We start from the raw sequence: 57,671 nt of genomic DNA, 5'->3' as shown, positions 1-57,671 counted from the left end.
CATGACATCTCCTCTGTTTTTGGGCATCGACACCGGCGGCACTTACACCGATGCGGTGCTGTACAGTGAAAGCGAAGGTGTTGTGGCGTCGGCCAAATCGCTGACCACCCGCCATGACCTGGCTGTTGGCGTGTCCGGGGCGGTTGAGGCGGTGCTTGCCCAAATTGAAGATGCAGTTGGCCGTGTGCGGCTGGTGTCGCTGTCAACCACGCTTGCCACCAACGCGCTGGTCGAGGGCCAGGGGGGGGGGCCGGTCTGGTGATGATCGGTTTCGGCCCGCAGGATCTCGCACGTGATGGCCTGGCCGAAGCGCTGGGCAGTGATCCGGTTATCTATCTGGTTGGCGGCCACAATGTGCACGGCCATGAGACGCCGCTCGATCTTGCCCCGCTTGAGGCGCAGCTTGATGATTTGGCCAGCGATGTCTCGGCAGTGGCGATTGCCGGATACTTCGCTGTGCGCAATCCCGCCCACGAGATTGCGGTGCGTGACCTTGTGCGCCAGCGCACGTCCCTGCCGGTCACTTGCAGCCATGATCTGTCGTCCAGACTCGGTGGCCCGCGCCGGGCGTTGACGACCCTGCTCAATGCGCGGCTGATTTCGATGGTGGCGCGCCTGATCGACGCCACCAGCGGGTATCTACGCAGCCGCCACATCAACGCACCCATGATGGTGGTGCGGGGCGATGGGGCGCTGATCTCGGCCGAGGAAGCCCTGACCCGGCCGATTGAAACCATTCTGTCCGGTCCGGCAGCGAGCCTGATCGGAGCCCGCCATCTGACAGGCCTCGACAACGCCGTTGTATCCGACATTGGCGGCACCACCACCGATGTGGCCGTGCTCGAAGGCGGCCTGCCCCGGCTCGACACCGAGGGGGCCACGGTCGGACGTTACCGCACCATGGTCGAGGCGGTTGCCATGCACACAAGCGGGCTTGGCGGCGATTCCGAGGTGAGGCTTGCGGAAGGCAGCTTTGACGCCGGTCTGACCCTGGGGCCGCGCCGCCTGATGCCGTTAAGCCTCGCCGCGCACCTGTGGCCGCAACCGATGCTCGCCAATCTCGAACGCCAGGCCCAGTCGGCTTTCCCGGGACGCGATGATGGCCGTTTTGCGCTCAGAACCGGGCTTCCGGACACGCTTGCGTCCGGGCTCACGGTCCAGGAAGCAGCGCTCTATAGCCGTATAACACGGGAACCGCTGCCGCTTGCCACGGTGTTGACCGGTACGTCTCAGCGCGCCACGCTCGACGCTCTGGTGGGGCGCGGACTGGTGTTGATAGCAGGATTCACGCCATCAGACGCCATGCATGTGCTGGGCCGGCAGGACCAGTGGCATGTCGAGGCGGCACGATTTGGTGCGGCAATCTTTGCCCGTCGCAAAACCGGGTCTGGCCTTGCCGTGGCTCAATCACCGGGGGAGCTTGCTGAAATGGTCTCAGCGCGCCTGACCCGGCAGAGCGCGGAAGCCGTGTTGATGGCGCTGATAGCCGATGCCGGCATCAGCGGGATTGAGGTTGCCAGATCGGCCTTCATTGATCGTGCTCTGAGCCGCACACCGGGCCTTGTCAGATTCGGGATCAAACCAGACCGGCCCCTGGTGGCACTTGGCGCCTCGGCTTCGGTGCATTATCCCGCTGTTGCCGACATGCTCGACACCGAATGCTTCGTCCCGCATCATGCCGGGGTAGCCAATGCCGTCGGCGCAGTTGTTGGCCAGGTGCGTGAAACCGTGATCGTGTTCGTCACCGAACCGGAGGAGGGGCGTTACGCCGTCAACGGCGCCGGCGAACACCATATCTTCAAGGATCGCGCCGCTGCCTTTGACCGGGCGAGGCTTTTGGCCGGTACGCAAGCCCGTCAGGCCGCCATCCGCAGCGGTGCCGATCACCCGGTTGTCGAACACGTCGAAGAGATCAAGATGCCGGTGATCGAGGGGCTGGAAAAGTTCATCGAAGCCCGGTTCACCGCCGCAGCGTCCGGACGACCGCGCATGGCAGTCAAATGATTTGTTCCCGATTGGAATAAATCATTCTCACCTTGGCTCAATTGACAGGCAATGCCGTGACCGGCACGGTCATGGTACAGACTGGCTGCGCCTCCCGGCGCCCGCAAGACGGAGACTCCAAGTGACACGAATCGAAAAAAATGGCCTCAACATCAGCGCTGACCTGCACGATTTCATTCTCAATGAAGCGCTACCGGGAACCGGTGTCACGGCCGAAGGGTTCTTTCAGGCTTTTGGCGATGCAATTCGGGATCTGGCTCCGAAGAACCGTGCATTGCTGGCCAAGCGCGAGACGTTGCAGCAAAAAATTGATGCATGGCACCGTGACCATGGCGCGCCGCATGATCTCGACGTCTACAAGAATTTCCTGACCTCGATCGGTTATCTGCTCCCTGAAGGCGGCCCGGTTCAGGTGTCCACCGAAAATGTCGATCCGGAGATTGCTGTGGTTGCCGGTCCGCAGCTCGTGGTTCCGGTGATGAATGCGCGGTTTGCGCTCAATGCCGCCAATGCGCGCTGGGGCTCTCTGTATGATGCGCTCTATGGCACCGATGCACTGGGCGACCTTCCCAAGGCTGGCGGTTACGACGAGGAGCGCGGCGGCCGCGTCATTGCCTGGGCCAAAGCCTTCCTTGACGAGAGCGTGCCGCTGGCCGGTGCCAAATGGGCTGATGTCACCGGCTTCGATTTCGACAGCGGGGAACTGAGCATCCAGGCTGCGAGTGGCCCAACCGGCCTTGCCGATTCAACCCAATACACCGGCTACCAGCGCGAAAGCGGTCATGCCTACCGGCTCTATTTTGTAAAGAACGGCCTGCATGTGGTGGTTTCTGTCGATCCCGGCAGTGTCATCGGCAAGTCAGACAAAGCCAATATCTCGGATGTGATCCTGGAATCAGCCGTCACCACCATCATGGATTGCGAGGATTCCATCGCGGCCGTCGATGCGGAAGACAAGACGCTGGTCTACCGCAACTGGCTTGGCCTGATGCGTGGTGATCTGACCGAGGAAGTGCACAAGGCTGGCAAGAGCTTCACCCGCAAACTCAATGGCGATATCGAATTCAGCACCCCGAACGGCAAGCCGGCCACGCTCAAGGGCCGCTCGCTGATGCTCATCCGCAATGTCGGCCATCTGATGACCAATCCGGCCATCCTCGATCAAGACGGCAACGAGATCCCCGAAGGCATCATGGATGCATTCCTGACCGGTCTCATCGCCCTGCATGACATTGGCCCCGACGGCCGCCGCGCCAATTCGGCCAGTGGCTCGATGTATGTCGTCAAGCCGAAGATGCATGGGCCTGAAGAGGTGGCCTTCGCCGTCGAGATCTTCGGGCGCGTTGAAGCAGCCCTCGGCATGGCGCCCAACACCATCAAGATGGGCATCATGGACGAAGAGCGTCGCACCACTGTCAATCTCAAGGAGTGCATCCGGGCCGCCAGCCAGCGCGTCGTGTTCATCAACACCGGTTTCCTTGATCGCACCGGCGACGAGATCTTCACCTCGATGGAAGCCGGGCCGATGATCCGCAAGGGCGACATGAAACAGTCTGCGTGGATTGCGGCCTATGAAAACTGGAATGTTGACATCGGTCTTGAATGCGGACTGGCCGGCCACGCCCAGATAGGCAAGGGCATGTGGGCCATGCCCGACCTGATGGCGGCGATGCTGGAGCAGAAGATCGCTCATCCCAAGGCCGGCGCCAACTGTGCCTGGGTGCCGTCGCCGACGGCGGCGACCCTGCATGCCACCCACTACCACAAGGTCAATGTCGCGGAGGTTCAGGCAGGCCTCAAGACACGCGGCCGCGCCAAGCTCGATGACATCCTGTCGATCCCGGTGGCAAGCAAGCCCAACTGGACGCCCGAGGAAATCCAGCACGAGATTGACAACAATGCGCAGGGCATTCTCGGTTATGTGGTCCGTTGGGTCGATCAGGGCGTCGGTTGCTCCAAGGTTCCCGACATCAACAATGTCGGCCTGATGGAAGACCGGGCCACGCTCCGGATTTCAGCCCAGCACATGGCCAACTGGCTGCATCATGGGGTGGTGACCGAAGAGCAGATCATCGAGACCATGAAGCGGATGGCCGTGGTCGTTGACCGCCAGAATGACGGCGACCCGGCCTATCGTCCGATGGCGGCTGATTACGACAAGTCGATCGCATTCCAGGCGGCTGTCGAACTGGTGCTCGAAGGCCGCGCCCAGCCCAGCGGCTATACCGAGCCGGTGCTGCACCGCCGCCGTCTGCAATTGAAGGCAGCCGCTGGCTGATGAGGTGACAAGGTGCAGCGGACTGCGATCCGCCGCACGAACGGAAAATCCCGCCGGGACGGTTCCGGGCGGGATTTTTTTTACTGGCTCTTTGGTGGGGTCTGCAGCGCCTTGAAATGAGGTTTGTTGGCGAGCGTTCAGATCAATCCATGTGAACCGGACACGCTTTACTGCTTGACCACCACGCGGGCGCCCTTGCCGGGACGGACCCGGTCATACAGATCAATGATGTCCTGGTTCATCAACCGGATGCAGCCCGATGAGGCAGCCGTGCCGATCGACGCCCATTCCGGCGTGCCGTGCAGGCGAAACAGGGTATCCTCGCCCTTCTGGTTGAACAGGTACAGCGCACGTGCGCCGAGCGGATTGTTCAGTCCGGGCTTCATGCCGTCTTCGCCATATTTGGCGAGTTCCGGCTTGCGCTGGATCATTTCGCGCGGCGGAGTCCAGGTTGGCCATTCCCGCTTCCACGCGATATAGGCCTCACCTTCCCAGGCAAATCCGGCCTTTCCGACGCCAATGCCGTAGCGCACGGCCTTTTTGCCCGGCAGCACGAAATAGAGAAAGCGATTGGGCGTGTCGACAATGATCGTGCCGGGCTTTTCTTTGGTGCTGTAGGAGACGATCTGGCGGTAAAACTGCTTGTTGAGCTTGCTGATCGGAACCGCCGGGATCGAATAGCCCGCGTCGGCGACCGAGCCATACTCAGAAGTGAAGATCTGCGTAGTGGCACCGGAACCGCCATCCCCGGTGCTTGAAGAGCAGCCGGCAAGCGCAAGCGCTGCGACCAATCCAGCGACGGTAAGCGAAAAGCGAGATATCATATTGAAAACTTCCGAGAGCGAGGCGTAAGCGCCGGTTTGAAATCGCGCTCAACGTGATGGTGTATATTTTAAATAAGTCTTAACCATGCAACTGTTTCCGATAAAAAACCATCGAATGTTTCATGCTTTCTTAGGGCGCATTGCTTTTGTGCAACATGGCACCACTTGCGTTGCGATCGACCCGAAGCCGTGGCACCTTTAGACCATGCCGATCGTTTCGCCCCATACTGGTAATCCGCTTGTTGACCGTCGTCAATCCGATCGCGCGCTCCTGGTGCGCCGGGGTGTGCAGCGCCTCTTTTCCGATTTGCGCCTGTCGATGGTGCCGGAACTGCCGCTCGCTTCAGGCCGCCGCGCGGATCTGGTGGCGCTGAGCGGAACCGGCGAGATCTGGATCGTGGAAATCAAATCCTCAGTCGAGGATTTCCGCTCCGACCGCAAGTGGCCCGACTACAGGCAGCATTGCGACCGGCTGTTCTTTGCCACCCATGCAGCCGTTCCGCCGGAGCTGTTCCCGCAGGACTGCGGCCTGATCATCGCCGATGAATGGTCGGCGCACCTGCTGCGCGACGCGCCTGAACACAGGCTCGCCGCGGCGAGCCGCAAGGCGATGCTGTTGCGGTTTGCCCGCTCGGCGGCGGACCGGTTGTTGCTGGCGGAATTGGCGGCTGGTTAAACCGGCTTGCAGTATGGCCGGTTCAGCGCGGGGCCCGTTTGGCCAGGATTCGCTGCAAGGTTCGCCGGTGCATATTGAGCCGCCGGGCAGTCTCGGAGACGTTGCGTTCGCACATTTCATACACCCGCTGGATATGCTCCCAGCGCACCCTGTCTGCCGACATCGGGTTTTCCGGCACTTCAGCCTTTTCGCCGGGCTTGCGGGTCAACGCAGCATACACTTCGTCGGCATCGGCAGGCTTCGCCAGATAATCGATGGCGCCGAGCTTGACTGCGGTCACGGCCGTGGCGATGTTGCCATAGCCGGTCAGCACGATGATCCGGGTATCGTCGCGGCGTTCTCGGATCGCCTTGATCACGTCCAGCCCGTTGCCATCCTCCAGCCGCATATCAACCACCGCAAATTTCGGCGTTCGGGTGCGGGCTTTGGCAAGACCCTCGGCCACACTCTCGGCAATCTCGACGTCAAAGCCGCGCGCTTCCATGGCGCGCGCCAGTCTGCGCAGAAAGGGTGCGTCATCGTCGACAAGCAACAGAGTTGCGTCAGGTCCGATGGATTGCATTTCGGTTGCTTGGGAAATTTCGCCGATCATTATTCATCTCACCGGTGCTGGCAATGCGGAGTTATACCTCCGACTTAATACTTTTTTGGAATTTTTCCAGTTCCACGTCCGTTTCACCTGTCTTTTTCGGCACCAAACAGGTCCATTTTCTCCCGTGGCCAGCTTATCTTCACCTGCGCACCGCTTTCGGGAGCCGGCCGGTTGGCAAATTCCAAGTGTGCTCCGGACCGTTCAAGCAGGGTCTTGGCAATGAACAGTCCCAGACCCAGGCCGCCGGCATTCTCCCTGTCTTGCCGGTTGCGCCGGTTCATGAACGGAACCCCGATCTGGGTCAGCACGTCCGGTGCAAACCCCGGACCATCGTCTTCTATGGTGATTTCGACCCGGTCCCGGTCATGGGCCACCGTCACGCGGACGAGGCTGTGGGCGAAATCGACCGCATTCTCGATCAGATTGCCGAGTCCGAACAGAATAGCGGGATTGCGTCGTCCAACCGCTTCCGGCGTGTCGGTTTCATGGTCTATGACCTCGATGGCGATGCCGAATTCGCGGTGAGGTGCGATGACCTCTTCAATCAGCGACCGCAGTGGCAGCCGCACCATATGAGCTTCATCCTCCGCCGACAGCGTCGTCAGCCGCCTGAGAATATCGCGGCACCGCTCGGTCTGGCTGCGCAACAGCATGAGATCATCGGTAAAACGGGTGTCGTCGGCAAGCGCCTTTTCCATTTCGCGGGCCACCACCTGTATCGTCGCCAGCGGCGTTCCCAGTTCGTGCGCTGCCGCTGCTGCCAGCCCGTCCAGCGCGGAGATGTGATGTTCGCGTTGCAAGACCAGTTCGGTCGCCGCCAGCGCATCAGTCAGTTTGTTGGCTTCCTCCGACACCTGAAAGGAATAGAATGCGGCAAATGCAGTGGTTGAGACGATGGCAATCCAGGCCCCGGCAATGAGAAGATACGGAACTTCGAAATTGCTGCCGGGATACCAGGGCAGTGGCAGGGAATAGAAGGCCAGAACCGAAACCGACGCCACCGACAAGGCACTCAGGCTCAAGGTGTGGCGCACGGGCTGCAGCGGCGACGAAATGATCACCGGTACGCACAGCAGGACCGAAAACGGGTTGGCCAGCCCGCCTGTCATGAACAAGAGCCCCGACAGTTGCAGAACGTCAAAAGACAGCAGTCCTGTCGCACCGAGCGGCGGAAGCCGATGGGCGGCAGGGAACCGCAGCGAAAGGAACACATTCAGCCAGGCCGAGCAGGCGATCAGTGCGAAACACAGCAGTTCCGGCATGTTGAAGCCATAGCCATGGGCAACGATCAGCACCGTGACACTTTGGCCGATGACCGCCATCCATCTCAACCGTGTCAAAGTCTGCAACCGAAGCCGGTGCCGGATCGAGGGGTCATCAAGAAATGAAGGAAACACGTTCATATGTTCTGCTCTAGCCTATCAACGAAGACTTTCCCAATTGGTTTTTGCCTCTGCCGCCGAAGCCCGGCGCTTGCGGCAGACGGCGCTCAGCTGCCGCGCGGTTTGACGCGCCGTGTCGGATCCGCCGCCATCGGATTTTCCGGCCAGGGGTGACGCGGATAGCGTCCGCGCATGTCAGCTCTTACATCGGCCCACGACCCCTTCCAGAACCCCGGCAGGTCCCGCGTGGTCTGGATCGGACGTTGCGCCGGCGAGAGCAGTTCGAGCGTCAGCGGCAGCCGCCCGCCCGCGATTGAAGGGTGGCGGGTTTCGCCGAACAACTCCTGCACCCGGATAGCCACGACCGGGCTCTTCTCCTCATAGCGGATCGGGACGCGCGTTCCTGTGGGCGCCTGATAATGGGTTGGCGCCAGCCGTGCCAGATCAGACTGGGCGCCGGGGCCGCACAGAGACAGAAGACCCTGATGCAGTCCGTCCCGGCTGATCGCCCTGAGCGAGGTGACGCCCGGTTGATAGGGCGCAAACCAGAGATCGAGAGCGTCGAGCAGAGCCTGATCAGAGACGTCCGGCCAGGGTGCGCCCAGACTCTGGTGAAGAAACCCGATCCGGTCGCGCAATTGCAGGCCTTCGCGCGAGAACGGCAAGGCCTTGAAGCCGATCTTGCGAATGGCTGCGCACAACACCGCCATCGCAGCCAGATCGTCGGGCCTTGGCAGCGGTGAGTCGGCCACAATGATGGCGCCAATCCGGCTGATCCGCCGCGCACGCACGGCCCCGGATTGGGTGTCGAATAGGCAGTCCTCGGCAGACACAGCCCTGAGCGCAAGAACCTCGTCGAGCGCTTCGCCGGTGAGCTCGGCAGCCGCCAGAATGCGTGCTGCCTGGGCCTTGCCGCTCAGATCGGCGATCACCAGAAACTCGATGCCGGCCAACCGGTCGGTCTCGTCGATCGCGGCGCCACGGCCGTTGGCCATGATGAAACGGCCCCGCCCGCCGCGTTGCCGCGCTATCCTGTCCGGAAAGGCATGCACGAGCAGTGCAGCCGCCGATGCAACCCCGCCGCTGGATCTTGTTGTGCCCGCTCCCGCCAGCCGGCTGGCAAGGGCACGTGCCTGAGACGCCCTTTGCCCGCGATCGGACCGAAAGCGCGACAATCGCGTGTCCAGATCCACATCCTGGCCGCCGAGTCCCTGCTCGGTGAGCAGCACCGCCAGTTCGGCGGCGGCAAAACCCTGTCCAGCTTCCTGTCCCGCCACCACCATCGAGGCCAGCCGTGGCGGCAACGCCAGCGCGCGGATCTGTTTGCCGCGTCGGGTGAGCCCGCCTTTCTCGTCCATCGCGCCAAGCCCTCTCAGCAATTGCCGGGCTTCCTCAATGGCCGGAGCCGGGGGAGACTCGATAAAGCGCAGATCCGAGGGTTCTGTGACACCCCAGGCCAAGCAATCGAGAACCAGGGCCGAGAGGTCGCTTGCCAGTATCTGCGGTGTCGCAAAGGCGGGCAAAGCTCGGGTCTGCTCGGCGCGCCAGAGACGAATGGCAATGCCTGGTGCCGTTCGTCCCGCACGTCCGGCGCGCTGGTCGGCAGAAGCTTGTGAAGCCCGGATGGTGTCGAGCCGGGTAATTCCCGTTGACGGCTCATAGACCGGCTGCCGCACGAGCCCGCTGTCGATGACGATGCGCACGCCATCTATGGTGATCGAGCTTTCGGCCACCGGGGAGGCGAGCACCACCTTGCGCCGTCCCTCCGGTGGCGGCTTGATGGCGGCGTCCTGGTCCTGGGAAGGGAGTCCGCCATACAGCGGCTGGATGTCGGTCAGCGGCCCAAGCCGGCCTTCCAGACGGCGCGCCACCTGACGAATTTCGCCCTGACCGGGCAGGAAAGCCAGGATCGAGCCGGTCTCGGCCCGGTGCACGGTTTCGATGGCGCTGGCTATCGCCGCGTCCAGGCGATCCCCGGGGCTTCGGTCGAGATGACGGATCTCGACCGGGTGGCTTCGTCCAAGGCTTTCGATCACCGGGCAATTGCCAAGCAGCGACGCCACGCGATCTGTATCGAGCGTCGCCGACATCACCAGAATGCGCAAATCCTCGCGCAGCCCGGATTGAATGTCGAGCGCCAGCGCCAGACCGAAATCGGCCTCCAGCGCGCGTTCGTGAAATTCGTCGAAAATCACGCAATCAATACCGTCGAGATCGGGCGATGACAGCGCCATGCGGGTGAACACGCCTTCGGTCACCACTTCAATCCGGGTTCTGGCAGACACCCTGGTGTCGAGCCGCATCCGGTACCCCACGGTTCCGCCGACCTCCTCCCCGCGCATAAAGGCCATGCGGCGCGCTGCTGCCCGGGCTGCCAGACGCCGCGGTTCGACCAGGATGATCTTGCCGGAGAGCCATGCTTCGTCCGCCAGCGCCAGCGGAACCAGCGTGGTCTTGCCCGCCCCTGGCGGCGCCGCCAGCACCGCGTTGGGGCCATCGGCGAGCGCGGCACACAAGGCAGCAAGCACATCCGAGACCGGAAGATCGCGATGCCGGGCAGCAATGTCACTCATGCCGGTCCGACCTCGTGAACCTGGCCCCCCGCCGCATGTGCATCCTCCTCGTCATGGGTCACAAGCACGACAGGCAGCCCTGCGCGGCGTGCCTGGTCGAACACCAACTGCCGGGTCTGCTCGCGCAGGCCGGCGTCCAGCTTTGAAAACGGTTCGTCAAGCAACAGCAGCCGCGGCTGCGACATCAGCACTCTTTGCAGCGCAACGCGGGCCTTTTGCCCCCCCGACAGCGTGTCGGGATCGCGGTCACCATATTCGGCAAGGCCGGCCTCCTCAAGCGCGGCATCTGCCAGGGCGCGTCTTTGCCTGCGGCCGCGCACGGTTTCCGGGATGGCGATGGCGATGTTGTCGGCGACACTGAGATGAGGAAACAGCAAAGGATCCTGGAACAGGATTCCGGCGCGGCGTTTTTCCGCCTTGAGAGCGATCAGATCGACGCCGTCCACGAACACCCGGCCAGTGGCTTCAAACGCCGGATCGAGAAATCCGCCCAGATAGGCCAGAAGCGTCGATTTTCCCGAGCCCGACGGGCCCATCACTGTCAGGGTTTGTCCGCGCAAGACCCTGGCATTGAGCGCGACCAGCACGCGGTCGCCAAGGCAGATATGGATGCCGCTGAGCCTCAGTCCCTGATGGGTGGTCAGATTGTCCAATGTCATACCCGCAAGCCCCGCCGGTTGCGAAATAGCAGGCCCGGCAATCCGGTTGCAACACTAAAGGCGAAAAACGGCAACAGCGTCTGCATGAACGCGTAGACGCCAATGGCGCGGCGATTGCCGCCGGCGGCCAGCGCCACCGCCTCGGTGGTGACCGTGGTCAGCCGCCCCGCGCCGATCAGCACGGTTGGCAGATACTGCCCGACCGAAACCGAAAACCCGACCGCAGCCGCCGTCAGGATGGCGCGCGTCAACATCGGCAGCCGGATCCGCACAAGCGTCCGCGTCCGGCTCATTCCAAGGCCGGCGGCAATCAGGTCGTGGCGGCGATCGTGGGCGCGCCAGGGATCGCTGAGCGAGAGGAAGACATAAGGCAGCACAAACACCAGATGGGCCAGCACCAGCGCAGAAAAACTGGCATCGACGCCGAGCCAGATCGACAGAACCTGCAGACCGAACATGAAGGAAATCTGCGGCACGATCAGCGGCAGATAGATCAGCAGCAGGGCTCCGCCGCCCCGCCCGCGGCCAGTCTCGTATTCACGCTCGAGGCACAAGATGGTCAACACCAGCGCGATCAGCGTGGAAAGTCCTGCGACAGCCAAGGTGGTTTGAAGCGGCCCGCTCATGCGCGGCAGCGCCTGGGTCCAGCTGCGCAAGCTGAAACTGGACGGCAATGCGTCGGGGAACTGCCACAGGCCGGAAACCGACCACACCGCCAGCATGGCGATTCCCCCGAAAACCACCGCTGCCGAGGCGATCATGACAGCGCGCGCGCCGTGACGCAGCACCGTATCACGGCGCAATCGCCGCCCGGCACTGCGGCTGTTGCACACCAGCAGCGCACCCAAACGCTCGAGCCCGACCCAGCCAAGCAGCGCCGTCAGTGTCACGCCGAGCTGCGCCACCGCGCCGGCCGACGCCAGGAAACGGATGCTGAGATCCGGGTCGTTCATCCAGGTGATCAGCCGAACCGGCAGGGTCGGTGGCAGATGCGGCCCCAGAATCAACGCCACATCGACCACAGAGCTGGCATAGGCAACCACGGCAAACACCGCCAGCCTGATCTGCCGGTAGAGCGGTGGCCACAGCAGGTAAGTGAAACTGGCAATGCGGCCATAACCCAGAGAGCGTCCGAGCCGCATGGTTTCCATATGCCGTGTCTGCGGAAGGGCGGAGAGGGTCACCAGAAACAGGAACGGGATTTCCTTGACGATCAGGCCGGCCATCATCGACAGCGCCATCGGGTCATTGACGATCAGCAGATCGGGCGGCCGGTCAAGGCCGGTGGCCCATGGCGAAATCAGGCGCATGATCATGCCCGAAGGGGCAATCATGAAAGCCAGACCGAACGCCGCCGCCGCATGCGGCACAGACAACAGCGGGGAAATCATCCGCCGTACCCGCGCAAATCCGGCGGTTCCCAGATCGCTGGCGACAAAGGCTGCGACCGTGCCCAGCGACACCAGCGTGGTGACCAATCCGATCAGGATCGACAGCACCGAGGAGCGGAGAATTCCCGGAACCGCGGCGAGAGCGGAAAAATGCTGGGTGGTGAATTTCTCCCCGCCGAGTTCCGGCAGATAGCCGAACGCCGGAAGTGCGGTTCCCGCCAGTCCGAAGAACAGCGGGCCAAGCAGAATTGCCAGCGTCAGGGGAGGCGCCAGCCGCGCCAGGCGCATGTCGCCGGTCATTCTATAGGGTCCCGCGCCGGCACATCACGCGCTTCAGTTGGCTACGCCATAGCGTCTGAGCCATTCGCGCTCGATATACTCCATCCAGTCGGGATGTGGCTCATCCAGCGTCGGGCCAAGTTCATCCGGTGTCAGCGTGGCGACGCCGAGATCCAGCGCCGCGAACGCCGCGCGGTCTTCGGCCGACAGCTTGTCCATCGACAGCACGGTCGGGTCGCCCCACAGCGCCGGATCCTGTTTGCGGAGCTGAGCTTCGGGCGAAATCAGGAAGTTTGCCAGCACCAGCGCCCCGGCCTTGGCCGTTGCATTGTAGGGGATGGCGACAAAGTGGGTGTTGCCAAGCGTGCCATCCGTGTAGCTGAAGGAGCGCACGGTGTCGGGCAGTTCGCCCGCGGCAATGCCCGCCGAGGCTTCCGACGGATTGAAGGCAAAAATGATGTCGAGTTCGCCGTCGGCCAGCTTCTGCTTCATGTCGGGATAGTTCTGCGGATAGGCCTTGCCGCCGCGCCAGAGATTCGGGTGCAAGTCATCAAGATAGGCAAACAGCGGCGCCGCATCTTCGGCGAAGCTCGCCGCATTGACCGGCTGGCTCAGCCTGGACTTGTCTTCGATGGTCTCGATCAGAACCTGCTTGAGAAACGACGAACCGATGAAATCCGGTGGCTGCGGGTAGGAGAAGCGGCCGGGATTGTCCTTGCTCCATTCCAGCAGTTCAACGGAGGAGTGCGGTATGCTGTCGGCTGGAGTGCGGGCAGTATCATGGAAAAACACCATTTTGGCCCCGCCCCAGGGGCTTTCGAGCCCATCGGTCGGGATGGTGAAATCGGTCAGGATTGTCGGCATGTTCTCATGGTCGACATAAACCCAGTTGGGCAGACCCGTGGTCCAGTCCGGCGCCATCAGCAGGTTTTGGCGTTTCATCGAAGCGAAGTTCTCGCCATTGATCCAGATGACATCGACAGAGCCGCCCTCGTTCTTGCCAGCGGCCTTCTCGGCCAGCACCTTGGCCACGGCGTTGGCGGTGTCATCGAGTTTGACGTGAATCACTTTGACCCCGAAGCGCTGGTTCAGCGTTTCTCCGGCCCAGCCGATATAGCTGTTGATATTTTCCGATCCACCCCAGGCGTTGAAATAAACCGTTTGCCCCCTGGCTTCAGCCAGCACTGCGTCCCAGTCGCGTGGATCCGGGTCGGCAGCCCAGGGTGTGGCTGGCAGGGCGAGCGTTGCAATCAACATGCCGGCAAGTACGCTCAGCGACTTCAACATGGCATTTCTCCTCAGGCGGCAAAGTTACATCCACACACCACACGGTCATGATGCCGTCAAATAAACGCCAGCCGCAAGCGCGTCACATTTTGGTGATTCGGCTGTGTGCGATAGCTATCAAATTATGCGCGGGTTTGTGCTGCAAGCTGCCGGCTCAGCCGGCAGTGATGTGTTTGCTTGCGAAAATCGTGAGCTGTGAGACGGTGATGGCCCAAGCAAAGCTTATCAGCGATCCGATGATGACATACTCTGCAATCTTCCGCTGATCCGGATTGGTAATATCGCCAAAGCGGAGAATCGATTTTGCGGCGATGAGAAATCCGATGCCTGTCGGGTTTCCTGTCAATGTGAACATGAACACCATGAACCGTTCAAGTTGTCCGATAATCCGTCCGCCAGTCTTTAACCCGTTCAGCGCGGTCCCGATTTCATCTGTGAAGGGTTTGACCGCCAAGCCGGTTACATAGGCGCCAGTGGTGACACAAAGAATAAGGCCGGACGCGTGGATGATCACCTTAAAGATGGCGTTGCGGCTGTCTGGATCAAGCAGGCCCAGATGCAGTGACTGGCTGACATCAATGGGCAACAGAATTGAAAGGGCAACGAGCACAGCAACATGGGCAGATTGGTCGGCGACAAACCAGGTGAGGTTGGATCCATTGTTGCGTGCCTTGATGAAATCGATAAGGAAATGGGTAAGTGCAAGCGTTCCCAGCAGTTTCCAGTCAAACTGGCCGATGGCCAACATACCCAACACCGTAATAATGAGGATGTGCAGCGCAAGGACACTGATGCGCTTCTTGTTCATCGCCATGAACTCGGTCTGGAGCGTGAAATCCCCCAGCAAGTGCGCTATCAACAACAGAGCAAATGTCTCGGTGGCCATCGCGTGTCCGATCATCCTGCCTTAAACGGGAACCGTTATTGGTACCAAAGTAAAAAAGGAACCGAATATGGTTCCAGGTCAGTCAGGGGTCCGAATTTGGACCCTTTGCCCATCGTGGCAGCGCCTCCCACTCTTCCAGAGCAACAAGGATGGCGTCACAATGCGCGCGATTGCGAAGCTTGGTGAAATTGCGCCTTTCGCTATCGCTGGCGGGATCACCAACGATGGCGGCGTCCGAAAGTCCCGGCTTCTCCAGGACCTGCCGCACCGCACCGGCCTGCTTTGGCGTCCAGTCTCGGATCAATGCATCCAGCAATGCCGCAGCGGCTTTGCCGAACGCTGCAGCAGTGGTTGCTTTGTTGCCGAATGAAATGCCGAGGCGTTCGGACCTCAGGCCGTCGACACCTCTTCCCGAAATTTCGAAGGCCTCGCCGGTGGATAGGGAAGTCGTCCGCTCATGAATGGAAGATGAGGTGCCGAAGCCCAGGAAAATCCGTGTATCTGCCAGTCCCGAAGCAATGGCCGTGGCCCGGACATAAACCGCAAACCGCAGCGCGAGTTGGGGAGCCGCCACGGCAATTTGCCAGGAATCGCCACGAAACACATCAGCCGACCCGATGATGCTACCCGGATACGGGATCTGAAAACGCACGGCGGCTTGGCAGATTTCGTCCAGCAATGTGCGAAGATGGCCTGGATCCAATTTCGCCGAACCGACGATATCGCCGGTCAATACCGCCAATTCCGAATTGGAGGAAGGCGCGGCCATCAGTGCGCTTCGTCCCAGTTCAGTGCAGCCCGCGCGTCGACTTCCAAAGGCACGGCCATGTCGACGGCGGGCATGGCAGCATTTTCCATGACCGAGACGATCAAGGGAATGATCGTCTCGGCATCTTCCTTGGCGGTTTCGAAAATCAGTTCGTCATGCACCTGCAGCAGCATCCGCGCCTCGACGCCGGCGGTTGCCAATGCTGGTTCCATCCGCACCATGGCCCGGCGGATCACGTCGGCGGCCGAGCCCTGGATCGGGGCGTTGATGGCGGCACGCTCGTTGAAAGCGCGGACCTGCGGGTTGGACGAGCGGATTTCCGGATAATGCGCCCGGCGGCCGAAGATGGTGGTCACATAACCATATTCCTTGGCCTCTGCCTTGGTGGCTTCCATGTAGTCCTTGATGCCGGGAAAGCGTTCAAAATATTTGCGGATGTACTCGCCGGCTTCGGACCGCGAGATGCTGAGCTGATTGGCCAGGCCAAAGGCCGAGATCCCGTAGATGATGCCGAAATTGATCGCCTTGGCGCGGCGGCGCACTTCCGGGGGCATGCCGTCGACCGGAACGCCGAACATTTCCGACGCGGTCATGGCGTGAATATCGACGCCATCGGAAAACGCTTGCGTCAGTTGCGGAATATTGGCGACATGCGCCAGCACCCGGAGTTCGATCTGGCTGTAATCGGCGGAGATCAGCACATTGCCCGGCTCGGCGATGAACGCAGTACGGATCTTGCGGCCTTCGGCTGTGCGCACCGGAATGTTCTGGATATTCGGATCCGAGGACGACAGCCGCCCGGTGGTGGTCGCCGCCATGGCAAAGGATGTGTGCACCCGTTGGGTCTGAGGGTTGATGAACCCCGGCAGAGCGTCGGTATAGGTGGATTTGAGCTTGGTCAGCTGCCGCCAGTCGACGATCTTGCGGGGCAGTTCATGACCGGCCGCTGCCAGATCCTCCAGCGCCTGGGCCGATGTTGACCATTGCCCGGTCTTGGTTTTCGACCCGCCCGGCAGGCTCATCTTGTCAAACAGGATTTCGCCGAGCTGCTTGGGTGAGCCGACATTGAAATTCTCGCCGGCCAGCGCCTGAATCTCGGCTTCGAGCGCCGCTGCGCCCTGCGCCAATTCGCCTGACAGCCGCGACAGGATTTGCCGGTCCACACGGATGCCGCGGTTTTCCATGCGCATCAGCACCGGTGCCAGCGGCCGCTCAAGCCGCTCATAGACCGCTGCCAGGCCCTCCGAGACCAGCCGCGGCTTGAGCACATGCCACAGCCGAAGCGTCACGTCGGCGTCTTCGGCGGCATAGGCGGTTGCCTTGTCGATATCGACTTCGGCAAACGGGATCGCACTCTTGCCCGATCCGGTGATGTCCTTGTAGCTGATGGTCTTGTGCCCGAGCCAGCGTTCCGCCAGCGGATCCATGCCGTGCCCGCCCTGTCCGGCGTCGAGCACATAGGACAGCAGCATGGTGTCATCGAAGCTCTCGATGGAAATGCCATGTTGCGCCAGCACCAGCATGTCGTATTTCAGGTTCTGTCCGATTTTCAGAACCGCAGGATCCTCGAGCAGCGACTTGAGTTCATCCAGCGCCGCGCGCATCGGCATCTGTCCGGGCTGTGCGCCGCCGCCGCCCAGCAGATCGCCGACACCATTGGAGTGGCCAAGTGGCGCATAACAGGCTCTGACCTTCAGCTCGCCGGTATCCGGTGCGGTGAGCGGGATTGCCAGTGAGAAGCCGACAAGTTCGGCCTGCATCGCATCCAGTGAGGTGGTCTCGGTGTCAATCGCCACCATGCCGGTTTCGCGCGCCATCGCGCACCAGGCCCTGAGCTGGTCAAGTTCGCGCAGCGTTTCGTAAGCGCTGGTGTCGATCCCGGCCGACGCGGCAGCATCTGCGCGCCGCTTGGCCAGTCCCTGCGGTGTATCGCTGCCCTCGGTGGTTCCCGCAGACGTGCCAGAGCCGCCCGCCGAAACAGCCTGGCCCGGATCCAGATCGGGTCCCCGCATGTCAGCAGCAGCATCGACAGCGATTTCCGCCGCGTCGACCGCGCTGGCGTCGGTGTCGGTGGCCGTGGCCACCCGCCGCGTCAGCGATGCAAATTCCATACCCTTGAGGAATGCCACCAGCTTGGGTCCATTGAGTGGATTGAGCACCAGCTCGTCAAGCTTTTCGGTGATATCGATATCATCCCTGAGCCGCACCAGTTCGCGGGAGATGCGTGCCTTGTCGGCGAATTCGATGATGTTCTCGCGGCGTTTGTTCTGTTTGATCTCGCCGGCGCGCGCCAGCAACGTGTCGAGGTCGCCGAATTCGCTGATCAGCAGTGCCGCGGTTTTTGGCCCGATCCCGGGAATGCCCGGCACGTTGTCGACCGAATCACCGGTCAGCGCCTGCAGATCGATCATCTTTTCGGGCGGCACGCCCCATTTGTCGATGACGTCCTGCACGGCGATCTGCCGGTCCTTCATGCTGTCGTACATCGTCACCTGCGGGCCGACCAGTTGCATCAGGTCCTTGTCCGACGAGATCACGGTGACATCGGCGCCGGCTTCGCGCGCCAGCCGCGCATAGGTGGCGATCAGATCGTCGGCCTCAAATCCTTCCATCTCGATGCAGGGCAGGTCGAAGGCACGTGTGGCCTCGCGGATAACGGCGAATTGCGGCACCAGATCTTCCGGCGGCGCTGTACGGTTGGCCTTGTAGTCGGGATAAAGCTCGTTGCGGAAGGTTTTCGACGAATAGTCGAAAATCACCGCAAAATGCGTTGGTGTCACACCCACGGATGTGTCGCGCGTCTCCGACATCAGCTTCCACAGCATGTTGCAGAAACCGGCCACGGCCCCGACCGGCAGGCCGTCGGATTTGCGCGTCAGCGGCGGAAGTGCGTGATAGGCCCGGAAAATATAGCCCGAACCGTCGACGAGGAAGAGATGATCACCTTTTTTCATGAGGCAAGGATTAGCGCGGGGTGCTGCCAAGGTCCACAACGCTTTGTGTCGATGGGGCTGCAAAATGCAAAGAGGCGTTCTTCACAGAACCTCGATGAGCGTTCGGGGAGGTGATCCGCTCAAGCCCATATTGGTTTTCCCAAGCCCCCGACACACGGCCGGAGGCGAGCAAAATTCGGCATGGCGCTGCGGTTTTGTCGTCGGACGCTGGGATTGATCGCATCGACCATGATTGCCGGAGCACTTTGCCGGCCTTGCGCGCTGCCGCTTCAGCTTCTCCTAATATGTTGAAATCAAGGGATAAGCTGACCAGATGAATTTGAAGTGCTGTCGCGATCACACAATGGTTACCAAATTGTAATCTTTCGAAATACTTCGTGTCCTTGAAAAGCCACATTCGCGGGGCCAAATTCGAAGTACCGGCGAACGAATAAAGCCGATGTCTGGAACTCCGGCTCGTCCCCCGCCGCTTCCGGACCAAGGACAAGGGCCGCCCCGCCCCCCTTTATGGCCCTTGTCCTGTCAATACGCCGCCATGGCCTTCCCCCCTCCGGCCATGGCGGCTTTTCTTTTGTCCGGTCGTGGCGCTAATCTGCAGGCTTCTGATTCCCTTCCGGAGCACCTCATGTCAGACCTGACCGCCGCCCTTTCCGCTGCCGACGCCCATATTGATGATAGCCTCGAGCGTCTGTTCGAGCTATTGCGCATCCAGTCGATCTCGACGGATCCGGCCTATGCGCCGGAATGCCGCCGTGCAGGCCAATGGCTGGTCGATGAGCTGACATCGCTCGGTTTCGATGCAAGTCTGCGCGATACCACCGGTCATCCAATGGTCGTGGCGCACCATCCCGGCGCGACGCCGGACGCGCCGCATTATCTGTTTTACGGACATTATGACGTCCAGCCGGTCGACCCGCTCGATCTCTGGACCAATCCGCCATTCGAGCCCGCAATCCAGGAGATTGCACCGGGCCGCAAGGTAATTACCGGCCGTGGCGCGGCCGATGACAAGGGCCAGCTGATGACCTTTGTCGAGGCCTGCCGGGCCTGGAAGGCCGCCGCCGGTTCCTTGCCGTGTCGCATCACCATCCTGTTCGAAGGCGAGGAAGAATCCGGCTCGCCATCGCTCAAGCCGTTTCTCAGGGCCAATGTTGAGGAGCTCAAGGCCGAGTGCGCGCTGGTCTGCGATACCGGCATGTGGGACACCGAGACCCCGGCGATTTCTGTCGGACTGCGTGGCCTCGTCGGCGAGGAAGTGACCATCCATGCCGCCGATCGTGACCTGCATTCCGGCCTGTTTGGCGGTGCAGCGGCCAATCCGTTGCACATTCTCTCCAAGATCCTCGCCGACCTGCATGATGAAACCGGACGGGTCACGCTTGACGGGTTTTATGACGGTGTCGAGGAAACCCCGGCCCAGGTGCTGGCCAGCTGGGATAGCCTCGGCAAGACGGCCGAAAGTTTTCTGGGCGAAGTTGGCCTGTCAGTTCCATCTGGCGAACAGGGCCGCTCGGTGCTCGAGCTGACCTGGGCAAGGCCGACCGCCGAGGTCAACGGTATGTGGGGCGGCTACACTGGCGCCGGCTTCAAGACCGTGATTGCAGCCGAGGCTTCGGCCAAGGTTTCTTTCCGGCTTGTCGGCAAACAGGATCCCGACCAGATCCGCGCCGCCTTCCGGGCTCATGTCGAAGCCCGTCTGCCGGCCGATTGCACCGCAAGTTTTGCACCGCATGGCGGATCGCCTGCGATTCAGCTGCCATTCGATTCACCCGTGGTCACCAAGGCGCGCACCGCGCTGACCGACGAGTGGCCGAAACCGGCGGTGATGATCGGCATGGGCGGGTCCATTCCCATTGTCGGCGATTTCCAGAACATTCTCGGTCTGCAGTCGATGCTCTGCGGCTTCGGTCTCACCGACGACCGCATCCATTCTCCCAATGAGAAGTATGACCTGACATCCTTTTCCAAGGGAATCAGATCCTGGGTCCGCATTCTCGCCGCTTTGTCCGTGCGATAGCGCCCGCGGTTGATCGCGGTTGCCAAATTGCCGATCTTCGGGAGTGAGAGGGGTGGTTTCCTTAACCACCCCTTAAATCGTCGCATTTAGGGTGTTTCCAGATCGCCGGGCAGTTTCGGAATGGGACAGTGCATGTCTTCCACCGGAATTGCTGTCAAACCAGGACCTGGAACGCTGTCGCAACATTCTTGAATGCGGAGCAATCCGGGCCGCATCAGCATCCGGACCCTTCATGGCGCGCAAGAAAACAACCCGAAGCCGCATTGAACCTTCGTTTGAAGGCGGGCGCTCGCGGGGAAGTTCCCGGACGATTGCCGATGATCGTGTCGCCGGCAAGAACACGCCAAAAGCCACGCAGTCCAGAGCCCGGAAGAAGCCCCGGACGAAAGCCCGCAAGTCCAGGGCGCGCACGTCGCGCGGAAGGCTTTCCGGCATTTTGCGGTCGACCATCTACTGGTGTTGTGTGCTGGGGATCTGGGGCGGCATTGCCATTGCCGGCGTGGTCATTTTCTATGGCGCGCGGATGCCCAGTGCCGCCACCTGGTCGATCCCCGATCGCCCGCCGAACGTCAAGATCGTTTCGGTCAACAACGAGACCATGGCCAATCGCGGCGCGACCGGTGGCGAAGCTCTGCTGCTTGGCGAGATGTCGCCCTATATCCCCGAAGCAGTGATTGCCATCGAGGATCGCCGTTTCTATTCCCATTTCGGCGTGGATCCTATCGGGCTGGCCCGCGCCATGCTGGCCAATGCGATGGCCGGCCGCATGGTCCAGGGCGGCTCCACCATTACCCAGCAACTGGCCAAGAACCTGTTTCTTTCCCCCGAGCGGACGATCGAGCGCAAGGTACAGGAGGTGCTGTTGTCGCTGTGGCTCGAGCATCGGTTCACCAAGGACCAGATCCTTGAGATGTATCTCAACCGGGTGTTTTTCGGCTCCGGCGCCTACGGCGTTGAAGCCGCCTCACGGCGCTATTTCCGCAAGCCGGCACGGGATGTATCGCTTGCGGAAGCTGCGCTTCTGGCCGGTTTGCTGAAGGCGCCGTCGCGGCTGTCGCCAGCGCGCGACCCCAAGGCGGCCGAAGACAGGGCGCAGGTGGTGCTGGCTGCCATGCGCGATCATGGAGTGGTCACAGACAGCGAAATTGCCACGGCGCTGACCAGTCCGCAGGTGCGCGCCAAGAGCTACTGGACCGGCTCGGAAAACTATGTCGCTGATTTGGTGATGCAGCGCCTGCCGGATCTGGTCGGCAAGATTACCGATGATCTGGTGGTTGAGACCACAATCGATTTCCAGCTTCAGCGAGAGGCCGAAAAGGCGCTGAAGGCAATGCTTGAGGAAAAAGGCGCCAAGCTCAATGTCAGCCAGGGAGCGCTGGTGTCGATCGATGGAACCGGAGCCGTGCGGGCGCTGATTGGCGGCCGCGAATATGCCACCAGTCAGTTTGACCGCGCCACCGACGCCTTGCGTCAGCCAGGTTCGGCCTTCAAGCCCTTCGTCTATGCCGCAGCGCTTGAGCAGGGCCGTACCCCGCTGTCGATTCGCAATGACGCACCGGTCAGGATCGGCAAATGGACGCCGGAAAACTACACCGGCAAATACCGCGGGCCGGTTACCCTGTCCGACGCCTTGGCAGACTCGCTCAACACGGTTGCGGCACAGCTGGTCATGGAAGTCGGCCCCAGGACCGTGGTCAAGATGGCCAAACGGCTTGGCATAGAGGCACCGATGCAGGCCAATGCGTCGATCGCGCTGGGCACGTCGGAAGTGACTCTTCTGGAGCTGACCGGCGCCTATGCCCCGTTCATGAATGGTGGCTACAAGGCGACGCCACATGTCATCCGCCGCGTCTCCACCCACGATGGCAAGGTGCTGTATCAGAACGCCTATGCAAATCCGCCCCGGGTGATTGATCCGGCAGTGGCGTCGATGATGAACCAGATGCTGGTGCGGGTCGTCGAGGAAGGTACCGGCCGCAAGGCCCGCCTTGATGGCTGGCCGGCGGCAGGCAAGACCGGCACCACCCAGTCCTATCGCGATGCCTTGTTTGTGGGCTACACGGCCAATCTTGCCACCGGTGTCTGGTTCGGCAATGACAATGGCAAGCCGATGAAGAATGTGACCGGCGGCGGTCTGCCTGCCGAAACCTGGAAACTATTCATGCAGGCTGCGCATTCCGGTCTGCCCCCGGCCAACCTGCCGGTCGGCGGGCCGGCGCCGCCCGCCACAATCGATGGCCCCGCTTCCGATCAGGGCGATGCCATGGCCGAACTGGTGCGCGATCTCACGCCGGTGCCGGTCCCGCGCGATGCGGCAAGTGCCACCGACAGAACCGTTCTGACGCCGCCTTCGGCAGTGGGGACCACCCCGTCACAACCCGAAAGCAGCAGGCGAACCACCCTGCTGGATATCCTGATGGGCAATTGAAACGCATCAACTTCACTCTGGTTTGCTCGAAAAATCAGTTGCATCCCAATGATTTGCAAAAAACCGGCGATGTCGCGTCACCTGCGTTTCCCATGACGCTTGCAGTCTGCAGGGGACATTCTTATATACGGCTCAACGCTTCCGGCGAGCACTGCTTTGATGCGGTCTTGGCTTTGGCGGCGGAAACGGATGACACGGGTCATCCTGTTTTCAGTGATGTCCCGTTAGGGGCTGTCGAATGGAACGCCTGACCGGGTCCCGGCAGCTCGCTTCAAGGAGAAAATAAAATGGCGAAAGTAATCGGTATCGACCTCGGAACGACCAACTCCTGCGTCGCAGTGATGGATGGCAAAGAGGCCCGCGTGATTGAAAACGCGGAAGGCGCACGCACTACACCGTCGATGGTGGCCTTTAGCGAAGATGGTGAGCGTCTGGTCGGCCAGCCGGCCAAGCGCCAGGCTGTCACCAATCCGGAAAACACCCTGTTTGCGGTCAAGCGTCTGATCGGTCGTCGTTATGAAGACAAGGCTGTGACCAAGGACAAGGAGCTTGTCTCGTTCAAGATCGTCCGCGGCGACAATGGCGATGCCTGGGTTGAAGCCAATGGCGACAGCTATTCGCCGGCCCAGATTTCGGCGATGATCCTTCAGAAAATGAAGGAAACCGCAGAATCCTATCTTGGTGAAAAGGTCGAGAAGGCCGTCATCACCGTTCCGGCCTATTTTAACGACGCCCAGCGTCAGGCCACCAAGGACGCTGGCAAGATTGCCGGCCTTGAAGTGTTGCGCATCATCAACGAGCCAACTGCCGCGGCGCTTGCCTATGGTCTGGACAAGACCGAAGGCAAGACCATCGTGGTCTACGATTTGGGCGGCGGCACCTTTGACGTCTCGATCCTCGAGATCGGCGACGGTGTCTTCGAGGTCAAGTCGACCAACGGCGACACTTTCCTCGGTGGTGAAGATTTCGACATGCGCCTGGTTGGCTATCTCGCCGACGAATTCAAGAAAGAGCAGGGCATCGACCTTAGAAAGGACAAGCTCGCGCTGCAGCGCCTCAAGGAAGCTGCTGAAAAGGCCAAGATCGAGCTGTCTTCCCTGGCCCAGACTGAAATCAACCTTCCCTTCATCACGGCCGATGCCTCCGGGCCCAAACATCTGACGATGAAGCTCAGCCGCTCCAAGTTCGAAAGCCTGGTCGACGATTTCGTCCAGCGCACCATCGGGCCGTGCAAGGCTGCTCTCAAGGATGCCGGCCTTCAGTCGGCGGAAATCGACGAAGTGGTTCTGGTCGGCGGCATGACCCGCATGCCCAAGATCCAGGAAGTGGTGAAGAAGTTCTTCGGCAAGGAGCCCCACAAGGGCGTCAACCCGGACGAAGTGGTTGCCATGGGCGCCGCCATTCAGGCCGGTGTTCTGCAGGGCGACGTCAAGGATGTGTTGCTGCTCGACGTCACGCCGCTGTCGCTCGGCATCGAGACGCTTGGTGGCGTCTTCACCCGCCTGATCGACCGCAACACCACGATCCCGACCAAGAAGAGCCAGGTTTTCTCCACCGCTGAAGACAATCAGAACGCGGTGACGATCCGGGTTTTCCAGGGCGAACGCGAAATGGCGGCCGACAACAAGGTTCTCGGCCAGTTCGATCTCGTCGGCATCCCGCCGGCCCCGCGCGGCGTGCCGCAGATCGAGGTCACGTTCGATATCGACGCCAATGGCATCGTCAACGTCTCGGCCAAGGACAAGGGCACCGGCAAGGAGCACCAGATCCGCATCCAGGCATCTGGCGGCCTGTCCGACGCCGACATCGAGGCGATGGTCAAGGAAGCCGAAACCAATGCCGAAGCCGACAAGAAGCGTCGCGCCGTGGTCGAAGCCAAGAACCAGGGCGAAAGTCTGATCCATTCCTCCGAGCAGTCGCTGAAGGATTATGGCGACAAGGTCACCGAGGAAGATCGCACCGCAATCGCCGACGCGATCGCCGCGCTCAAGACCGCGGTGGAAGCCGAGGATCCGGACGCCGAGGACATTCAGGCCAAGAGCCAGACTCTGATGGAAGTTTCCATGAAGCTTGGTCAGGCCATGTATGAACAGAGCCAGGCCGAAGCCGGTGACGGCGAAGCCGATGGCGAAGGCGAGGAAAAGGTCGTCGATGCGGACTTCGAGGAAGTCAACGACGACGACGACGACGAGAAGAAGACCGCCTGAGTTTCTTCATCAATATCCGCCCGGCAGGTTGCTGCCGGGCGGACCAGATATGATGGAGGTAACAATTGGTAAACATTCCCGATCCAAACAACTTCGATGATCCTGACAAGATCCGCAACCTGATGGTCAATGCGCGCAGGCTGGGCTATGACGATTTGGTCGTCCAATGCCAGATCAGAATTGCCGAACTGGGCAGTCAGCAGTTTGATGATGCTTTGGAGAAAGAATTCTGGACGGCAGTGTATCTTGCCGAGGAATTCAAGTCGTTTGAAAACGGCAAAGCCACACGGCTGACGAGAACAAGACAGAAATACAATCGCGACGGCGCGAAAAAAAGCGTCGAGGATTTGGCTGGTCGACCGGCGGTCACTGAAAGTTCTCAGATGTTGGCTGACAACGGACGCGTGGATTTGACAATTGAAGCTGTTTTGTTGCGTCACGCCAATCAATTTGATGAGTCTGCGGTAACGACCGCAAAAGCAAAACTACTGGATAACGGCGTGGATGAAATGACAATTGAAGGTTGGTTGAATGGCTAAGGCTGACTTTTACGAAACGCTTGGCGCAGCTCGCGGTGCCGATGAGAAAGAGCTGAAGGCTGCTTACCGCAAGCTCGCCATGAAGTACCACCCCGACAAAAACCCGGACAGCTCGGAAGCCGAGCACAAGTTCAAGGAGATCAACGAGGCTTACGAGACCTTGAAAGATCCCCAGAAGCGTGCCGCTTACGACCGGTTTGGCCACGCCGCCTTCGAACAGGGCGGCATGGGCGGCGGCGGCGGCGGTGGATTTTCCGACATCTTCGAAGATATTTTCGGCGAGATGATGGGCGGCCGCGGCGGACGCAGATCCTCCGGTGGGCGCGAGCGCGGCGCAGACCTGCGTTACAACATGGAAATTTCACTCGAGGAGGCCTATGCCGGCAAGACCGCGCAGATCCGCGTTCCCACCTCGATAACCTGTGATGTGTGTACCGGCTCGGGCGCCAAGCCGGGCACCCAGCCGACCACGTGTGCCACCTGCGGTGGCGCCGGGCGTGTTCGTGCGTCGCAGGGATTCTTCTCTGTTGAGCGGACCTGTCCGACCTGTCACGGCCGAGGCCAAACCATCACCGATCCCTGCACCAAATGTGCTGGCCACGGCCGTGTGACCGAAGAGCGTTCGCTTTCGGTCAATATTCCTGCCGGCATTGAAGATGGAACCCGGATCCGGCTTTCCGGTGAAGGCGAAGCCGGCATGCGCGGCGGCCCGTCCGGCGATCTCTACATTTTCCTCTCGGTCCGGCCGCATGCGGTGTTTCAGCGTGAAGGCGCCGATCTGTACTGTTCCGTGCCGATTTCGATGACCTCGGCTGCCCTCGGCGGCAAGTTTGACATCACCACGATGGATGGCGCCCGCTCCCGGGTGACGGTGCCCGAAGGCACGCAGCCGGGCAAGGAGTTGCGGCTGCGCGGCAAGGGCATGCCGGTGCTGCGCTCGGCACAGTTTGGCGATCTCTATGTCCGCATCACCATCGAGACGCCGCAAAAGCTGTCCAAGCGGCAGCGCGAGTTGCTGATGGAGTTCCAGGAACTCTCCTCCAAGGAGACCAGCCCGGAATCAAATGGCTTTTTTTCCAGAATGAAGGGCTTTTTCGACACGATGTCGGATTGATCTGATGGCCCCGGCGGGTATGGTCCAAGAGTGGCCATGTTTTGTCTTCAGGCAGTAGGGGAGTAAGCTGCGCGGAGCATCATGTTGCCGTCGGCGGGGAGGACGCAGATCGTGAATTTGAGTATTCCGGGGCGAATAGCCAGACGTTTCGACGACGAGATTCGATTTTTCAAGGGATGGATAAACGGACCCAAGGCGGTTGGCGCAATCATGCCGACCTCATCGGTCGTCGCCCGGTCGATGGCGTCGCTGGTCAATCCCGCTTCCGGCCGTCCCGTGCTGGAGCTCGGGCCGGGGACCGGTGTTTTGACCCGGGCCATTCTCGCCCGTGGCGTCAAACCCTCCGAACTTGTGTCGATTGAACACTCGGTCACTTTCCACACCCGTCTGCAACTGGATTTCCCGGGGGTGCGCTTCATTCGTGGCGATGCCTTCGATCTCGATGCAGCCCTTGGTGAGCTGAAAACGAGCCGGTTTGATTGCGTGGTTTCGGGGATTCCGCTGTTGAATTTCCCCATGACTCAGCGCGTGGCCCTGATCGAGGGTCTGCTTGACCGCCTGCCGCCGGGGCGGCCGGTCGTCCAGTTCTCCTACGGTCTGTCATCGCCGGTGACACCGAACGGTGCAAGCTTCGAGGTGGTCCACCATGACTTCGTACTGCGCAATATCCCGCCCGCCCGGGTGTGGATCTATCGCCGCGGAGGTCCCATTGGTTGAAACAAAGCCTCTGGGGCGCACGTTCTGCCGCGCCGGTTGAACCCGGCATAGAGTTAGACCTGGCAAGACCGATTGGCCTTGTTCCTTGGTCTATCACCCGTCGCCACCCCCCCTATACACCAATCGCGCCAAACAGCTGATACGCAGCGGAGCAGACCATGATCCCAAAAATCCTCGTTTTCCCCGGATCCAACCGGAGCGGCGCATTCAGCGCCGCGCTCGCCGCCGCGGCCGCCTATGAACTGGCGCAGCAGGGCGCCGATGTGACGCGCATCTCGCTCAGTGACTATCCCTTGCCGATTGTTGACGAGGATCTGAAGGCACAGTCCGGCATACCCGACAACGCCATGAAGCTCGGTCGGTTGATCGCGGCCCATCACGGCGTGTTCATGTGTTGTCCGGAGTACAATGCCTCGATCCCTCCGCTGCTCAAGAACATGATCGATTGGGTCAGCCTGATTTCCAAAGATGACGACCGCCCGTTCAAGCCCTGGTCTGGCCGTTATGTGGCGCTCGGGTCGTCGTCCAACGGCAAGTTTGGAGGCATTCGCTGCCTCAATCATGTCCGCACGGTGATGATGAATGTCGGAACCCAGATCATCAGCGAGCAATGCTCCGTCAGCGGCGCGGCAGAGGCGTTTGAGGCGGACGGACGGCTCAAGGATGAGCGGACACAGGCCATGCTCGCCAAGACTTGCAACGCGCTGATCGCGCATTGCATGATGATGAGCGGCCGCTGAAGTGCCCTGATCGCGCGCCACCTTGATCCGCAAGCTGCAATGTGTTTTCCAGAAACGGCAGCGGTTGCTTGCCGGCTATGGTGCAGCGGACCTTGTGAACAGCAAATCTATGTGCGAGGACCGGACACTCCGGAGGGAATGCAGCATGACAGAGACAGCGTTCGACGTGAAGGCGCCGGCCAGTGACATCGCCGATCCGCGGCTGATTGTTGCGCTGGATGTGCCGACTGTTGCCGAAGCCGAGACGCTGGTGGCGAAAATTGGCGATGAGGCCGCGTTTTTCAAAATCGGCTACCAGCTTGCCTTCGCCGGCGGTTTGCAGCTGGCCCGCGACCTCAAGCAGTCGGGCCGCAGCGTTTTCCTCGACATGAAACTTCTCGATATCGACAACACGGTTGCCAAGGGCGTCGAGAATGTCGTCCGCATGGGCGTGGACATGCTGACGCTCCACGCCTACCCCAAGGCGATGCGTGCCGCAGTCGCCGCCGCGCAAGGCAGCGATCTCTGTCTGCTTGGCGTCACGGTGCTGACCTCGATGGATGCGAGCGATGTGGCGGAGGCGGGCTATGCCTTGTCTCCCGAGGCGCTGGTGTTGCAACGCGCGACCCAGGCCCGGCACGCCGGCATGGGCGGCATTGTCTGCTCGGCCAATGAAGCGCGCGCTGTCCGAGCCCTGGTCGGTCCCGATATGGCTGTTGTGACTCCGGGTATCCGCCCGGCAGGCGCAGCCCACGGAGATCAGAAACGGGTCATGACGCCGGCTCAGGCGCTTGCCGCGGGCGCGTCGCACCTGGTGGTGGGCCGGCCGATTTCGGCGTCCGGGGATCCCGCCGCTGCCGCCCGCGCAATCCGGTTGGAAATGGCACAAACTTGAAAACGGAGACAATGAGTATGGCAAAGGGATACTGGATCGGCCGTATCGATGTGCATGATCCTGAAGCATACAAGGCCTATGTCGAGACCGCGACACCGGCCTACAAGGAGTTCGGTGCGACCTTTCTCGTTCGTGGCGGGGACTTTGATCCGGTTGAGGGTCAGGCACGCGCCCGCAATGTCGTGATCGAGTTCCCCAGCTACGAGGCCGCCCTGGCCTGCTACAACTCCGCCACCTATCAGAAGGCGCGGGCAATCCGGCAGAAATTCGCCGAGGGCGAACTGGTTGTCGTCAAAGGTCACGACGCCTGAACCGAGATTGTCGGATCAGCGCAATCCTTGGCCCTTCACCTCGCGGCAGTTTTTGACTATGAGCTTGGTTGGACTGCGGTCGATTCCGGTTGCGCGACGGTTTGGCGGCGTCACCCGGACTGGTTTAGAGCAGCCGGACAGTGACTTTATTTGCTAGACTGTGCGTCGGGTGGCCGCGTGGCGCTGTGTCAAATCAACCGGCCAGAATGATCCTGCCAGGGAGTGCATAGATGACATCGCTCAATCAACCCAAGCTCGTCACGGTGTTTGGCGGCTCCGGCTTCGTTGGCCGCCATGTGATTCGCGCGCTTGCGCGGCGCGGTTACCGCATCCGTGTTGCCGTCCGCCGGCCCGACCTTGCCGGTCATTTGCAGCCGTTGGGGGGCGTCGGCCAGATTGCCGCCGTTCAGGCCAATCTGCGAAATCGTGAGTCGGTCGACCGTGCAGTCAGGGGATCGGACCACGTCGTCAATTGTGTCGGCATTCTTTTCGAATCCGGACGCAACACCTTTGCGTCGGTCCAGGATTTTGGTGCCCGCGCGGTGGCGGAGGCTGCCCGTGCGGCGGGCGTTGGCCTGACCCACATTTCGGCCATTGGCGCAGACAGTGAGTCGGAATCGGTCTATGCCAGCTCCAAGGGCCGCGCTGATCAGGCCATCCTCAAGGTTCTGCCTGACGCGGTGATCCTGCGGCCTTCGATTGTTTTTGGGCCCGGTGATGATTTTTTCAACAAATTTGCCGAAATGGCGCGCTTTGCGCCGGCGCTTCCGCTGATTGGCGGAGGACAAACCAGGTTCCAGCCGGTGTATGTCGGCGATGTCGCCGAAGCGGTTGCCCGCAGCGTCGACGGAACCTTGGCCGGCGGTACGATTTACGAACTGGGCGGCCCCCGGGTGATGAGCTTCAAGGAAGTCCTCGAAGAGGTTCTGGCTATCACCCACCGCAAGCGTGCATTGGTTTCATTGCCGTGGCGCGTGGCATCGTTGATCGGCAAGGTCGCCACGTTCATTCCGTTTGTTGACCCGCCCCTGACCGCTGATCAGGTGGTTCTGCTCAAGAGCGATAATGTGGTCTCGCCCGAAGCTGTCGTCGAGAATCGCACTCTGGCCGGCATCGGGATTCCGCAGACATCGGTTGAGGCGATCCTGCCGAGCTATCTCACCCGGTTCCGGCCCTATGGCCAGTATAGCGGTACGGGAAGCGAAGCCTGAGCGACCTGTTCACGTCCTTGCTCTCATCAGTCCTGGCGCCGCCGGGGCTCGACATATGGGCCGCATCAGTTCTGATCGGCGCAAGTTTTTTCGCCTCCGCCCTGACGGTGTCCATCGGTGTGGGCGGCGGTATCGCCATGCTGGCACTGATGGGCTATCTCATCCCTGTTGCGGCCATCATTCCGCTGCACGGCGTGGTGCAGCTGGGCTCCAATGTTGGCCGAGCAGCAATCCTGCGCAAGGAGGTCGCCTGGACCTGTCTCGCTGCTTTTCTGGTTGGCGCCATCCCCGGCGCGTGGGCCGGCAGCGCGGCGGTCGGCGCCTTGGCCGAACCAGCGCTCAAGGCGGCCCTGGGCAGTTTTATCCTGGCGATCACCTGGATCAGGCTTCCGCGTCTCTCAGCCATAACGCTGCCGGGCTTTGCGCTGACCGGTGCTGTCACCACATCTCTGACCATGATCTTTGGTGCGACGGGGCCGCTCAACGCCGTGATTTTGTCCAAGACATTTCCGGAGCGGCTGCGCTTTCAGGCCACAACGGCGGCGCTGATGAGCCTGCAGCATCTGGTCAAGACCATTGCCTTCGCCCTGGCAGGCTTTGTCTTTGGCCCCTGGCTCGGATTGGTCGCGGCGATGATTTTGACCGGACTGGCGGGAACCTGGGTGGGAAGCCATATCCTGCGCAGGACGCCCGAAAACCGCTTTCAGCTGATTTTCAGGGTTTGCCTGACCGTTCTGGCGCTGGACCTGGTGCGCCGTGGTGTTGCCGAAATGGCGCATGGTTAGCAATGATTTAACAATCCACGGTCTTAATGCCTATCCTGCATGCCGGAGACTTGAACCTCGCCTCGGAGCCCCGTACATCGCCCCTGCCTCTTGCGAAGTCGGCAGATGCCGAGCCCCAGATCGCTTCACCAGCCCCGCTCACGGGGCAGTTAATGTCTTTTTAAGAAAATGACCGCAGCCGCGGGAACCAGTCCAAGGGTCGCAGCATTGGACTTGAAACAAATCAGGAAAGTAAAGTCATGGGCAAGACCGTCATATCCGCGTTCGCTTTCGCAATCGTGGTGATCCTCGCCGCCTCGGCTTTTGCACCGCGTAGCGTCGCTCACTCATCCAAGGGCTGTGCGCCTGCTTACGGTGTGGACCCCTGTGCCATGCAGGCAAGTGCCGAGTAGCTTATCCCGAAATCATGCGTCAGCGCCACGATAGAGCCGGCCCGGCATCTCAGCCGAGAATCCACAAGCCCAAGAGTCCGAGACTGCCCACCAGGATGCGCCACCACGCAAACAGTGCGAAGCCGTGCCGCGAGACAAAATCGAGCAGCCCGCGCACCACGATCACGCCCGCGATGAAAGCGGTGATGAAGCCGACCACGATTGTGACGATGTCGTCATACGCCAGCTTGTCGTAATTCTTGTAAAGATCGAGCGCAAAGGCGCCGACCATTGTCGGCATGGCGAGGAAGAACGAAAATTCCGCAGCCGAACGCTTGTCTGCGCCCAGCAGCAGGGCTCCGGCGATTGTCGCGCCCGAGCGTGACGTGCCCGGTATCATCGCCAGGCACTGGAACAGGCCGATCTTGAGCGCCAGCGGCAGCGGATAATCCATGACGTTGGTGTATTTCGGCGTCAGTTTCATCCGGTCGATGATCAGCAGAATGATGCCGCCGCCGATCAACACCCAGCAGATCAGCGCGGTTGATTCGAACAACACCGATTTGATGAACCCATGCGCCAGCGCACCGATCACCGCGGCGGGGAGGAAGGCCAGCAGGATGGCCCCGACAAAGCGCCGCGCCCTTGCGCTGGAGGGTAGATCCGCAGCAAGCCTCCAGAGACGGACGGAATAGACCGAAAGAATCGCCAGTATGGCGCCAAGCTGGATCAGCACCTCGAAACTGTTGCCGGGTGATTTGAAACCGAGGAAATGGCCGGCCAGCAGCAGGTGCCCGGTCGAGGAGACCGGAACGAATTCGGTAAGTCCCTCTATGAGGCCGAGCAGCGCCCCGACAATAGTCGAATCATTCATGCTGGAGCAGTCTCCATTTCGCGTTTTGCCGCCCGCGTCATGTCAAATTGCTGACCCGGGCCTCTTTCTTGCCCTTTCTTGCCGCAAGGATTCACCAATACCTGTTCAGTGATTCGCTTGTCTTGCGGTGGGCCAGTCCCTATAGCTCTATTTTCCGGAATCTGACCAGTCCCGCGCACCGGGCGCCAACGCAAACCCGTTCAGCTTCACGATGCCAATCTTATATCACCATACTACATCCACCGCGTCCCGGTTTGTCCGGGTCTGTTTCGACGAGGTCGATTTTGCCGTCGAACTGACAGAGGAATTGCCGTGGGAAAGGCGGCCGGGGTTTCTCAAGATCAATCCAGCGGGGACCCTTCCGGTCTGCGTGACGGACAACGGCCACGTATTGTGCGGTCCGCATATTATCGCCGAATGGCTCGACGAATCCTTTGGCGTGTTCAAACGCGATCGCCGGCTTTTGGCTGAAGATCCGTTCCGCCGCGCCGAAATCCGGCGTCTTATCGAATGGTTCCTGATTAAGTTCGAGCAGGATGTGGTTCGCCCGTTGGTGCGGGAGCGGGTTATCAAACTGCAAATACCCAACAGCAATGGTGGCGGAGCACCCGACCCGAAAATGCTTCGCACCGGTCGCGCAAATATACGCCAGCATATGAAATATCTCTCATGGCTGGCAGGATCACGGGCCTGGCTGGCCGGAGATCGGTTGAGCTATGCCGATCTGGCCGCCGCCGCCTCCCTGTCGTTGCTCGATTATCTCGGCGAGATCGAGTGGAACGAATACCCGACCGCCAAGGAATGGTATCAGCGCCTCAAATCCCGCCCTTCGTTCAGACCGCTTCTGGTCGACCGCATCCGAAACCTCCCGCCGGTCGCCCATTACGCCGATCTCGATTTCTAGAGCCATGCCCGGTTCTCGTCCCGATCCGTCTGTGCCCCGGGCCGATGCCAGGGCGGAGCGTCTGACCGCCTATCTTCGCAAGGAGGCCACGGCCCTCGGTTTCTGCGAACTTGCCATCACCGGAGCCGATGCCGATCCGGATGTGCGGACACGGCTTGAGCAGTTTGTTGCGCTGGAGCGGCATGGTTCGATGGACTGGCTGGCGGACACGCTGGACCGGCGGGTTGATCCGCAAACCTTGTGGCCCGATGTCCGCTCGGTGATCATGCTGGCGATGAATTACGGCCCGGACACCGACCCGTTGTCCAATCTCGATCGAAAATCCAATGCCTCCGTGTCGGTCTACGCCCGCAATCGCGACTATCATGACATCGTCAAGGGCCGGCTGAAGCAACTGGCAAGCAAACTCGTCTCCCGCGCCGGCGGCGACGTCAAGGTCTTTGTCGACACCGCACCGGTGATGGAGAAGCCGTTGGCCCAGTCAGCCGGACTCGGCTGGATCGGCAAGCACACCAATCTGGTCAGCCGCAGGCATGGCTCCTGGCTGTTTCTGGGGTCGATCTTCACGACCGTCAACCTGATCCCGGATGCCCCCGACACCGATCATTGCGGCTCCTGCCGGGCCTGCCTTGATGCCTGTCCGACCGGCGCCTTTCCAGCGCCCTATCAGATCGACGCGCGGCGGTGCATTTCCTATCTCACAATCGAGAACAAGGGCCCGGTTCCGCATCAGTTCCGCCGCGCCATGGGCAACCGGATCTATGGCTGCGATGATTGCCTTGCCGCTTGTCCGTGGAACAAATATGCGCACGCCGCCCGTGAAGCCAAGCTGGTCGCCCGCGATGACCTTGTTTCCCCACCCCTGACCGATTTCCTGGCAATGGACGATCCGGCATTCCGGGCGTTTTTCTCGGGCTCTCCGGTCAAGAGAATCGGCCGCGACCGGTTCCTGCGCAACGTGCTGGTGGCTGCGGGAAACAGCGCTGACCCGGCGCTGGTTGCTGCCTGCGAAGCCCTGATCGACGATGCCGCACCCTTGGTGCGTGGTGCAGCAGTCTGGGCCGTGTCGCAATTGACCGATGCCGCCCATATGGCTCGGTTGGCGGCACGCGCCGGAGAAGACGCGGATGCCGATGTCCGTGCCGAATGGCGGCGCGCACTCTGCGCAGACCACCAGACGGCGCAACCCTGAAACGGGGGCAGCAACAAGAGGATGGATGGCAAAATGAAACTGATGATTTTTGGTGCAGGTTTTTCCGGCCTCGCCATTGCGCGCGCGCTTGCGACGCAGAGCATGTTTGCCGGCGGCACCACCCGCAATCCGCAACGGTTCGCGGATCTGGCGCAGGCAGGCCTCACGCCGTTCCTCTATCAGGGGGCAGATTTTTCCGACAGCATCAGGGTTGCGCTGGGCGAGACCACCCATCTGGTGATGTCGATTGCGCCGGACGCTGATGGCGATCCGTTGCTGGGGCGCCTGGGCGGCGGGCTGAAACAATTCATGCCGAAGCTCGCCTGGATCGGCTATCTGTCCACGGTCGGTGTTTATGGCGATCATGGCGGCGCCTGGGTTGACGAAACCATGCCCTGCAAGCCAGTTTCCAAACGATCCGTGGCCCGGATGGGCGCCGAACAGGGATGGACCGGCATGGCAGAACACGCCGGCGTGCCGCTGGCCATCATCCGTCTGTCGGGGATTTACGGTCCCGGTCGCAACGCGCTCAAGACCATGAGCGAGGGCAAGGCGCGGCGTCTGATCAAGCCGGGTCAGGTGTTCAATCGCATCCACGTCGCCGATATCGGCGGGGCCACGGCCCTGCTGGCCCGGCAGAGCCTGGGTGGCATCTTCAATGTCACCGATGACAAGCCTGCACCGCCGCAGGATGTTGTCGCGCATGCCGCCAAATTGATGGGCGTGCCGCCTCCGCCGGAGGTCGATTTCGAGACAGCCGATCTGTCACCGATGGCGCGATCCTTCTACGGCGAGAACAAGCGCGTTTCCAATGCCCGAATAAAGGCTGCGGGCTATCAGTTCCTTCATCCGGACTACGAAGCCGGCCTTGGCGCCCTCTGGCGAGAGCAAAGCTGGGCAGGCTGACCCTGCTGCATTGCAACAAACCGCAACAACAAGTGACTTTACCGAACTTTTTTTGGCCCGGTTCGGTGTGCACCACCTCGGCTTCAGCAAAAGGGATTGAAACAGTGACGTCAACCAGCACCAATGCACGAACCGCCGCTTTGTTCCTCGCCGGCCTCATGGCCGTGACAGCCATTGTCACCATCGTCCCGCCGGCTTCGGCTGCCGGCCCCTCCTGCGGACGTGCATCCTGGTATGCGCTGACTTCGCGCACCGCCTCGGGCGAGCGCATGGATCCCTCCAAGCTGACCGCCGCCCATCCGCGGCTGCGCTTCGGCACCAAGGTCGAAGTGCACAATCCACGCAATGGCAAATCCGTCATCGTTCGCATCAACGATCGGGGTCCCTTCGTCAAAGGCCGCATTATCGATGTTTCCAAGGCCGCCGCCGGTCGCCTGGGCATGATCAATGCAGGCGTCGCAAAGGTTTGTTATAACGTGGTTTCCTGACCTGACGCGTCTTGCCAGACCGGCCTGCCTCGCTATTGTGGCGAAGCAGGCAGAGAGGCACTTGGATGGCGCAGGTCGTCGACATAACTGACAGGCAGCAGGCACTGACCCGGGAGATTGTCTCCCGGCGCGACGATCTCGTCGCGTTGACCCAGGATCTCATCCGCATCCCGACGCTCAATCCGCCCGGCGAGTTCTATCGTGACATTTGTGAACTGCTGGCCCGGCGGATGGAAAAGTCCGGCTTCCAGGTCGAGCTTCTGCGCGCCGAGGGGACGCCTGGCGACAGCGAACGCCATCCGCGCTGGAACATTGTTGCTCGCCGCGAGGGCGGTCGGTCCGGTCCGTGCGTGCATTTCAATTCCCATATCGATGTGGTTGAAACCGGCGCTGGCTGGACCTTCGATCCCTTTGCCGCAACGGTCTCGGACGGCAAGATCTATGGCCGCGGCGCCTGCGACATGAAGGGCGGGCTTGCCGCCTCGATCATTGCCGCGGAAGCCTTTGTCGCCCTGTGGCCCGACTATCCCGGTGCAATCGAGATTTCCGGCACGGCCGATGAGGAGACCGGCGGTTATGGCGGTGTCGCCTGGCTGGCCGAGCAGGGCTATTTTTCGCCCGAGCGGGTTCAGCATGTCATCATTCCCGAACCGCTCAACAAGGATCGCATCTGCCTCGGACACCGTGGCGTCATGTGGGCGCAGATCCGCACCCACGGCCGGATTGCACATGGTTCGATGCCGTTTCTCGGCGATTGTGCCGTGCGCCACATGGGCGCGGTGATATCCGAGATGGAAGCCTCGTTGTTTCCGGCTCTGGCGCGCAAGCACACGGCCATGCCGGTTGTTCCCGACGGAGCCAGGCAATCGACCATGAATATCAATTCGCTGCATGGCGGACAGGCCGAGCCCGAGCCCGGCTACACCGGCTTTCCCTCGGCCTGCGTGCCCGACGAGGCCCGCATGATCATCGACCGGCGCTATCTGATTGAGGAAAGCGCCGACGAGGTGCGCGAGGAAATCGTCGACCTGCTCGAACGGGTCAGGGCTGAACGGCCGGGATTTCGCTATGATTTTGAAGAGTTGTGGCAGGTCAGCCCGACCATGACCCCGGTCGACGCACCGGTGGTGCGCGCGGTCGAGCGCAGCATCCGTGCGGCGCTGGCTTGCGAACCGGTGCATGTGGTCTCGCCGGGCACCTACGACCAGAAACATATTGACCGGATTGGCCGGTTGAAAGACTGTATCGCCTATGGCCCCGGCATTCTCGACCTGGCGCACCAGCCGGATGAATATGTGGGCATAGATGACATGGTCGACTCGGCAAAGGTGATGGCCTTTGCCCTGGATGATCTACTGCACGGGCGCGCCTAAGACGCAAATTGTGCCAACGGGAGTGAGGAAGCTTAGATGACAAACAACCCGATTGCGGCAGTAGCCGCTTCGATTCTGGCCCTGGGATTGACGCTTGGCGTTACGCCGGCAATGGCCGCCAAAATGGATGTCACCATCGGCATGCAGCTCGAACCCCCGAATCTCGATCCGACCGGCGGCGCAGCCGCAGCGATCGACGAAGTGGTCTATGCCAATGTGTTCGAGGGTCTGACCCGCTTTGGCGCGGATGGATCCATACTTCCGGCGCTGGCACATAGCTGGGAGATTTCCGAGGACGGTCTGACCTACACGTTCAAACTTCACCAGGGCGTCAAATTTCACGACGGCTCGGATTTCGACGCCGAAGACGTCAAGTTCTCGCTCGACCGCGCGCGCGCTGACGAGTCGACCAATGCCCAGAAGGCGCTGTTTGCCGACATCGCCTCGGTCGAGGTGGTCGATCCCGCCACCGTCAAGGTGACGCTGTCCAAGCCGAACGGCTCGTTCCTGTTCAACATGGCCTGGGGCGATGCGGTGATCGTCGCGCCTGAAACCGCCGCCGACAATGCCGCCAAGCCGGTCGGCACCGGACCCTTCGTCTTCGCTGAATGGGTCAAGGGCGACCGTGTCGATCTCACCCGCAATCCCGATTACTGGGGCGACGCGGTCAAGCTCGACCATGTGACCTTCAAGTTCATTTCCGATCCGACGGCGGCTTTTGCCGCCATGATGGCCGGCGATATCGACGCCTATCCGGCTTTTCCGGCGCCGGAAAACCTGGTCCAGTTTGAGGCCGATTCACGCTTTTTGGTCATCAATGGCTCGTCCGAGGGTGAAACCATCCTCGCCATGAACAACAAGAAGCCGCCGCTCGACAACATCCTGGTGCGTCAGGCAATTGCCCATGCCATCGACCGTCAGGCCATCATCGATGGCGCCATGTTCGGTTACGGAACGCCGATCGGCACCCATTTCGCTCCGCACAACCCGGCCTATGTCGATCTGACGGCGCAATCGGCCCATGATCCCGAGCAGTCCAGGGCCTTGCTGGCTGAAGCCGGCGTCAGCGATCTGACCCTGTCCCTGAAACTGCCGCCGCCAAGCTATGCCCGCCGTGGCGGCGAGATCGTTGCCGCACAATTGCGCGAGGTCGGCATCAATGTCGACATCACCAATGTCGAATGGGCGCAGTGGCTCGAAGATGTGTTCAAGGCCAAGAATTTCGATCTGACCATCGTGTCGCACACCGAGCCGATGGATATCGGCATCTACGCCCGCGACGATTACTATTTCCAGTATGGTGACCCGGAATTCAAGGCGATCATGGCCGACCTCGACAAAGCCACCGACCCGGCAAAACGCACCGAACTGATGCAGGCAGCACAGAAGAAAATCGCGGACGACTACGTCAACGCCTATCTGTTCCAGCTTGCGCGTGCCGGCGTCATCAACGCCAAGCTCAAGGGCATCTGGCCCAACTCGCCGACCCAGGCCAACGACATGACCGGCGTGTACTGGGAAGAGTGAGACCTGATGCGGAGGCGATGGCCGGGCTCAGGTCCGGCCGTCGTGACGCCCTACCCCTGGATCAAGCCCGATGACCGCCTATCTGCTGCGGCGCCTCCTGTCCCTTTGCCTGAGCCTGATTGCCGCCAGTCTGGTCATCTTTCTGGTGATGGAAATGGTGCCCGGCGACCCGGCGTCGTTCATGATGGGTCTGAATGCCGACCCGGCTGCGGTGGCCGCCCTGCGCAGCCAGCTTGGCCTCGATGCCCCTCTGCCGCTGCGTTATCTCGGCTGGGTCGCGGGGTTGCTTCAGGGGGATTTCGGCGTCTCCTACACCTACCGGGTGCCGGTGTCCGAACTGATCGCCGAGCGCGTCGTGATCTCGCTGCCGCTGACGCTCTATGCACTGACGCTGTCGACGCTGATTGCCTTTCCGGCAGGCATCATTGCGGCCGCCCGGCGCAACAGCTTCGCCGATTTCTCCGTCATGGGCGCCACCCAGTTCGGCGTAGCCATTCCCAATTTCTGGTTTGCGATGATTCTGGTGCTGATCTTTTCCATCAATCTGCGCTGGATGTCCGCCGGTGGATTTCCCGGATGGGAAGCCGGCTTCGGATCAGCAATGAAAGCTCTGACCCTGCCTGCAATTGCGCTGGCTCTGCCGCAGGCATCGATCCTGGCGCGGGTGATGCGCTCGTCGCTGATTGACACGCTGGAGGAAGATTTCATGCGCACCGCGCGGGCCAAGGGCCTGAGCCGCAGCCAGGCCCTGTGGCGGCATGCCCTGCGCAACGCGCTGATCCCGGTCCTGACCATCATCGGGCTGCAATTCTCGTTCCTGCTGGCCGGCGGCATCATCATCGAGAATGTGTTTTATCTGCCCGGCCTTGGGCGGCTGGTATTTCAGGCGATCACCCAGCGCGATCTGATTGTCGTCCGTTCGGTGGTCATTCTTCTGGTGTTCGCCGTGATCGTCGTCACCTTTCTGGTCGATCTGGCCTATGCCGCTGTCGATCCGCGGCTGCGCAGGCACAGGCAATGACCCGGTCCTTCGCCCCCGACCGTTCCATCCTCAAGATGGCCCTGAGCCACCGCTCTCTTGTCATCGGCTTCCTGCTGACCGCATTTTTCGTCCTTCTGGCGCTCCTCTCGCTGGTATGGACCCCGTTCGATCCAACCAAACTCAGCATTGCCACCAAGCTCAAGGGCCCCTCCTTCGATCATTGGTTCGGAACAGATCATTTCGGCCGCGATATGTTCTCCATGATCATGGTGGGGGCTAGGGTCTCGATTGCCGTGGCCTTTGTCGCGGTCGGCATCGGCATCGGTCTGGGCGTCCCGCTGGGGCTGTACGCCGCTGCCCGCCGCGGTAGTCTCACCGACGAGATCATCATGCGCGGAAACGATCTGGTGTTCGCCTTTCCCGCGCTTCTGCTGGCGATCATGATAACCGCCGTGTTCGGTCCGGGTGCGATCAACGCCATCATCGCCATCGGCATCTTCAATATACCGGTGTTCGCGCGGCTGGCGCGCGGTGCCGCCTTGTCGCTGTGGACCCGGGACTTCGTTCTCGCCGCCCGGGTCTCCGGCAAGGGCAAGGCACGGATATCGATCGAGCACATTCTTCCCAACATCGCCAATTTGTTGATCGTTCAGGGCACCATCCAGTTCTCGCTGGCTATTCTGGCGGAGGCCGCGCTGGCCTATGTGGGCCTCGGGGCGCAGCCGCCTTTGCCCAGTTGGGGCCGCATGCTCGCCGATGCGCAGACATTGATTTCGCTGGCCCCGCACATGGCCTTGTTTCCCGGCTTTGCCATCATCATCACCGTGCTGGGTCTCAACCTGATGGGCGACGGCTTGCGCGATCTGTATGATCCGAAACTCAGGAGAGGGCGCGGATGACGGCGCTTTCGATCTCCAATCTCAAGGTCCAGATTCACGGCACCACTGTTCTGCACGACATCGACCTGTCGCTCGATGCGGGCCGCATTCTGGGTGTTGTCGGCGAATCCGGCTCCGGCAAATCGATGACCGCCTTGTCGGTGATGCAATTGCTGCCGCGCGGCAGCGTGTGGAGCGGCGATATACGCGTCGCCGGCAATGACCTTGACACCCTGGACGAGGCGGCCCTGTGCCAGATGCGCGGCCGCGATGTCGGCATGATCTTCCAGGAACCGATGACCGCGCTCAACCCGGTCCGCACCATCGGCGATCAGGTGGCCGAAACCGTTTGTGTCCACACCGGCGCCAGCCGCCGCGAGGCGCTTGCCATTGCACGCCGGATGCTTGACCGTGTCGGTCTGCCTGAAGACCGTTTCCCGCTCGATCGCTATCCGCATGATCTCTCCGGCGGCCAGCGCCAGCGGGTGGTGATTGCCCAGGCCATCGCGCTCAGGCCCAAGGTATTGATTGCAGACGAGCCCTCCACGGCGCTGGATGTGACCACGCAGGCCCAGATTCTCGATCTGCTCAGGCAACTGGTGCGCGAAGAGGATATGGGATTGATGCTGATCACCCACGATCTCGCCGTGGTGGCCGGACTGGCCGATTCGATTGCGATACTGAAAGAAGGCGCAGTGGTTGAGTCCGGCCCCACCCGCGAGGTCTTCCGCGCCCTGCGTCATCCCTATACGCGGGCCCTGTTTTCTGCCTCCGCCCATGTGCCCGAGCGGAGTCGCAAGCCCGCACTTGCCCGCACGCCGGTGCTCGCGGTGGAAAATGTCGTCCGCGAGTACCAGCAGCCGCGTCGCCGCCTGTTCGTCCGGCCGCCGCCGTTTCGCGCTGTCGATCAGGTCAGTTTCGAGATTCGCCATGGTGAGAATGTCGGCCTTGTCGGCGAATCCGGTTGCGGCAAGTCGACCCTGGCGCGGGCGATCCTGGCGCTGGACGGGCTTCAAGGCGGAAACATCCGGCTCAATGGTCACGTGTTCACCAGCGCCGGCGACGGCCCCAACCCCGAACTCCGTTCCCGGATGCAGGTGGTGTTTCAGGACCCCTATGGGTCATTTAACCCACGTCACCGGGTCCACCGGCTCGTTTCGGAACCGTTTCATCTTGTCGGGTCAGCCCCGCGCGGCGCCGAACTGGACCGGCGGGTGGACCGCGCCTTGACCGAGGTGGGCCTGACCTCCAGCGATGCCGGCAAGTATATTCACGAATTTTCCGGCGGTCAGCGCCAGCGCATCGCCATCGCCCGCGCATTGATTATCGAGCCGGCGCTGATTGTGCTCGATGAGGCGGTGTCGGCGCTTGATGTGTCGATTCGGGCCCAAGTGCTGGATCTGCTGGCCGGCTTGTCGGACCGGCTTGATCTGTCCTACCTGTTCATCTCGCATGATCTGTCGGTGGTCCGTGCCATCACCGACCGGGTGCTGGTGATGAAGGATGGCCAGATCGTCGAGCAGGGCGAAACCGAAAGCGTGTTTCGCAATCCGCAGCATCCCTATACACAGACGCTGGTGGCCGCGACGCCATCGCTGGAGGCTGCACTGGCGGCGCCGGCAAGCTGAAACCAGGAAAGGAACCTAGATGTCCAACCCCTTTGACGCCGGTTTCGACACCAGCCAGTGTCTGATCGGCGGCCGCTGGATCGGCGCCAGCGGCGGCAAGACCTTGCCGGTGGAAGATCCATCGACCGGCAAGGAGATCGGACGCATCGCCCGTGGCGGCAAGCCCGAAATCGAGGCGGCTGTTGACGCAGCGCAGCTTGCGCGCGATGGCGAATGGGGCCAGTTGAGCGCTGCCGAGCGCGGCCGCTTGCTCGCCAGGATCGGGCGGGCGGTCGAGGATCACATCGAATGGCTGGCCAATCTCGAGGCTCATGACGTCGGCAAGCCGCTGACCCAGGCCCGTGCCGATGCCCGCGCGTTGGCCCGCTACCTCGAATTCTACGCCGGCGCGGCCGACAAGATCCACGGCGAAACCATCCCCTATCTCAATGATTACACGGTCTACACACTGCGCGAGCCGCACGGCGTGACGGCCCATATCATCCCCTGGAACTATCCGATGCAGATCCTCGGCCGTTCGGTCGGCGCGGCGCTGGCGATGGGCAATGCCGCAGTCTTGAAGCCGGCTGAAGAAGCGTCATTGACGGCGCTGGCCTTCGCCCGCATCGCGGTTGATTGCGGCCTGCCCGATGGCGCGCTCAATGTGGTGCCCGGACTGGGCGAGGAGGCTGGAGCGGCGCTCTGCGGCCATCCCGGCATCCAGCATGTTTCCTTCACCGGATCGGTCGAGACCGGACGCAAGGTTCAGGAAGCCGCATCGCGCAATGTCATCCCGGTGACGCTCGAACTTGGCGGCAAGTCTCCGCAGATCGTTTTCGCCGATGCCGATCTCGACCGGGCGCTGCCGTTTCTGGTCAATGCCGGCATCCAGAATGCCGGTCAGACCTGCTCGGCGTCGTCGCGCATTCTTGTCGAGGCTTCGATCCACAAGGAGGTCGTGCGGCTGATGAGCGAGCGCTACAAGGCGCTGACCGTCGGTGCGGCGATCGAGGATCGGGCGGTTGGCCCGCTGATCTCGGAGCGCCAGAAAAACATCGTTCAGGGGTTTCTCGCGGAAGCCGATGAAGACGGTCTCGCCCCGGTGGCCGAAGGACAGATGCCGAAATCCGCGCCGATGGGCGGACATTATGTCCGGCCAACGCTCTACGGCGATGTTGATCCCGGCCATGCGCTTGCGCGTGATGAAATCTTCGGCCCGGTGCAGGTGATCATTCCGTTCCGCGATGAAGAGGAAGCGGTGGCCATCGCCAACGGCACCGATTACGGTCTGGTCGCCGGCGTCTGGACCCGCGACGGCGGCTGTCAGATGCGGATGGCGCGCTCCATCCGCTCCGGGCAGGTCTTCATCAACAATTATGGCGCTGGTGGCGGGGTGGAGTTGCCCTTCGGCGGCGTCGGCAAATCAGGCCATGGCCGCGAAAAGGGATTTGAAGCGCTTTACGGATTTTCCGCTCTCAAGACTGTCGCCGTCTGGCATGGTCATTGATGTTTCATTGAGGAGCAAGTGATGAGACTTGAAGGCAAGACGGCTCTGGTGACCGGCGGCGCATCCGGATTTGGCGCAGGCATCGTTCGCAAGTTTCTGAGTGAGGGCGCACGCGTCGCCATCGCTGATATCAACGCCGATGCGGCCACGGACCTTGCATCGGCGCTCGGCGATCAGGCATGTGCCGTGGCTGTGGATGTGTCCAGCAATGAAAGTGTTGCAGCAATGGCCAAGCACGTGCTTGGCCGCTACGGCGATCTCGATATTCTGGTCAACAATGCCGGCATCACCCATTTGCCGGCCGCACTGGACGAGGTCAGCGAGGAAGATTTCGACCGGGTGCTGGCGGTCAATGCCAAGTCGGTCTTCCTCACCGCCCGTCATTTTGTTCCGGCCATGAAACAGAAGCGCTCGGGCGCCATTCTCAACATCGCCTCGACCGCAGGGGTAAGCCCGCGCCCGCGACTGAGCTGGTACAACTGCTCCAAGGGCTGGATGATCACGGCAACCAGATCCATGGCGGTGGAACTGGCTCCCTCCGGCGTGCGGGTCAATGCCCTCAATCCGGTGGCAGGTGAAACACCGCTGCTCAAGTCGTTCATGGGCGAAGACACGCCGGAAATGCGTGCCAAATTCCTGGCGACCATCCCGCTGGGGCGGTTTTCGACGCCCGAGGACATGGGCAATGCCGCCTGTTTCCTCTGCTCCGACGAGGCGGCGATGATCACCGGTGTCGCCATGGAAGTTGACGGCGGTCGCTGTATATAGGCGTACTGACAGTCAAACAGCTTTCATTTGCGCACGAAACCCTCTAGCAGAGGCCACCTGCAGCGCCGTACCTCAGCCGGGATGCGCCAGGTGCTCCATCCAACTGAAGCAATGCATAAGCGGTATAGTTCAGGTGTCTGGCTATGAGCCCTGTGCGTTCGGAGACAAGATCATGCGCCTCGGCGGTCGACTGCAAGCAGCCATTGAAGTTCTCACCGACATCGAAACCCGGCATCGACCGGTGCCCGAGGCGCTGAAGGACTGGGGTGCGTCGCATCGTTTTGCCGGCTCCGGTGATCGCGCGGCCATATCCAACCTGGTGCATGACGCGTTGCGCATGAAATTGTCGCACGGTTTCCTTATGGATGGCGATACGCCCGCCGACCTGGCCGTGGCCACCTTGCTGCGGCAATGGAACATCAGCCCGGAAGAGCTGACCTCCAGCCTCGATGGAGACAAGTTCGCACCTGAGATTCCGTCTGTCGGGGTCCTTGCGGCTTGCCTGGGGCGGGATCTGTCGGCGGCGCCGGCCCATGTCCGGGCCGATATCCCGGAATGGCTGGCAGGGTCCTTCGAACGGGCATTCGACGCTGATTGGGAAGCGGAAGCGCAGGCGATGGCAGCCCGTCCTCCGCTTGATCTCAGAGCCAATACACTGATGGCCGAGCGCGATCAGGTGCTGGCCGAGTTTAACGCGCATGGCGCCCGGCCCACCCGGTTGGCACCAAACGGTATCCGGATCGAAGCAAGCGAAGGGCCCAAGCGCCAGATCGCTGCCACCGGCGAGGTCTGTTTCACCCGCGGCTGGTTTGAAATTCAGGATGAAGGATCGCAATTGGCCGCAGGTCTGGCAGGCGCGGCTGCCGGGGAAAAGGTGCTTGATTATTGCGCTGGCGGGGGCGGCAAGTCGCTGGCATTCGCGGCGATGATGGGCAATGAGGGAAGTATCAATGCCTATGATGCCGACCGGCGCCGGCTTGCGCCGATGGTCGAACGCATCGGGCGTGCAGGCGCCGAGATCATCTATATCAAGGATCGGGTGGCCAAACTCTCCGGTCTTGAAGGCCGCATGGACCGGGTGCTCATCGATGCGCCATGCACGGGAACCGGAACCTGGCGCCGCCGCCCCGATGCCAAATGGCGCATATCGGAAAAGAACATCAGCGACCGCATCGCCGATCAGGATCAGGTGCTCGATGATGCATCGCTCTATGTCCGTCCAGGCGGCGAACTGGCCTATGTCACCTGTTCGCTCCTGCCTGAAGAAAACACGGATCGGGTCAAGGCGTTCCTGCAGCGCCACCCGGAATTTGAAACCATCAGCCTCAAGCAGCGTTGGCGGTCCGCAGTGGCAGATCCCGATGCACCGGTTCCCTATGCGGTTTCGAACCTGGGATTGCTGCTGTCGCCGCGCCGTACCGGCACCGACGGATTTTATTTCGCCGGCTTCCGCCGCAAGATGTGACAATCGGAGACGGTATTTTCGGGCCGGCAATCGATCGTGAGGGGCAAGAGGGGGAACGATGAATAGATCGCACGCACTGATCCTGGTTCTGTTTATCGGCCTCACGGTCGCTGGCGGCAGCGCGATTGGTTATCTGACGCTCCCCGGTCCCTGGTATCAGGGACTGCAGAAGCCTTTGTTCAATCCTCCGGGCTGGATTTTCGGCCCGGTCTGGACGTCGCTCTACATATTGATCGGGATCGCCGGCGCCCGGGTGTTCATCCGCGAGCGCGGCACCTGGCTGCCCAAACTCTGGTTTGTCCAGATGACGCTGAACTTCCTCTGGTCGCCGGCATTCTTCACCCTGCACCGGCCCGATCTGGCGCTCGTGGTGCTGATCGCCATGCTGGTTGCGATCCTGAGCTTTATTGCGATCGGCTGGAACCGCGATCGGCCGTCCGCCCTGTTGTTCCTGCCCTATGCCGCATGGGTCGCCTTTGCCGGGTTGCTCAACGGTTCAATCTGGTGGCTCAATCCGGTCTGATCCAGGCATTGCAGAAAATTCGCTTGCTGTTTGTCCTGTCGCTTGGCACCTTCGCACCTGCGAAAGGATCTGCCGCATGAATGAGAGGCCAGACGAGAATTTCCGCGAACGCGTCATCGCCAGCTTCGACCGCCAGAACGCCATGCGCACCATCGGCGCGGTTCTCACCCGCGTCGAATATGGCGTTGTCGAGATCGAGATGCCGTTTCGCGATGACCTGACCCAGCAGCACGGTTTTCTTCACGCGGGCATTCTGTCGACAGCGCTTGATTCGGCTTGTGGTTACGCCGCACTCTCGGTCATGCCGCCGGAGGCCGCAGTGCTGACCATCGAGTTCAAGATCAATCTGCTGTCGCCCGGCCGGGGTGACCGCTTCCTGTTTCGCGGCGAGGTCACCAAGCCCGGCAGCACCATCATTGTCAGTGACGGGCGTGGATATGCGCTCTCCGATGGCCCGGCTAAGCTGATTGCATCCATGACCGGCACCATGATGGTGGTGCGCGGACGCGAAGGGATCGACGGATGAGTGGCGCAATCAAGATGGCCGGCGATCGCCGGGTGCTTTATGTGATGGCGGCGGAGCCGGAATATGGCCCACATCTCAAGGCGCGGTTCACGCCGCTGTTCACCGGCGTGGGTCCGGTTGAGGCCGCAGGGGCGGTTGCAGCAAGTCTTGCCGCTATCGAGCATGAACTGCCCGATTGCATTGTCTGTCTGGGCTCGGCGGGGTCGCGGTCGCTGGAGCAAACCCATGTCTACCAGGTCTCAGCGGTCAGTTACCGCGACATGGACGCGAGCGCGCTTGGCTTCGAGAAGGGGCGCACGCCGTTTCTCGATCTGCCGGCCGTCGTGCCGCTGCCGGTGATCGCGCAAGACGTTCCATCGGCAAGCCTGTCGACCGGCGCCAATATCGTCTCGGGTGCCGCATACGATCTCATCGACGCTGACATGGTCGACATGGAAACGTTTGCGGTCTTGCGCGCCGCCAGCCGTTTCGGCGTCCCGGTCCTGGGCCTGCGCGGCATCTCCGATGGCAAGGTTGAGCTCAACCATATCGGCGACTGGACCGAATATCTCCACATCATCGATGAAAAACTCGCCCAAGCGGTGGATCGCGTCGAAGCAGCGATTGCATCCGGCGCCGCTTTGGCTTAATCGCTCGCCATGAACGATATCCTCCACACCACTCATCCAGATTCCATTCTGATCATCGACTTCGGCAGTCAGGTGACGCAGCTCATCGCGCGCCGGGTGCGTGAAGCCGGCGTCTATTGCGAGATCGTCCCGTTCCAGCTCGCCGATGAAGGCTTTGAGCGGATGCAGCCCAAGGGCGTGATTTTTTCCGGCGGGCCGGATTCGGTCACCCGCGAAGGCTCGCCGCGCGCGCCGCAGGCAGTGTTTGAGTCCGGCGTGCCGATCCTGGCCATCTGCTATGGCCAGCAAACCCTGTGCATGCAGATCGGCGGCATGGTCGAAGGCGGCCATCACCGTGAATTCGGCCGCGCCGACGTCGAGATCCTGAAACCCTCGCCGCTGTTTGAGGGCGTCTGGGACGTCGGCAACAAGTATCCGGTCTGGATGAGCCATGGCGACCGGGTCACTCGGCTGCCGGATGGTTTCGAGGTCATCGGCACATCACCCAATGCGCCGTTCGCCATCTCGGTTGACGAAAAGCGGCGCTATTACACCACCATGTTCCATCCCGAAGTCGTGCATACGCCCGATGGTGCGAAACTGCTGTCCAATTTCGTCCACAAGATCGTCGGTCTCAAATCCGATTGGTCGATGGCCGCTTATCGGGCGGAAATGGTGCAGAAGATCCGCGACCAGGTCGGCTCCGGCAAGGTCATCTGCGCGCTCTCGGGCGGCGTTGATTCCTCCGTTGCAGCCCTGCTCATTCACGAAGCCATCGGCGATCAGCTGTCTTGCATTCTGGTGGATCACGGCCTGATGCGCCTCAACGAAGCCGCCGACGTGGTGGCGATGTTCCGTGAGCATTACAATCTGTCGCTGAAGATGGTCGATGCCTCCGACCGTTTCATCTCGCAGCTTGAAGGCGAGGCTGATCCTGAAACCAAGCGCAAGACCATTGGCCGGCTGTTCATCGAGGTCTTCGAGGAAGAGGCCAGGAAGATCGGCGGCGCCGATTTCCTGGCTCAGGGCACGCTCTATCCCGATGTTATCGAGAGTGTGTCGTTCTCCGGCGGTCCGTCGGTCACGATCAAGTCGCATCACAATGTCGGCGGTCTGCCCGAACGGATGAACATGCAGTTGGTCGAGCCCTTGCGCGAACTGTTCAAGGACGAAGTCCGCGCGCTGGGACGTGAGCTTGGCCTGCCCGAAAGCTTCATCGGCCGACATCCCTTCCCGGGCCCGGGACTGGCGATTCGCTGCCCCGGCGGCATCACCCGCGACAAGCTCGACATCCTGCGTCAGGCCGATGCCATCTATCTCGACGAGATCCGCAAGGCAGGCCTCTATGACACCATCTGGCAGGCCTTTGCTGTGCTGTTGCCGGTGCAGACTGTTGGCGTCATGGGCGATGGCCGCACCTACGAGTTCGTCTGCGCGCTGCGTGCTGTCACCTCGGTCGACGGCATGACCGCGGACTTCTATCCCTACGACATGGATTTCCTCGGCAAGACCGCGACCCGGATCATCAACGAGGTCAAGGGCATCAACCGCGTCGTCTACGACGTCACCTCCAAGCCGCCCGGAACCATCGAGTGGGAATGAGGCGCTGGCGCCGCTGATCTCTGGATAGAACACCGGGAAAGACCGATCATGACCGTGACCATGTATGGCATAAAAAACTGCGACACGATGAAGAAGGCGCGGGCCTGGCTCGCCGACCATTCGATCGAGGCAGAGTTTCACGATTACAAGGCTTCGGGCATTGATCGTGACCACCTTCAGCGCTGGTGCGATGAAGCCGGCTGGGAAACTGTTCTCAATCGTGCCGGCACCACCTTCCGCAAGCTCCCCGACACCGACAAGCAGGATCTCGACACAGACAAGGCCATCGCGCTGATGCTGGCCCAGCCATCGATGATCAAGCGCCCGGTGCTGCAGGCGGATGACCGGATCCTCGTCGGCTTCAAGCCGGATCTGTACCAGCAGTTTTTCAGCTGATGCAGGTCGCGCAAAAGTGTGCAGCGGTTTTGCGGCCACGACATCCATAAACAAAGTGCCTAAAATGCGTCACCCGGAACCGGTTTGATGCGACGCACTTTAGAGGCGAAGCCATCGTGGCGGAAGCGGGCAATCCGGTTCAGAACAAGTCGCCTTGTTTCTGATCGGCCGGCTTGCCGGCTTTGGTGCGAACCGGCTTCTTCGGTCGCAACACAGGCTTGTCGCCACTGTTGGCAAGAGCCGAGACCTCGCCGTCTGCAAACTCGATGGCCAGCATGGTGCCGGCATCGACCTGAGCAGCCCGCGCCAGGACCTTGCGGTCACAATCGCGGATCACCGCAAATCCCCGCCCCAGCACGCTGTGATGCGACAGCGAGTTGAGCATCCGCGCCTGGGCGTCGAGGCCACGTTTGCGCCGATCCAGCATCATGGTCAGCGTGCTGTCGCTTCTGCGGCCAAGGTCTGTGAGGCGATCCCGCCCGCGCGCATGGATGTCGGCGATCCGGCGAGGCACCGCCGCAAGAACCTGAGCATGGCGCTCCAGCCGTGACCGCCACCCATCGAGCCGCCGCTCCTGTGAGCGATCGGCGCGCAAAATCCTGTCGCGCACCATCTGGCGCTTTTCCCGAATCGCCGAAACCAGCGCGACCGGCGTGAGCCGCCCGGCCTGCCGGTCGAAACTGCGCCGCCGGTTTGCCGTGTTGAGTTGCAGCGCTTGGCCAAGCCCCTGACCCGACCGGTCCAGCCGCTGCCGCGGCAGCGCCAGCACGCTGTCGAGCGTCGGCAGTGCCCGCGCCAGCGAGCGGACCGCCTCGCGGCGGCGGTCAAGGGTGCGTGACTGGGCCGATTTCAACCGGGCCGTGAACGCGGCAATCTGTGCTTCGAGGTCCGCCTTGACCGGGACTGCCATTTCCGCAGCCCCCGTCGGCGTCGGCGCGCGCCGGTCGCTGGCGTGGTCAATCAGCGTCCAGTCGGTCTCGTGGCCGACCGCCGAGATCAGCGGTATTTCCGAGCTCGCTGCGGCGCGCACCACCGCTTCGTCATTGAAACCCCAAAGGTCTTCAAGGCTGCCGCCGCCCCGCGCAACGATGACCAGGTCGGGTCGTTTGATCGGACCGTCTGGACCAAGCGCGTTGAACCCGGCAATGGCGCGAGACACTTCCTCGCCTGACGTCTCGCCCTGAACCCGGACCGGCCAGACAATGACATGGACGGGAAACCGGTCTTCGATCCGGTGCAGGATATCGCGAATCACCGCCCCTGTCGGTGATGTCACCACGCCGATCACCAGCGGCATAGAGGGCAGCAATTGCTTGCGCGCTTCGTCAAACAGGCCTTCGGCGGCGAGCGTGCGCCGGCGCTCCTCGATCAGCGCCATCAACGCCCCGGCCCCGGCAGGTTCGATCGAATCGATCACGATCTGGTATTTCGACGAACCAGGATAGGTGGTGATCTTGCCCGTGGCGATCACTTCCAGCCCTTCTTCGGGCCGGTGTTTGAGCCGCGAGAACACGCCTCTCCAGATCACCGCTTCGATACGGGCTTTGTCATCCTTCAACGAAAAATAGGCATGACCTGAGGAGTGCGGCCCGCGATAGCCGGATATCTCGCCGCGGACCCGGACATAGCCGAACGTATCCTCGACGGTCCGCTTGATCGAGCCAGACAGCTCACTGACCGTGAACTCGGCGGCATTTGTGGGCGAATCATTCATAAGTGAAGGCATAGCCGAGTGCGCACCATGACGCGACCTGCGTCAAGTCTCGCCTCTCATGCCCGATGATGGCAATTGCGATATCAGCAGCGGCCGCGCACAAAAGCAGATTGATCATAGATTACAAGGCCGTGCCGTTAGCACGATCCTGCGTGGGTCATTTATTCAATTTTCACTGGAACTTAACCCGGAAAACCTAGGCATGTGTCGAGCGGCATAGGGAGGGACTGGTTTGAGAGCACCGAAGCATTATTTGTCGCGTCTCCCCGATGAGGACAGGCGTGAAAAACCGCGCCGGCAAACCAACAAGGTGGGCAAAGTCTACTATTTGCGTCACGGGGTTCGCGGTTACACATCGCAGTCCTGCAGGATGGACAATATCTCCGAAAGCGGCTGTCACGTGTGCCGGCTTGTTGCAGAGCCGATACCCGATTTCGTCTACTTCGTGCTTGAGGGACTGGCTGTGAAATTTCCCTGTGCGGTGATTGATCGGTCCGACGATGGCCTGCACCTGAAATTCATGACTGATCTGCCCACCGAACTGGTCGACAGGATCGCCGACAGGAGATTTCCTGCAATATAGCCGGGAAGCTGCGAAGGCCACCGGTGCCGGCTCGCAAACCATTGCGCCGGGCTTTGCTCCCGGTGCAGGATGCGCCGGTACAGGGAGCAGGACATCAGACATGAAACATGCAGTTGTCGTCGGCGGCGGCCATAACGGGTTGGTTTGCGCCTTTTATCTGGCTGCGGCCGGGCACAAGGTCACCGTTCTCGAGAAACGCGACATCATCGGCGGCGCCGCCGTCACCGAGGAATTTCATCCCGGTTTCCGCAATTCCGTCGCCTCCTACACGGTGTCATTGCTCAATCCCAAGGTGATCGCCGATCTCGACCTGGCCCGTCACGGACTTGAGATCGTCGAGCGCCGCATGAGCAATTTTCTGCCGTTGCCCGATGGCCGCGCGCTCGAGGCAGGGCCCGGACGGACCAGCCAATCCGTCGCGCAGTTTTCGCAAAAAGACGCCGAGGCGCTTTCCGGGTTCAACCGCATGCTCGACGCCGCCGCCAATGTGCTGCGTGACCTGTTGCTGCGCACGCCGCCCAATGTCACCGAAGGCAACTGGATCTCGGCAGTGCCGGAGTTGTTGAAGGCCGCATCACTGGGTCGCCAGTTCGCCGGATTGCCGCTTGATGCGCGCCGCGATGTGTTCGATCTCTTCACCTGTTCGGCCAGCGAGATTCTGGACCGCTGGTTCGAAAGCGATCCGATCAAGGCGCTGTTCGGGTTTGATGGCATTGTCGGGGCCTGGGTCAGTCCGCATACGCCGGGCACCGGGTATGTGCTGCTGCATCACTGCTTTGGCGAGGTCAACGGCAAACAGGGCATCTGGGGCCACGCCATCGGCGGCATGGGCGCCATCACCCAAGCCATGCGGCGGGCCTGTGAGGAAAAAGGCGTTGTGGTAAAAACCGGCGCCTCGGTCGCCCGTATCGACACCGCCGGCAGCCAAGTGTCCGCCGTCATCACCGAAGACGGTGCCCGTTACGAAGCTGATATCGTTGCCTCCAACATCCATCCGCAACTGCTGGTCGGCGATCTGCTGCAGGACGCGCCATTGCCCGCCGATTTCCGCCGCCGCATCGGCTACTGGCAAAGCGGCTCCGGCACCTTCCGCATGAATGTGGCGCTGGATGCGCTGCCGAGATTCACGGCGCGTCCCGAAGCAGGCGATCACCTGACCGCGGGCATCATCATTGCGCCGTCGCTCGACTACATGGACCGCGCCTATCTTCAGTCCCGCGCCCATGGCTGGTCGCGCCAGCCAGTGGTCGAAATGTTGATCCCCTCAACGCTCGATTCCACACTGGCGCCCGAGGGCAAGCATGTCGCCAGCCTGTTTTGCCAGCACGTTGCGCCGGACCTGCCCGACGACTTTCCCGGCGGCTCATCCTGGGACGATCACAAGGAGGCTGTCGCCGATTTGATGATCGACACAGTCGACAGCTATGCGCCCGGCTTTGCCAGGAGCGTGCTTGGCCGCCAGGTGCTGTCGCCGCTGGATCTCGAACGCAAGCTGTCGCTCGTCGGCGGCGACATTTTCCATGGCAAGCTCAGTCTCAACCAGCTGTTCTCGGCGCGTCCGGTTCTGGGTCATGCCGCCTATCGCGCCCCGATGAAGGGTCTGTACATGTGCGGCTCCGCCACTCATCCCGGCGGCGGCGTCACCGGTGTTCCGGGCCACAATGCCGCGCGCGAAATTCTGAGCGACATCGGTGCGCGACGGGTGTAATCGTCTGCGCGCCGCAAAACAGACAGTCAGGGTGATACGAGATGAAGACCGAGATCGAATCCATCGCCGGTGAAACTCCGGGCATAGCCTATGAGCTGATCATTCACAGGTTTGCCGGCTCTGACGCTTCCGCCCCGAGCGTTTACATCCAGGCTGGCCTGCATGCCGACGAACGCCCTGGTGTCGCAGCCATGCATTACCTCATTCCGATGCTGGAGCAGGCCGAGGCCGAGGGACGTCTCCAGGGGTCGCTGACATTGGTGCCGCACGCCAACCCGATCGGCGCGGCGCAGCATCATTACGGGGAGCACATGGGCCGGTTTTCGACCGGGACGCGGGCCAATTTCAACCGCGATTTCCCGGTTCCCGACGCGAGCGGCACAAGACACCTCGACCACGCGTCGGCGCCGGTGTTCGCCGAGCGCCGTCTCAAAAGCCGGCTGCTCGAACTTGCCGATGGTTGTCCGATCGTGCTCGATCTGCACTGCGACGATGAGGCTGTTCAGTATATCTATGCGCCCGAGAGACTGTGGCCGGACATGTCCGATCTCGCCGCCTGCCTGGACGCAGAAGCAGCCGTGTTGTGGGATTGCGGCTCCGACCGGGCTTTCGAAGAGGCCATTTTCGAGCAGATGCTGGCCCGGGCGCCAAACGGCGATCTGTCTGGTCACTGTGTCACCACGGTCGAATTGCGCGGCCAGAATGATGTGGATGCAAGCCTGGCCAGGAAGGACGCCGAGGGCATTTACCGGTTTCTGCAAGGGCGAGGCGTTGTCGCTAATGACGGCAAACAGGCCCCGGTCCTGAGCCAGACCTTCGTCGGCAAACCCATCCGCCATGTCGAGATGGTGCTGGCGCCGGTGGGCGGCACGATCCTGTTTCATGTCGAGCCCGGCCAGCGTGTCGCCGCAGGACAAGTCTTGGCCGAAATCATCGTCAATCCCGGCTGCAAGGGTGGATCTGTTGCGGTGCTGGCGCCGCAGGCGGGCTATGTGCTGACCCGGCGTATCCGTCGTTTCATTCGCATGGGTGACAATGTGCTCAAGATCATCGGCGAGGCTGCAGCCGTTGCCGCACGAAAGGGCGCCCTCGAAGACTGACATCCTTTTTTACCACGCTGAGCGGTTTCCAGCGGCTGCCTTTGACTTTGATGAGCCAAACCGCGACTTTGTTGCGGCGTGAAAAAGATCGGCACCAGACCGGTCCCGTGCAGCTTGCAAGGTGGGGGAAAAAGATGGGACTGAGGCTATCGACGCTGTTATGCGCCGCCAGGGTGTTGGCAAGTGCGGTTGCGCTGGTCGCCGGCGCGGGCAGTGCCCAGGCCCAGGACATCCGCTATTTCACCATCGGAACCGCCGGCGTCGGCGGAACCTATTTCCCGCTGGCCGGCACCATCGCCAATGCCATCTCCAACCCGCCCGGTTCCCGCCAATGCGATGAAGGCGGGTCCTGCGGTGTCCCCGGTCTGGTGGCGGTGGCGCAATCCTCGCATGGGTCAGTGGCCAATGTCAGCGCCATCATCTCGGGCGGCTTGAACACCGGCTTCTCCCAGTCCGACGTCGCCTATTGGGCCTATTCCGGTACCGGAATATTCGAAGGCCAGGAACCGATGCGCGATCTGCGCGTCATCGCTGCGCTCTATCCCGAACATATTCACCTGATTGCCGCCAAGGCCTCCGGCATCAGCTCGGTCGCGGACCTGAAGGGCAAGCGTGTCTCCCTCGACAAGACCGATTCGGGAACCTACCCCGATGCACGTCTGGTCCTCGAGGCCTTCGGTCTTTCCGATGCCGACATCACGATCGAAAACCTGATGCCGGAGGATGCGGCCGATGCGCTGCGCCAAGGCCGGATCGATGCGCTGTTCTTTGTCGGCGGCTATCCCGCCAGGGCCATCGCCGAGCTTGCGTCCAGTGCTGCCATTGTGCTCGTTCCCATCCAAGGCCCCGACGTGGACGGGATGGTTCTGCAGCATTCATTCTTCACCCGGGACGCGATACCGGACGGCGTCTATGACGGTGTGCCCGGCGTCCCGACGATTGCGGTGGGAGCACAGTGGCTGACCCGGCTGGAGCAGGATGAGGATCTGATCTACCAGGTCACCAGGGCGCTGTGGAACCCGGCCACACGCAAATTGCTCGATGTCGGTCATGCCAAGGGGGCGGTGGTAACGCTCCAATCCGCGCTGAACGGCATTGCCATCCCGCTGCATCCCGGTGCAGAGAAGTATTACCGGGAAGCCGGCATGATCCGATGAAGCGGTCGTTTTGGCCCGATCTCAGCGGTGGCCGTAATAGAGCGACACCGCATGTTCGGCTTCGGCGAAGAACAGCCAGCGTTCTGCCAGCAGTCCGACACTCATCGACAGCGCTGCGGCCAGGATGAAAAGCGCCGGGGCGCCGCTGAGCGCGATGAGTGCAAGGATCACAAGGGGCACGAGGGCGCCCAGCAGCAAGGCCAGCATGCGCAGGGTGCGGGCGTGTTTGCGACCTATGCGGTGAACCATTTCACGGGTGAGGTAATTCTCGCCGGTGTGCGGGCGTTCGAGCAGGCGCACCTTGCCGATCAAGCCGAGTCCGGTTGCCGTCTCCGGCGATGAGCCCGAATCGGCAAGCCGCGCCCGGCCGGCCCGAACCCACCAGAGCCATTTGGCTGACCAGGCCAGAGCGACGAGCACCATGCCCCAGACCTCGGCATATCCGTGATTTCCGAATGCGGAGGCCAGCAACCAGCCCGAGCCGAGCGCAAAGCCGGAATAGACCGCCGGCGTGAGCGGGCTGTTCCATTGCGGCACGGTCTTGAGCTGCGCATAGATCATCGAGGTGGTGAACACTGTTGCCGCCGCGCCAAGGGCTGCCGTCCACCCCAGCAGCGAACTGCGGGTTCCGCTTGTCATCCAGATCAACGCATAGAGCCCGAAGAGCATCAGCGTCATGATGGCGGCGATGCCTTCGCGCGACAGCCAGCTCGTCCGCCATTGGCTGAGCGCCCGCCAGGCCCGCTCGGGATGGCCGAGATGAAAGGTTGAAGCCAGCAGGCCCGCGACCGCGAGGCCGCCACCGGTCAGCGACACCAAAAACACCTTCCCGGCGCCGCCGTCGACTGGAAACCCGAGCCCGAGCAAAAAGATCATGCCAAAACCGGCGCCCGACATGACGGTAAAGAAGATAACGGAAACTGCAGGGTGCATGGGATTATCCGAGTCTGTCGAGTGCGGCGTCGAGCCAGCCGAGGAACCCGTCGGCCTTGGGCGCAGGTGTTGGATCAAGGGCCGGCGCGGGCGCCGGCTGCGACCGGGTTTTCGGCCGCGGCGGCAGGTACTTGTTGACCGGGCGTGTCCCCATCTCCGGCATCAGGTCGATGCCGCCCCGGTCTGCCACCAGTTGTGAAACATTGGAGTCCGGGTCATTGAAATCGCCAAAATGCCGCGCACTGGAAGGGCAGGTGCGCACGCAGGCCGGAATCCGGTCTTCTTCAGCCAGGGTCTCGCTGTAGATCCGGTCGACGCACAGGGTGCATTTCTTCATCACGTTTTCGACCGGGTCCATTTCCCGCGCGCCATAAGGGCAGGCCCAGGCGCACAGGCCGCAGCCGATGCACAAATCCTCGTCGACCAGCACGATGCCGTCTTCGGGCCGCTTGTAGCTGGCGCCGGTCGGGCACACGGTCACG

50 protein-coding genes and 1 pseudogene (1 of these 51 running past the window's edge) are annotated in these 57,671 nt (G+C 61.6%); 36 read left to right on the top strand and 15 right to left on the bottom strand.

From position 1 onward, the window contains the following. Position 1: 1 nt before the first annotated feature. Together PZ897_RS19875 and PZ897_RS19870 are read left to right on the top strand one after the other, a co-directional pair. Positions 2-2,004, top strand: a pseudogene (locus tag PZ897_RS19875) (hydantoinase/oxoprolinase family protein). A gap of 121 nt (positions 2,005-2,125) precedes the next feature. Continuing rightward, positions 2,126-4,282, top strand: a complete 2,157-nt coding sequence (locus PZ897_RS19870) for a malate synthase G (protein WP_275754492.1) — start codon at positions 2,126-2,128, stop codon at positions 4,280-4,282. Between the two features lie 167 nt (positions 4,283-4,449). On the opposite strand, the gene PZ897_RS19865 is transcribed toward PZ897_RS19870, so the two are convergent. Beyond that, positions 4,450-5,106 (bottom strand): L,D-transpeptidase, encoded by a 657-nt coding sequence (locus PZ897_RS19865; protein WP_275754491.1) that lies wholly within the window; start codon positions 5,104-5,106, stop codon positions 4,450-4,452. A 205-nt stretch (positions 5,107-5,311) separates the two neighbouring features. Between PZ897_RS19865 and PZ897_RS19860 the strand changes: the two genes are divergently transcribed. Continuing rightward, positions 5,312-5,782: an MmcB family DNA repair protein gene (locus tag PZ897_RS19860; RefSeq protein ID WP_275754490.1), complete on the top strand. Its 471-nt coding sequence runs from the start codon at positions 5,312-5,314 to the stop codon at positions 5,780-5,782. 22 nt (positions 5,783-5,804) lie between these two features. On the opposite strand, the gene PZ897_RS19855 is transcribed toward PZ897_RS19860, so the two are convergent. The 10 genes from PZ897_RS19855 to PZ897_RS19810 all read right to left on the bottom strand — a co-directional run bounded on the left by PZ897_RS19855 (position 5,805) and on the right by PZ897_RS19810 (position 18,951). Further along, a complete protein-coding gene (locus PZ897_RS19855; protein WP_275754489.1) occupies positions 5,805-6,374 on the bottom strand; it encodes an ActR/PrrA/RegA family redox response regulator transcription factor in 570 nt (189 codons plus the stop codon). Between the two features lie 83 nt (positions 6,375-6,457). Further along, complete coding sequence (locus PZ897_RS19850) at positions 6,458-7,777, bottom strand: ActS/PrrB/RegB family redox-sensitive histidine kinase (RefSeq protein ID WP_275754488.1); 1,320 nt, start codon at positions 7,775-7,777, stop codon at positions 6,458-6,460. A gap of 86 nt (positions 7,778-7,863) precedes the next feature. Continuing rightward, a complete protein-coding gene (gene hrpB / locus PZ897_RS19845) occupies positions 7,864-10,329 on the bottom strand; it encodes an ATP-dependent helicase HrpB (RefSeq protein WP_275754487.1) in 2,466 nt (821 codons plus the stop codon). Beyond that, positions 10,326-10,988, bottom strand: a complete 663-nt coding sequence (locus PZ897_RS19840) for an ATP-binding cassette domain-containing protein (RefSeq protein WP_275754486.1) — start codon at positions 10,986-10,988, stop codon at positions 10,326-10,328. Before PZ897_RS19840 ends, hrpB begins: the two co-directional genes overlap by 4 nt. After that, positions 10,985-12,679, bottom strand: a complete 1,695-nt coding sequence (locus PZ897_RS19835) for an ABC transporter permease (RefSeq protein ID WP_275754484.1) — start codon at positions 12,677-12,679, stop codon at positions 10,985-10,987. The genes PZ897_RS19840 and PZ897_RS19835 overlap by 4 nt, the downstream gene beginning before the upstream one ends. Positions 12,680-12,712: 33 nt before the next feature. Beyond that, on the bottom strand, positions 12,713-13,915 hold the full coding sequence (locus PZ897_RS19830) for an ABC transporter substrate-binding protein (RefSeq protein ID WP_275754593.1): 1,203 nt from the start codon (positions 13,913-13,915) through the stop codon (positions 12,713-12,715). Between the two features lie 184 nt (positions 13,916-14,099). Beyond that, complete coding sequence (locus tag PZ897_RS19825; RefSeq protein WP_275754483.1) at positions 14,100-14,831, bottom strand: DUF3307 domain-containing protein; 732 nt, start codon at positions 14,829-14,831, stop codon at positions 14,100-14,102. Between the two features lie 82 nt (positions 14,832-14,913). Further along, positions 14,914-15,600, bottom strand: coding sequence for a hypothetical protein (locus PZ897_RS19820; RefSeq protein WP_275754482.1), 687 nt, complete (start codon positions 15,598-15,600; stop codon positions 14,914-14,916). Next, a complete protein-coding gene (gene polA, locus PZ897_RS19815; RefSeq protein WP_275754481.1) occupies positions 15,600-18,554 on the bottom strand; it encodes a DNA polymerase I in 2,955 nt (984 codons plus the stop codon). Before polA ends, PZ897_RS19820 begins: the two co-directional genes overlap by 1 nt. Positions 18,555-18,564: 10 nt before the next feature. Then, positions 18,565-18,951: a hypothetical protein gene (locus tag PZ897_RS19810; protein ID WP_275754480.1), complete on the bottom strand. Its 387-nt coding sequence runs from the start codon at positions 18,949-18,951 to the stop codon at positions 18,565-18,567. A 228-nt stretch (positions 18,952-19,179) separates the two neighbouring features. Between PZ897_RS19810 and PZ897_RS19805 the strand changes: the two genes are divergently transcribed. The 12 genes from PZ897_RS19805 (at position 19,180) to PZ897_RS19750 (ending at position 31,497) form a co-directional block, all read left to right on the top strand. Then, positions 19,180-20,571: a M20/M25/M40 family metallo-hydrolase gene (locus PZ897_RS19805; protein WP_275754479.1), complete on the top strand. Its 1,392-nt coding sequence runs from the start codon at positions 19,180-19,182 to the stop codon at positions 20,569-20,571. A 232-nt stretch (positions 20,572-20,803) separates the two neighbouring features. Further along, a complete protein-coding gene (locus PZ897_RS19800) occupies positions 20,804-22,999 on the top strand; it encodes a transglycosylase domain-containing protein (RefSeq protein WP_275754478.1) in 2,196 nt (731 codons plus the stop codon). Then, positions 22,996-23,250 (top strand): hypothetical protein, encoded by a 255-nt coding sequence (locus tag PZ897_RS19795; protein ID WP_275754476.1) that lies wholly within the window; start codon positions 22,996-22,998, stop codon positions 23,248-23,250. Before PZ897_RS19800 ends, PZ897_RS19795 begins: the two co-directional genes overlap by 4 nt. A 36-nt stretch (positions 23,251-23,286) precedes the next feature. Then, entirely contained in the window at positions 23,287-25,206 is a 1,920-nt protein-coding gene (dnaK, locus tag PZ897_RS19790) for a molecular chaperone DnaK (RefSeq protein ID WP_275754475.1), read from the top strand. Between the two features lie 65 nt (positions 25,207-25,271). After that, positions 25,272-25,745: a hypothetical protein gene (locus PZ897_RS19785; protein WP_275754474.1), complete on the top strand. Its 474-nt coding sequence runs from the start codon at positions 25,272-25,274 to the stop codon at positions 25,743-25,745. Further along, the gene (gene dnaJ, locus PZ897_RS19780; protein WP_275754473.1) at positions 25,738-26,859 is read left to right on the top strand and encodes a molecular chaperone DnaJ; all 1,122 of its coding nucleotides are present in this window, start codon (positions 25,738-25,740) and stop codon (positions 26,857-26,859) included. Before PZ897_RS19785 ends, dnaJ begins: the two co-directional genes overlap by 8 nt. 111 nt (positions 26,860-26,970) lie before the next feature. After that, positions 26,971-27,576: a phospholipid N-methyltransferase PmtA gene (pmtA, locus tag PZ897_RS19775; RefSeq protein WP_275754472.1), complete on the top strand. Its 606-nt coding sequence runs from the start codon at positions 26,971-26,973 to the stop codon at positions 27,574-27,576. Positions 27,577-27,734: 158 nt separating this feature from the next. Continuing rightward, the gene (locus tag PZ897_RS19770; RefSeq protein ID WP_275754471.1) at positions 27,735-28,316 is read left to right on the top strand and encodes an NAD(P)H-dependent oxidoreductase; all 582 of its coding nucleotides are present in this window, start codon (positions 27,735-27,737) and stop codon (positions 28,314-28,316) included. A gap of 145 nt (positions 28,317-28,461) precedes the next feature. Then, entirely contained in the window at positions 28,462-29,190 is a 729-nt protein-coding gene (gene pyrF / locus PZ897_RS19765) for an orotidine-5'-phosphate decarboxylase (RefSeq protein WP_275754470.1), read from the top strand. Between the two features lie 17 nt (positions 29,191-29,207). Then, on the top strand, positions 29,208-29,501 hold the full coding sequence (locus tag PZ897_RS19760) for a DUF1330 domain-containing protein (protein ID WP_275754469.1): 294 nt from the start codon (positions 29,208-29,210) through the stop codon (positions 29,499-29,501). Positions 29,502-29,731: 230 nt separating this feature from the next. Continuing rightward, the gene (locus PZ897_RS19755; protein ID WP_275754468.1) at positions 29,732-30,712 is read left to right on the top strand and encodes a complex I NDUFA9 subunit family protein; all 981 of its coding nucleotides are present in this window, start codon (positions 29,732-29,734) and stop codon (positions 30,710-30,712) included. Between the two features lie 17 nt (positions 30,713-30,729). Then, positions 30,730-31,497 (top strand): sulfite exporter TauE/SafE family protein, encoded by a 768-nt coding sequence (locus PZ897_RS19750; RefSeq protein WP_275754467.1) that lies wholly within the window; start codon positions 30,730-30,732, stop codon positions 31,495-31,497. Positions 31,498-31,938: 441 nt separating this feature from the next. On the opposite strand, the gene PZ897_RS19745 is transcribed toward PZ897_RS19750, so the two are convergent. Next, positions 31,939-32,742 carry an undecaprenyl-diphosphate phosphatase gene (locus PZ897_RS19745; RefSeq protein ID WP_275754466.1) on the bottom strand — a complete coding sequence of 268 codons (804 nt, stop codon included), beginning with the start codon at positions 32,740-32,742 and terminating at the stop codon, positions 31,939-31,941. Between the two features lie 211 nt (positions 32,743-32,953). On the opposite strand from PZ897_RS19745, the gene PZ897_RS19740 reads away from it, so the two are divergent. The 17 genes from PZ897_RS19740 to PZ897_RS19660 all read left to right on the top strand — a co-directional run bounded on the left by PZ897_RS19740 (position 32,954) and on the right by PZ897_RS19660 (position 49,994). Beyond that, complete coding sequence (locus tag PZ897_RS19740; protein ID WP_275754465.1) at positions 32,954-33,646, top strand: glutathione S-transferase family protein; 693 nt, start codon at positions 32,954-32,956, stop codon at positions 33,644-33,646. 4 nt (positions 33,647-33,650) lie between these two features. Further along, on the top strand, positions 33,651-34,838 hold the full coding sequence (gene queG / locus PZ897_RS19735; protein WP_275754464.1) for a tRNA epoxyqueuosine(34) reductase QueG: 1,188 nt from the start codon (positions 33,651-33,653) through the stop codon (positions 34,836-34,838). A gap of 33 nt (positions 34,839-34,871) precedes the next feature. Beyond that, positions 34,872-35,744 carry an SDR family oxidoreductase gene (locus PZ897_RS19730; RefSeq protein ID WP_275754463.1) on the top strand — a complete coding sequence of 291 codons (873 nt, stop codon included), beginning with the start codon at positions 34,872-34,874 and terminating at the stop codon, positions 35,742-35,744. 158 nt (positions 35,745-35,902) lie between these two features. Continuing rightward, positions 35,903-36,232, top strand: a complete 330-nt coding sequence (locus PZ897_RS19725) for a septal ring lytic transglycosylase RlpA family protein (RefSeq protein WP_275754592.1) — start codon at positions 35,903-35,905, stop codon at positions 36,230-36,232. Positions 36,233-36,297: 65 nt separating this feature from the next. Next, entirely contained in the window at positions 36,298-37,605 is a 1,308-nt protein-coding gene (locus PZ897_RS19720) for an acetylornithine deacetylase/succinyl-diaminopimelate desuccinylase family protein (protein WP_275754462.1), read from the top strand. A 36-nt stretch (positions 37,606-37,641) separates the two neighbouring features. Then, complete coding sequence (locus PZ897_RS19715) at positions 37,642-39,132, top strand: ABC transporter substrate-binding protein (protein WP_275754461.1); 1,491 nt, start codon at positions 37,642-37,644, stop codon at positions 39,130-39,132. 70 nt (positions 39,133-39,202) lie between these two features. Further along, a complete protein-coding gene (locus tag PZ897_RS19710; protein WP_275754460.1) occupies positions 39,203-40,153 on the top strand; it encodes an ABC transporter permease in 951 nt (316 codons plus the stop codon). Continuing rightward, positions 40,150-41,013, top strand: a complete 864-nt coding sequence (locus tag PZ897_RS19705; RefSeq protein ID WP_275754459.1) for an ABC transporter permease — start codon at positions 40,150-40,152, stop codon at positions 41,011-41,013. The genes PZ897_RS19710 and PZ897_RS19705 overlap by 4 nt, the downstream gene beginning before the upstream one ends. Further along, positions 41,010-42,620: a dipeptide ABC transporter ATP-binding protein gene (locus PZ897_RS19700; protein WP_275754458.1), complete on the top strand. Its 1,611-nt coding sequence runs from the start codon at positions 41,010-41,012 to the stop codon at positions 42,618-42,620. The genes PZ897_RS19705 and PZ897_RS19700 overlap by 4 nt, the downstream gene beginning before the upstream one ends. A 19-nt stretch (positions 42,621-42,639) precedes the next feature. After that, positions 42,640-44,106: an aldehyde dehydrogenase family protein gene (locus tag PZ897_RS19695; RefSeq protein WP_275754457.1), complete on the top strand. Its 1,467-nt coding sequence runs from the start codon at positions 42,640-42,642 to the stop codon at positions 44,104-44,106. A 21-nt stretch (positions 44,107-44,127) separates the two neighbouring features. Beyond that, the gene (locus PZ897_RS19690) at positions 44,128-44,874 is read left to right on the top strand and encodes a glucose 1-dehydrogenase (RefSeq protein ID WP_275754456.1); all 747 of its coding nucleotides are present in this window, start codon (positions 44,128-44,130) and stop codon (positions 44,872-44,874) included. 172 nt (positions 44,875-45,046) lie between these two features. Continuing rightward, positions 45,047-46,339, top strand: coding sequence for an RsmB/NOP family class I SAM-dependent RNA methyltransferase (locus PZ897_RS19685; RefSeq protein WP_275754455.1), 1,293 nt, complete (start codon positions 45,047-45,049; stop codon positions 46,337-46,339). Between the two features lie 58 nt (positions 46,340-46,397). Further along, positions 46,398-46,862 carry a TspO/MBR family protein gene (locus PZ897_RS19680; RefSeq protein ID WP_275754454.1) on the top strand — a complete coding sequence of 155 codons (465 nt, stop codon included), beginning with the start codon at positions 46,398-46,400 and terminating at the stop codon, positions 46,860-46,862. A gap of 76 nt (positions 46,863-46,938) precedes the next feature. Beyond that, a complete protein-coding gene (locus PZ897_RS19675; RefSeq protein ID WP_275754453.1) occupies positions 46,939-47,388 on the top strand; it encodes a PaaI family thioesterase in 450 nt (149 codons plus the stop codon). Beyond that, on the top strand, positions 47,385-48,017 hold the full coding sequence (locus PZ897_RS19670; protein WP_275754452.1) for a 5'-methylthioadenosine/S-adenosylhomocysteine nucleosidase: 633 nt from the start codon (positions 47,385-47,387) through the stop codon (positions 48,015-48,017). The genes PZ897_RS19675 and PZ897_RS19670 overlap by 4 nt, the downstream gene beginning before the upstream one ends. An 18-nt stretch (positions 48,018-48,035) precedes the next feature. Continuing rightward, positions 48,036-49,598: a glutamine-hydrolyzing GMP synthase gene (gene guaA / locus PZ897_RS19665; protein ID WP_275754591.1), complete on the top strand. Its 1,563-nt coding sequence runs from the start codon at positions 48,036-48,038 to the stop codon at positions 49,596-49,598. 48 nt (positions 49,599-49,646) lie between these two features. Then, positions 49,647-49,994 carry an ArsC family reductase gene (locus PZ897_RS19660; RefSeq protein ID WP_275754451.1) on the top strand — a complete coding sequence of 116 codons (348 nt, stop codon included), beginning with the start codon at positions 49,647-49,649 and terminating at the stop codon, positions 49,992-49,994. A 139-nt stretch (positions 49,995-50,133) separates the two neighbouring features. On the opposite strand, the gene xseA is transcribed toward PZ897_RS19660, so the two are convergent. Beyond that, positions 50,134-51,720 (bottom strand): exodeoxyribonuclease VII large subunit, encoded by a 1,587-nt coding sequence (gene xseA / locus PZ897_RS19655; RefSeq protein ID WP_275754450.1) that lies wholly within the window; start codon positions 51,718-51,720, stop codon positions 50,134-50,136. Between the two features lie 220 nt (positions 51,721-51,940). Between xseA and PZ897_RS19650 the strand changes: the two genes are divergently transcribed. The 4 genes from PZ897_RS19650 to PZ897_RS19635 all read left to right on the top strand — a co-directional run bounded on the left by PZ897_RS19650 (position 51,941) and on the right by PZ897_RS19635 (position 56,256). Continuing rightward, the gene (locus tag PZ897_RS19650; RefSeq protein WP_275754449.1) at positions 51,941-52,291 is read left to right on the top strand and encodes a PilZ domain-containing protein; all 351 of its coding nucleotides are present in this window, start codon (positions 51,941-51,943) and stop codon (positions 52,289-52,291) included. Between the two features lie 100 nt (positions 52,292-52,391). Continuing rightward, positions 52,392-53,999, top strand: coding sequence for an NAD(P)/FAD-dependent oxidoreductase (locus PZ897_RS19645; RefSeq protein WP_275754448.1), 1,608 nt, complete (start codon positions 52,392-52,394; stop codon positions 53,997-53,999). 41 nt (positions 54,000-54,040) lie between these two features. Beyond that, on the top strand, positions 54,041-55,099 hold the full coding sequence (locus tag PZ897_RS19640; protein ID WP_275754447.1) for a succinylglutamate desuccinylase/aspartoacylase family protein: 1,059 nt from the start codon (positions 54,041-54,043) through the stop codon (positions 55,097-55,099). 134 nt (positions 55,100-55,233) lie between these two features. Next, positions 55,234-56,256, top strand: coding sequence for a TAXI family TRAP transporter solute-binding subunit (locus PZ897_RS19635; RefSeq protein WP_275754446.1), 1,023 nt, complete (start codon positions 55,234-55,236; stop codon positions 56,254-56,256). Positions 56,257-56,277: 21 nt separating this feature from the next. Here PZ897_RS19635 and PZ897_RS19630 read toward each other — a convergent pair whose 3' ends face one another. After that, positions 56,278-57,189: a DmsC/YnfH family molybdoenzyme membrane anchor subunit gene (locus PZ897_RS19630; RefSeq protein WP_275754445.1), complete on the bottom strand. Its 912-nt coding sequence runs from the start codon at positions 57,187-57,189 to the stop codon at positions 56,278-56,280. Positions 57,190-57,193: 4 nt separating this feature from the next. Next, a protein-coding gene (locus tag PZ897_RS19625; RefSeq protein WP_275754444.1) for a 4Fe-4S dicluster domain-containing protein crosses the window boundary here: on the bottom strand, positions 57,194-57,671 show its 3' portion. Its footprint extends 269 nt past the window's final position; the window shows 478 of its 747 coding nt (coding positions 270-747); its start codon lies off the right edge, out of view; the stop codon is at positions 57,194-57,196.

The sequence above is a fragment of the Hoeflea sp. YIM 152468 genome (assembly GCF_029210485.1).
Lineage (GTDB): Bacteria > Pseudomonadota > Alphaproteobacteria > Rhizobiales > Rhizobiaceae > Hoeflea.
This window is presented reverse-complemented; position numbering and strand designations above follow the sequence as displayed.

Excerpts from the sequence above, each read along its gene's own strand:
- PZ897_RS19670 (WP_275754452.1), top strand. The coding sequence starts at position 47,385 with ATGAGTGGCGCAATCAAGATGGCCGGCGATCGCCGGGTGCTTTATGTG.
- PZ897_RS19715 (WP_275754461.1), top strand. The coding sequence starts at position 37,642 with ATGACAAACAACCCGATTGCGGCAGTAGCCGCTTCGATTCTGGCCCTG.
- PZ897_RS19805 (WP_275754479.1), top strand. The coding sequence starts at position 19,180 with ATGTCAGACCTGACCGCCGCCCTTTCCGCTGCCGACGCCCATATTGAT.
- dnaJ (WP_275754473.1), top strand. The coding sequence starts at position 25,738 with ATGGCTAAGGCTGACTTTTACGAAACGCTTGGCGCAGCTCGCGGTGCC.
- PZ897_RS19700 (WP_275754458.1), top strand. The coding sequence starts at position 41,010 with ATGACGGCGCTTTCGATCTCCAATCTCAAGGTCCAGATTCACGGCACC.
- PZ897_RS19725 (WP_275754592.1), top strand. The coding sequence starts at position 35,903 with ATGGCCGTGACAGCCATTGTCACCATCGTCCCGCCGGCTTCGGCTGCC.
- PZ897_RS19850 (WP_275754488.1), bottom strand. The coding sequence starts at position 7,777 with ATGAACGTGTTTCCTTCATTTCTTGATGACCCCTCGATCCGGCACCGG.
- PZ897_RS19640 (WP_275754447.1), top strand. The coding sequence starts at position 54,041 with ATGAAGACCGAGATCGAATCCATCGCCGGTGAAACTCCGGGCATAGCC.
- PZ897_RS19770 (WP_275754471.1), top strand. The coding sequence starts at position 27,735 with ATGATCCCAAAAATCCTCGTTTTCCCCGGATCCAACCGGAGCGGCGCA.
- PZ897_RS19645 (WP_275754448.1), top strand. The coding sequence starts at position 52,392 with ATGAAACATGCAGTTGTCGTCGGCGGCGGCCATAACGGGTTGGTTTGC.
- PZ897_RS19690 (WP_275754456.1), top strand. The coding sequence starts at position 44,128 with ATGAGACTTGAAGGCAAGACGGCTCTGGTGACCGGCGGCGCATCCGGA.
- PZ897_RS19820 (WP_275754482.1), bottom strand. The coding sequence starts at position 15,600 with ATGGCCGCGCCTTCCTCCAATTCGGAATTGGCGGTATTGACCGGCGAT.
- PZ897_RS19755 (WP_275754468.1), top strand. The coding sequence starts at position 29,732 with ATGACATCGCTCAATCAACCCAAGCTCGTCACGGTGTTTGGCGGCTCC.
- xseA (WP_275754450.1), bottom strand. The coding sequence starts at position 51,720 with ATGCCTTCACTTATGAATGATTCGCCCACAAATGCCGCCGAGTTCACG.
- dnaK (WP_275754475.1), top strand. The coding sequence starts at position 23,287 with ATGGCGAAAGTAATCGGTATCGACCTCGGAACGACCAACTCCTGCGTC.
- PZ897_RS19800 (WP_275754478.1), top strand. The coding sequence starts at position 20,804 with ATGGCGCGCAAGAAAACAACCCGAAGCCGCATTGAACCTTCGTTTGAA.
- PZ897_RS19720 (WP_275754462.1), top strand. The coding sequence starts at position 36,298 with ATGGCGCAGGTCGTCGACATAACTGACAGGCAGCAGGCACTGACCCGG.
- PZ897_RS19835 (WP_275754484.1), bottom strand. The coding sequence starts at position 12,679 with ATGACCGGCGACATGCGCCTGGCGCGGCTGGCGCCTCCCCTGACGCTG.
- hrpB (WP_275754487.1), bottom strand. The coding sequence starts at position 10,329 with ATGAGTGACATTGCTGCCCGGCATCGCGATCTTCCGGTCTCGGATGTG.
- PZ897_RS19730 (WP_275754463.1), top strand. The coding sequence starts at position 34,872 with ATGAAACTGATGATTTTTGGTGCAGGTTTTTCCGGCCTCGCCATTGCG.
- PZ897_RS19825 (WP_275754483.1), bottom strand. The coding sequence starts at position 14,831 with ATGGCCACCGAGACATTTGCTCTGTTGTTGATAGCGCACTTGCTGGGG.
- PZ897_RS19810 (WP_275754480.1), bottom strand. The coding sequence starts at position 18,951 with ATGTGGCTTTTCAAGGACACGAAGTATTTCGAAAGATTACAATTTGGT.
- PZ897_RS19745 (WP_275754466.1), bottom strand. The coding sequence starts at position 32,742 with ATGAATGATTCGACTATTGTCGGGGCGCTGCTCGGCCTCATAGAGGGA.
- PZ897_RS19685 (WP_275754455.1), top strand. The coding sequence starts at position 45,047 with ATGCGCCTCGGCGGTCGACTGCAAGCAGCCATTGAAGTTCTCACCGAC.
- PZ897_RS19855 (WP_275754489.1), bottom strand. The coding sequence starts at position 6,374 with ATGATCGGCGAAATTTCCCAAGCAACCGAAATGCAATCCATCGGACCT.
- PZ897_RS19740 (WP_275754465.1), top strand. The coding sequence starts at position 32,954 with ATGCCAATCTTATATCACCATACTACATCCACCGCGTCCCGGTTTGTC.
- PZ897_RS19675 (WP_275754453.1), top strand. The coding sequence starts at position 46,939 with ATGAATGAGAGGCCAGACGAGAATTTCCGCGAACGCGTCATCGCCAGC.
- PZ897_RS19635 (WP_275754446.1), top strand. The coding sequence starts at position 55,234 with ATGGGACTGAGGCTATCGACGCTGTTATGCGCCGCCAGGGTGTTGGCA.
- PZ897_RS19840 (WP_275754486.1), bottom strand. The coding sequence starts at position 10,988 with ATGACATTGGACAATCTGACCACCCATCAGGGACTGAGGCTCAGCGGC.
- PZ897_RS19660 (WP_275754451.1), top strand. The coding sequence starts at position 49,647 with ATGACCGTGACCATGTATGGCATAAAAAACTGCGACACGATGAAGAAG.
- PZ897_RS19630 (WP_275754445.1), bottom strand. The coding sequence starts at position 57,189 with ATGCACCCTGCAGTTTCCGTTATCTTCTTTACCGTCATGTCGGGCGCC.
- queG (WP_275754464.1), top strand. The coding sequence starts at position 33,651 with ATGCCCGGTTCTCGTCCCGATCCGTCTGTGCCCCGGGCCGATGCCAGG.
- PZ897_RS19680 (WP_275754454.1), top strand. The coding sequence starts at position 46,398 with ATGAATAGATCGCACGCACTGATCCTGGTTCTGTTTATCGGCCTCACG.
- PZ897_RS19710 (WP_275754460.1), top strand. The coding sequence starts at position 39,203 with ATGACCGCCTATCTGCTGCGGCGCCTCCTGTCCCTTTGCCTGAGCCTG.
- PZ897_RS19860 (WP_275754490.1), top strand. The coding sequence starts at position 5,312 with ATGCCGATCGTTTCGCCCCATACTGGTAATCCGCTTGTTGACCGTCGT.
- PZ897_RS19760 (WP_275754469.1), top strand. The coding sequence starts at position 29,208 with ATGGCAAAGGGATACTGGATCGGCCGTATCGATGTGCATGATCCTGAA.
- PZ897_RS19705 (WP_275754459.1), top strand. The coding sequence starts at position 40,150 with ATGACCCGGTCCTTCGCCCCCGACCGTTCCATCCTCAAGATGGCCCTG.
- pyrF (WP_275754470.1), top strand. The coding sequence starts at position 28,462 with ATGACAGAGACAGCGTTCGACGTGAAGGCGCCGGCCAGTGACATCGCC.
- PZ897_RS19695 (WP_275754457.1), top strand. The coding sequence starts at position 42,640 with ATGTCCAACCCCTTTGACGCCGGTTTCGACACCAGCCAGTGTCTGATC.
- PZ897_RS19830 (WP_275754593.1), bottom strand. The coding sequence starts at position 13,915 with ATGTTGATTGCAACGCTCGCCCTGCCAGCCACACCCTGGGCTGCCGAC.
- polA (WP_275754481.1), bottom strand. The coding sequence starts at position 18,554 with ATGAAAAAAGGTGATCATCTCTTCCTCGTCGACGGTTCGGGCTATATT.
- PZ897_RS19865 (WP_275754491.1), bottom strand. The coding sequence starts at position 5,106 with ATGATATCTCGCTTTTCGCTTACCGTCGCTGGATTGGTCGCAGCGCTT.